The sequence below is a fragment of the Pseudomonas flexibilis genome, assembly GCF_000802425.1.
Lineage (GTDB): Bacteria > Pseudomonadota > Gammaproteobacteria > Pseudomonadales > Pseudomonadaceae > Serpens > Serpens flexibilis.
In genome coordinates this window covers 1-42,849 of record NZ_JRUD01000026.1, presented here as the reverse complement: position 1 = coordinate 42,849, position 42,849 = coordinate 1, and the positions used below count along the sequence as shown (strand labels likewise).

At 66.9% G+C, this 42,849-nt stretch carries 35 protein-coding genes, 2 tRNA genes and 2 pseudogenes; 29 read left to right on the top strand and 10 right to left on the bottom strand.

The genetic code is table 11. The annotated features are described in order from the left end of the window. The first annotated feature begins 83 nt into the window (after nt 1-83). The gene (locus SF06_RS18385) at nt 84-251 is read left to right on the top strand and encodes a hypothetical protein (protein ID WP_437123625.1); all 168 of its coding nucleotides are present in this window, start codon (nt 84-86) and stop codon (nt 249-251) included. A 55-nt stretch (nt 252-306) separates the two neighbouring features. Here the strand turns inward: SF06_RS18385 and sugE are convergent, their stop codons facing one another. The 3 genes from sugE to rdgC all read right to left on the bottom strand — a co-directional run bounded on the left by sugE (nt 307) and on the right by rdgC (nt 2,780). Continuing rightward, nucleotides 307-621: a quaternary ammonium compound efflux SMR transporter SugE gene (gene sugE / locus SF06_RS15430; protein ID WP_027591690.1), complete on the bottom strand. Its 315-nt coding sequence runs from the start codon at nt 619-621 to the stop codon at nt 307-309. A gap of 108 nt (nt 622-729) precedes the next feature. Next, complete coding sequence (locus tag SF06_RS15425; protein WP_039562481.1) at nt 730-1,692, bottom strand: bile acid:sodium symporter family protein; 963 nt, start codon at nt 1,690-1,692, stop codon at nt 730-732. 167 nt (nt 1,693-1,859) lie between these two features. Further along, on the bottom strand, nt 1,860-2,780 hold the full coding sequence (gene rdgC, locus SF06_RS15420; RefSeq protein ID WP_039562480.1) for a recombination-associated protein RdgC: 921 nt from the start codon (nt 2,778-2,780) through the stop codon (nt 1,860-1,862). 207 nt (nt 2,781-2,987) lie between these two features. Here rdgC and SF06_RS15415 point away from each other — a divergent pair. The 6 genes and pseudogenes from SF06_RS15415 (at nt 2,988) to SF06_RS15385 (ending at nt 8,349) form a co-directional block, all read left to right on the top strand. Then, nucleotides 2,988-3,063 (top strand) — tRNA-Val (locus SF06_RS15415). Nucleotides 3,064-3,076: 13 nt separating this feature from the next. Further along, nucleotides 3,077-3,153: transfer RNA gene (locus tag SF06_RS15410), tRNA-Asp, on the top strand. A gap of 163 nt (nt 3,154-3,316) precedes the next feature. Further along, nucleotides 3,317-3,871 (top strand): molybdenum cofactor biosynthesis protein B, encoded by a 555-nt coding sequence (moaB, locus tag SF06_RS15405; protein WP_027591935.1) that lies wholly within the window; start codon nt 3,317-3,319, stop codon nt 3,869-3,871. Further along, nucleotides 3,868-5,100 carry a molybdopterin molybdotransferase MoeA gene (locus SF06_RS15400; protein WP_039562478.1) on the top strand — a complete coding sequence of 411 codons (1,233 nt, stop codon included), beginning with the start codon at nt 3,868-3,870 and terminating at the stop codon, nt 5,098-5,100. Before moaB ends, SF06_RS15400 begins: the two co-directional genes overlap by 4 nt. Before the next feature lie 382 nt (nt 5,101-5,482). Next, a pseudogene (locus SF06_RS15395) lies at nt 5,483-7,657 on the top strand (ribonucleoside triphosphate reductase). Further along, nucleotides 7,654-8,349 carry an anaerobic ribonucleoside-triphosphate reductase activating protein gene (locus tag SF06_RS15385; RefSeq protein ID WP_027591107.1) on the top strand — a complete coding sequence of 232 codons (696 nt, stop codon included), beginning with the start codon at nt 7,654-7,656 and terminating at the stop codon, nt 8,347-8,349. Before SF06_RS15395 ends, SF06_RS15385 begins: the two are co-directional and overlap by 4 nt. 1 nt (nt 8,350) lies before the next feature. Here SF06_RS15385 and SF06_RS15380 read toward each other — a convergent pair whose 3' ends face one another. Together SF06_RS15380 and SF06_RS15375 are read right to left on the bottom strand one after the other, a co-directional pair. Then, nucleotides 8,351-8,770, bottom strand: a complete 420-nt coding sequence (locus SF06_RS15380; RefSeq protein WP_027591108.1) for a putative zinc-binding protein — start codon at nt 8,768-8,770, stop codon at nt 8,351-8,353. Between the two features lie 21 nt (nt 8,771-8,791). Continuing rightward, on the bottom strand, nt 8,792-9,469 hold the full coding sequence (locus tag SF06_RS15375) for a Crp/Fnr family transcriptional regulator (protein ID WP_039562474.1): 678 nt from the start codon (nt 9,467-9,469) through the stop codon (nt 8,792-8,794). 318 nt (nt 9,470-9,787) lie between these two features. Here SF06_RS15375 and can point away from each other — a divergent pair, with 318 nt between their 5' ends. Then, entirely contained in the window at nt 9,788-10,417 is a 630-nt protein-coding gene (can, locus tag SF06_RS15370; protein ID WP_027591110.1) for a carbonate dehydratase, read from the top strand. Between the two features lie 195 nt (nt 10,418-10,612). On the opposite strand, the gene narL is transcribed toward can, so the two are convergent. Both narL and SF06_RS15360 read right to left on the bottom strand, forming a co-directional pair. Next, nucleotides 10,613-11,239, bottom strand: coding sequence for a two-component system response regulator NarL (gene narL, locus SF06_RS15365; protein WP_027591111.1), 627 nt, complete (start codon nt 11,237-11,239; stop codon nt 10,613-10,615). After that, nucleotides 11,236-13,032, bottom strand: a complete 1,797-nt coding sequence (locus SF06_RS15360; RefSeq protein WP_027591112.1) for a type IV pili methyl-accepting chemotaxis transducer N-terminal domain-containing protein — start codon at nt 13,030-13,032, stop codon at nt 11,236-11,238. The genes narL and SF06_RS15360 overlap by 4 nt, the downstream gene beginning before the upstream one ends. A 232-nt stretch (nt 13,033-13,264) precedes the next feature. Here SF06_RS15360 and SF06_RS15355 point away from each other — a divergent pair, with 232 nt between their 5' ends. The 21 genes and pseudogenes from SF06_RS15355 to SF06_RS19070 all read left to right on the top strand — a co-directional run bounded on the left by SF06_RS15355 (nt 13,265) and on the right by SF06_RS19070 (nt 39,222). Next, nucleotides 13,265-14,521 (top strand): MFS transporter, encoded by a 1,257-nt coding sequence (locus tag SF06_RS15355; protein WP_039562473.1) that lies wholly within the window; start codon nt 13,265-13,267, stop codon nt 14,519-14,521. A 2-nt stretch (nt 14,522-14,523) separates the two neighbouring features. Next, nucleotides 14,524-15,936 carry a NarK family nitrate/nitrite MFS transporter gene (locus SF06_RS15350; RefSeq protein ID WP_039562472.1) on the top strand — a complete coding sequence of 471 codons (1,413 nt, stop codon included), beginning with the start codon at nt 14,524-14,526 and terminating at the stop codon, nt 15,934-15,936. 60 nt (nt 15,937-15,996) lie between these two features. Next, entirely contained in the window at nt 15,997-19,752 is a 3,756-nt protein-coding gene (locus SF06_RS15345; RefSeq protein WP_039562471.1) for a nitrate reductase subunit alpha, read from the top strand. A gap of 10 nt (nt 19,753-19,762) precedes the next feature. Then, nucleotides 19,763-21,301, top strand: a complete 1,539-nt coding sequence (gene narH / locus SF06_RS15340) for a nitrate reductase subunit beta (RefSeq protein WP_039562470.1) — start codon at nt 19,763-19,765, stop codon at nt 21,299-21,301. 2 nt (nt 21,302-21,303) lie between these two features. Further along, nucleotides 21,304-22,050, top strand: coding sequence for a nitrate reductase molybdenum cofactor assembly chaperone (narJ, locus tag SF06_RS15335; protein ID WP_027591815.1), 747 nt, complete (start codon nt 21,304-21,306; stop codon nt 22,048-22,050). Then, nucleotides 22,043-22,825, top strand: coding sequence for a respiratory nitrate reductase subunit gamma (narI, locus tag SF06_RS15330; RefSeq protein ID WP_039562468.1), 783 nt, complete (start codon nt 22,043-22,045; stop codon nt 22,823-22,825). The genes narJ and narI overlap by 8 nt, the downstream gene beginning before the upstream one ends. Before the next feature lie 83 nt (nt 22,826-22,908). Continuing rightward, nucleotides 22,909-23,814: a peptidylprolyl isomerase gene (locus SF06_RS15325; RefSeq protein WP_039562465.1), complete on the top strand. Its 906-nt coding sequence runs from the start codon at nt 22,909-22,911 to the stop codon at nt 23,812-23,814. A 51-nt stretch (nt 23,815-23,865) separates the two neighbouring features. Further along, the gene (gene moaA, locus SF06_RS15320; protein ID WP_027591318.1) at nt 23,866-24,852 is read left to right on the top strand and encodes a GTP 3',8-cyclase MoaA; all 987 of its coding nucleotides are present in this window, start codon (nt 23,866-23,868) and stop codon (nt 24,850-24,852) included. A 243-nt stretch (nt 24,853-25,095) separates the two neighbouring features. Further along, on the top strand, nt 25,096-26,469 hold the full coding sequence (gene hemN / locus SF06_RS15315) for an oxygen-independent coproporphyrinogen III oxidase (RefSeq protein ID WP_437123616.1): 1,374 nt from the start codon (nt 25,096-25,098) through the stop codon (nt 26,467-26,469). Between the two features lie 201 nt (nt 26,470-26,670). Next, nucleotides 26,671-27,111: a CopD family copper resistance protein gene (locus SF06_RS15310; protein ID WP_027591320.1), complete on the top strand. Its 441-nt coding sequence runs from the start codon at nt 26,671-26,673 to the stop codon at nt 27,109-27,111. Between the two features lie 162 nt (nt 27,112-27,273). Continuing rightward, nucleotides 27,274-29,406, top strand: coding sequence for a transcriptional regulator NosR (gene nosR / locus SF06_RS15305; protein WP_234703336.1), 2,133 nt, complete (start codon nt 27,274-27,276; stop codon nt 29,404-29,406). Nucleotides 29,407-29,465: 59 nt separating this feature from the next. After that, complete coding sequence (gene nosZ / locus SF06_RS15300; RefSeq protein WP_027591322.1) at nt 29,466-31,352, top strand: TAT-dependent nitrous-oxide reductase; 1,887 nt, start codon at nt 29,466-29,468, stop codon at nt 31,350-31,352. Between the two features lie 108 nt (nt 31,353-31,460). Continuing rightward, nucleotides 31,461-32,765 (top strand): nitrous oxide reductase family maturation protein NosD, encoded by a 1,305-nt coding sequence (locus tag SF06_RS15295; protein ID WP_027591323.1) that lies wholly within the window; start codon nt 31,461-31,463, stop codon nt 32,763-32,765. Then, on the top strand, nt 32,762-33,682 hold the full coding sequence (locus SF06_RS15290; RefSeq protein WP_027591324.1) for an ABC transporter ATP-binding protein: 921 nt from the start codon (nt 32,762-32,764) through the stop codon (nt 33,680-33,682). The genes SF06_RS15295 and SF06_RS15290 overlap by 4 nt, the downstream gene beginning before the upstream one ends. Beyond that, nucleotides 33,679-34,509 carry an ABC transporter permease gene (locus SF06_RS15285; RefSeq protein ID WP_027591325.1) on the top strand — a complete coding sequence of 277 codons (831 nt, stop codon included), beginning with the start codon at nt 33,679-33,681 and terminating at the stop codon, nt 34,507-34,509. Before SF06_RS15290 ends, SF06_RS15285 begins: the two co-directional genes overlap by 4 nt. A gap of 32 nt (nt 34,510-34,541) precedes the next feature. Next, entirely contained in the window at nt 34,542-35,099 is a 558-nt protein-coding gene (locus tag SF06_RS15280) for a nitrous oxide reductase accessory protein NosL (RefSeq protein ID WP_039562462.1), read from the top strand. A gap of 10 nt (nt 35,100-35,109) precedes the next feature. Continuing rightward, a complete protein-coding gene (gene tatA / locus SF06_RS15275) occupies nt 35,110-35,268 on the top strand; it encodes a twin-arginine translocase TatA/TatE family subunit (protein ID WP_027591327.1) in 159 nt (52 codons plus the stop codon). An 835-nt stretch (nt 35,269-36,103) separates the two neighbouring features. Then, nucleotides 36,104-37,294 carry an NnrS family protein gene (locus tag SF06_RS15270; RefSeq protein ID WP_027591924.1) on the top strand — a complete coding sequence of 397 codons (1,191 nt, stop codon included), beginning with the start codon at nt 36,104-36,106 and terminating at the stop codon, nt 37,292-37,294. 89 nt (nt 37,295-37,383) lie between these two features. Further along, on the top strand, nt 37,384-38,127 hold the full coding sequence (locus SF06_RS15265) for an SDR family NAD(P)-dependent oxidoreductase (protein WP_039562461.1): 744 nt from the start codon (nt 37,384-37,386) through the stop codon (nt 38,125-38,127). 6 nt (nt 38,128-38,133) lie between these two features. Beyond that, nucleotides 38,134-38,772: pseudogene (locus SF06_RS19075) on the top strand (methyl-accepting chemotaxis protein); the annotation flags it as partial. A 42-nt stretch (nt 38,773-38,814) separates the two neighbouring features. Further along, nucleotides 38,815-39,222, top strand: coding sequence for a CZB domain-containing protein (locus SF06_RS19070; protein ID WP_413786126.1), 408 nt, complete (start codon nt 38,815-38,817; stop codon nt 39,220-39,222). 12 nt (nt 39,223-39,234) lie between these two features. Here the strand turns inward: SF06_RS19070 and mapR are convergent, their stop codons facing one another. The 3 genes from mapR to sodC form a co-directional block, all read right to left on the bottom strand. Beyond that, nucleotides 39,235-40,638, bottom strand: coding sequence for a GntR family transcriptional regulator MpaR (gene mapR / locus SF06_RS15255; protein ID WP_039562459.1), 1,404 nt, complete (start codon nt 40,636-40,638; stop codon nt 39,235-39,237). 53 nt (nt 40,639-40,691) lie between these two features. Next, nucleotides 40,692-42,092: a cytochrome c oxidase accessory protein CcoG gene (gene ccoG, locus SF06_RS15250; protein ID WP_027589880.1), complete on the bottom strand. Its 1,401-nt coding sequence runs from the start codon at nt 42,090-42,092 to the stop codon at nt 40,692-40,694. Between the two features lie 139 nt (nt 42,093-42,231). Next, nucleotides 42,232-42,750, bottom strand: coding sequence for a superoxide dismutase family protein (sodC, locus tag SF06_RS15245; protein WP_027589879.1), 519 nt, complete (start codon nt 42,748-42,750; stop codon nt 42,232-42,234). Between the last annotated feature and the right edge of the window lie 99 nt (nt 42,751-42,849).

Genomic DNA, 42,849 nt, shown 5'->3' with positions numbered 1-42,849 from the left:
CGGAATAGGACGTTGTTGGTTGTTTCTGTCGCTGAGCGTGTCCAGAGAGGTACTAGACGTATTGATGTGTGCGGCGTGGTCAGATGTGTATAAGAGCCAGGCGCAAGGGCCACTGGAAGCAGTTGTACGAGCAGTATCAGGCGCGTGGCCTGAGGAAGACCCAGGCGCTGGTGATCCTGGCCCGCAAGCTGGCCAGGATCGCCTTTGCCCTGATGAAGAAGCGGGAGGATTACATCCCTCGAACTGCCTAAAAGCGCTTGCAGGGCAACATAGAATCTCCCACCCAGTTGCGTGGGGCGCGGGTGTCTAATTGCTCAGCTTCAGCCCGATCAGTCCCGCCACCACCAGCGCCACGCTGATCAGCCGCAGCGGCGCCACGGATTCGCCGAACAGGAAGATGCCAGCGATCACCGTGCCCACCGCGCCGATGCCGGTCCATACCGCGTAGGCGGTACCCAGCGGCAGGCCCTTCATGGCCCAGCCGAGCAGCACGACACTGATGACCATGGCCGCCAGGGTCAGGGCCGAGGGGATCAGGCGGGTAAAGCCGTCGCTGTACTTCAGGCCGATGGCCCAGGCGATTTCGAACAGGCCGGCAAAGAAAAGAATGAGCCAGGACATGGGGCGTACTCCAGGGTTAATGGGGTCGTCCCCGCAGGCAGGGCGTTGCGTCCTTGGGGAGGAGGCAGCGCTGGCGGGGTCGTCCCCGCCAGGCGCCTATTCTGCACATCAGGGCCGGGTGGGCAAGTCGTCCGCGCTGCGATCCTGCATACGCCGGTAGACGGTGGCCAGCAGCGGGCCGGACAGGTTGTGCCAGACGCTGAACAGCGCGCTGGGCACCGCCGCAAGCGGGGTGAAGTGCGCGCTGGCCAGCGCAGCGCCGAGGCCGGAGTTCTGCATGCCCACCTCGATGGACAGCGTCTTGCGCTGCGCCAGCGGCAGGCCGAACAGCCGGCCGGCGAGGTAGCCGAGCGCCAGGCCCAGGCCGTTGTGCAGCACCACCACCGCCATGATCAGCAGGCCGGACTCGGCGATCTTCGCCTGGCTGGCCGCCACCACGCCGGCGACGATGGCGACGATGGCCACCACCGACACCAGCGGCAGCACCTCCACCGCCGCCTGCACCCGCGCGCCGAGCAGGCGCTGGGCGAGCAGGCCGAGCACGATGGGCAGGATCACCACCTGCACGATGGACCAGAACATGGCGGCGAAATCCACCGGCAGCCAGGCCGAGGCGAGCAGCCAGATCAGTGCCGGGGTGACCAGCGGGGCGAGCAGGGTGCTCACCGAGGTGATTGCCACCGACAGCGCCACGTCGCCCCGGGCGAACCAGGTGATGACGTTGGAGGCGGTGCCGCCTGGGCAGCAGCCCACCAGGATCACGCCCACGGCGATCTCCGCCGGCAGGCCGAGTGCCTGGCAGAGCAGCCAGGCCAGCGCCGGCATGATGATGAACTGGGCCAGCACGCCGATCAGCACCCGCAGCGGACGGCGCGCCACCTCGGCGAAGTCGGCGGTTTTCAGGGTCAGGCCCATGCCGAACATCACCAGGCCGAGCAGCGGCACGATCCAGCCGCCCTTGGCGATCGGCAGGAACACGGAGGGCAGGTAGAAGGCCAGAACGGCGAACAGCAGAACCCAGAGGGCGAAGGTATTGCCGGCGAAGCGGCTGAGAGCGGCCAATGCACGCATGGGGTGTTTCCTTGGTTCGTACTAAGGGAAGGCCCGCGCGCTTCCCGGCATGGCGGAAAGTGGCCGGCCGGGACTGGGCGGCGCGGGTGGCGCCGGCAGGGCCCGGGCTGGCCGCCACGCGCCCGGGGTAAGGGCAGCGTGGCGGTTGCGGGTGGTAAAGAAAGCGATCAGACCGCCTGCGCGATGTCCTCGCCGCCGAGCGCCTCGAACAGCTGCGGCAGGAAGTCGTTGAGGGTCAGCATCATCAGGGTGAAGCTGGCGTCGAACTGGCCCTGGTCGTCCTCGCCGCCGTCCTGCTCGGCCTGCTCCTGCAGCAGGTCCTCGAAGCGCAGACGCTTGATGACCAGCTTGTCGTCCAGCACGAAGGACAGCTTGTCCTCCCAGGCCAGGCTCAGCTTGGTGGCCAGCTTGCCGGCGGCGAGGTGGTTCTGTACTTCTTCGCTGGCCAGGTCCTGGCGCTTGCACTGGATGATGCCGCCGTCCTCGTGCGGATCACGCAGCTCGCATTCGTCGCGCAGCTGCAGGCCGTGGCTGGCGGCGTTGTTCTTCACCCAGCCGGTAAAGGTGGCGATAGGCGCCTGCTTGACGTTGACCGGGCGCACCGGCAGCGAGCCCAGCACTTCGCGCAGGGTGGACAGCAGGTCCTCGGCGCGCTTGGCGCTGGAGCTGTCCACGAGGATCAGGCCCTGGGCCGGGGCAATGGCCGCGAAGGTCTTAGACTTGCGGATGAAGGCGCGCGGCAGGAAGGCCTGCACGATCTCGTCCTTCAACTGCTCGCGTTCCTTCTTGTACACCTTGCGCATCTGCTCGGCCTCGATCTCCTCGATCTTCTCCTTCAGCGCATCGCGCACCACGCTGCCCGGCAGGATGCGTTCTTCCTTGCGTGCCGCCACCAGGTAGAAGCCCTGGCTGACATGCGCCAGCGGCGCGTCCGGGCCATTGCCGCAGGGCGGAATGAAGCCGTAGGTGGCCAGTTCCTGGCTGGCGCAGGGACGGGCGGGCTTTCCGGCCAGTGCGGTTTCCAGGGCCTCGGCATCGAAGCGGTAATCCGGGGACAGGCGATAGACGAGCAGGTTGCGGAACCACATGGCGGGGGCAGTCTCCTGAAGGCGCAAAGGGGCGCATTATTCCCCCTGCGCCGGAAACAGGCCAACCCCGGGGCTGGCGAATGTCGCGCAATCGGATGAAACAGCCGGATTTTCCTAAGTCGTTGGAACCTCTGAAAAAATTTTTCAAAGGGGGGGTTGCCAAGCGGTTCGGGCCTCTCTAGAATGCGCCCCACTTCGAGAGCAAATGGGTGGTTAGCTCAGCCGGGAGAGCATCTGCCTTACAAGCAGAGGGTCGGCGGTTCGATCCCGTCACCACCCACCACTCGAGGTAACGCGCAGCGGTAGTTCAGTCGGTTAGAATACCGGCCTGTCACGCCGGGGGTCGCGGGTTCGAGTCCCGTCCGCTGCGCCATATTCGAGCAAGGGTCAGACTGAAGCCCTTGCCACACAGAAAAAGCGACCTCAGGGTCGCTTTTTTTGTTTTCGCCTTCTGCGCTCGCGGCGTACCTCCATCGGGGAATGGGCGCCGTGTCGCCTTGCGTGCAGTCTGCTCATTGAATCTTCAGGAGACTGCCATGGCCCATCTTTCCAGTGCCGACTTTCAGCCTCTGCGCATCGCCGTGCTGACGGTCAGCGACACCCGTAATCTGGACACCGATACCTCCGGACACACCCTGATCGACGGCCTGCAAGGCGCCGGGCACCAGTTGGCCGACCGCGCGCTGGTACGCGACGACATCTGGCAGATCCGCGCCCGACTCTGCGCCTGGATCGCCGACCCCGCCGTGCAGGTGGTGTTGATCACCGGGGGCACCGGCTTCACCGCCCGTGACAACACCCCGCAAGCGGTCGCACCCTTGCTGGACAAGAGCGTCGACGGCTTCGGTGAGCTGTTTCGCCAGGTCTCGCTGGCCGACATCGGCACCTCCACCATCCAGTCCCGCGCCCTGGCAGGGATCAGCAACGGCACCCTGGTGTGCTGTCTGCCGGGCTCGCCGAACGCCTGTCGCACGGCGTGGGAGAAGATCCTGCTCGGCCAGCTGGATGCGCGCACCCGGCCCTGCAATTTCGTGCCGCACCTCAAGCGCCTCGATGAGCAGCCCGCCAGTTGCTGCGGGAGCCGCTCATGAGTGCCTGCGGCTGTGACAGTCACGGCCTGCGCCCGGTCGATGAAGCCATCGCCGCGCTGCTCGAACGCGTCCCGGCGCCGCCGGCGGTGGAGGAAATCGCGCTACGCGATGCGCTCGGCCGCGTGCTGGCCGAAACCCTGAGCGCGCCCTTCGATGTGCCGGCCTGGGATAACAGCGCCATGGACGGCTACGCGCTGCGCGTCGCCGACCTGCCGGCCGAGGGCGGCGCGCTGCCGCTGGCCGGACGCATCGCCGCCGGCGATACCGCGCGGCAACCGCTGCCGGCGGGGCACGCGGTGCGCATCTTCACCGGCGCGCCCCTGCCGCCCGGCGCCGATACCGTGGTGGCCCAGGAAGCCTGTCGCATCGAGGGCGAACGGGTCTGCTTCCCGCCGTTGCAGGGCGGCGAAAACGTGCGCCGGCGGGGCGAGGAGCTGCTCGCCGGCGCTCCGGTATTGGAACAGGGCAAGAAGCTGCGCGCCCAGGAGCTGGGCCTGCTGGCCAGCTTCGGGCTGGCGCGGGTGAAGGTGTACCGGCGCCTGCGCGTCGCCGTGCTGAGTAGCGGCGACGAGCTGCGCGAGCCGGGCGAGGCGCTGCAGCCGGGCCAGCTGTACAACGCCAACCGCTACAGCCTGCTGGGCGTACTGCGCAGCCTCGGGTGCGAGGTCAACGACCTGCCGGTGATGCCCGACGACCTGGCGCTGACCCGCGACGCCCTGGCCCGCGCGGCGGCCGAGCACGATGTGCTGGTCAGCTCCGGCGGCGTCTCGGTGGGCGAGGAGGATCATCTCAAGCAGGCGGTGACCGAGCTGGGCGAGCTGCACCTGTGGCGGCTGGCCATCCAGCCCGGCAAGCCGCTGGCCTTCGGCAGCGTGCAAGGCACACCCTGGCTCGGCTTGCCGGGCAACCCGGCGGCGGCGCTGATCACCGCGCTGGTGGTGGCGCGGCCGTTCCTGCTGCGCGCCCAGGGTTGCGTCGAGGTGCTGCCGCAACCGCTGCGCCTGCCCGCCGGTTTTGCCTGGCGCAAGGCCAACGGCCGTCGCCAGTACCTGCGCGCGCGGCTGGAATCACGCGACGGAGCCTTGCAGGTGGTGCAGCACCCGCGCCAGGGCTCGGCGATGCTGACCTCCGCCAGCTGGGCCGACGGCCTGGCAGTGGTCGACTGCGGCCGCACCCTGGACATCGGCGAGGCGGTGGAATACCTGCCGTTCAGCTCCCTGCTCGGGTGAGCGAAAAGTTCGCGGACAAGTCCGCTCCCACGGAACAACGGCCTCGCACAAACCCGTGGGAGCGAATTCATTCGCGAGCTTATGGGCGCGGCCGCACCTAGCCGGCCGCACCTAGCCGGCCGCCAAAAAGCTCGCGGACAAGTCCGCTTCTACAGAAGAACGGCCCCGCGCAAACCCTGTGGGAGCGAATTCATCGCGAGCTTCTGGGTGCGGTCGGCCGCTTGGCCGCCCGATGCAGAGCTTGCTTCTTGTGCACCAGGTCCGCCTCCGCCGGTCTGAAGTTGATCGAGGTCAATGGCATTCTTGTGCTTCGCCACTAGATTCAGCACAACATGTTGTGTTTTGAGTTTTCGTTGAATCTATATGTAGGAGTGAGGAGCAGATGCCGGACAGGGTGATCAGGCGCAGCGGCGAGCGCGTGCCGTTCGACGGCGAGCGTATCCGCCTGGCCATTGCCGCCGCGGGGCGGGCCAGTGGCGAGTTCGACGATCGGCAGGCGGCGCAGTTGGCGCAGGGCGTGGTGGCGCGCCTGCCGGCGACGGGTGCGGTGGAGCTGGAGGCGGTGCAGGACCTCGCCGAGCAGGCGCTGATGGAGGCCGGCCACTACGCCAGCGCCAAGGCCTTCATCCTGCATCGGGCCCGCCACGGCCGCTTGCGCCGTGACCGCAAGGCGCTGGTCGACGTGGCCGCCTCGATGAACGAATACCTGTCGCGCGAGGACTGGCGGGTGCGCGCCAACGCCAACCAGGGCTACTCGCTGGGCGGGCTGATCCTCAACGTGTCCGGCAAGGTCACCGCCAACTACTGGCTGGACGAGGTGTACAGCCCGGCCATCGGCGCGGCGCACCGCGAGGGCGACCTGCACATCCACGACCTCGACATGCTGGCCGGCTACTGCGCCGGCTGGTCGCTGCGCACGCTGCTCAACGAGGGCTTCAACGGCGTGCCTGGCCGGGTCGAGGCGGGGCCGCCGAAACACCTGTCCAGCGCCCTGGGGCAGATGGTCAACTTCCTCGGCACCCTGCAAAACGAATGGGCCGGCGCCCAGGCGTTCAGCAGCTTCGATACCTACCTGGCGCCCTTCGTGCGCAAGGACCGCCTGGGCTACGAACAGGTGCGCCAGGCCATCCAGGAGTTCATCCACAATCTGAACGTGCCGTCGCGCTGGGGCACCCAGACGCCGTTCACCAACCTGACCTTCGACTGGGTGTGTCCCGAGGACCTGCGCGAGCAGATCCCCTGCATCGGCGGCGAGGAAATGCCCTTTGCCTACGGCGAGCTGCAGGCCGAGATGGCGCTGATCAACCGCGCCTACATCGAGGTGATGATGGCCGGCGACGGCCTGGGCCGGGTGTTCACCTTCCCGATCCCGACCTACAACATCACCCACGACTTCCCCTGGGACAGCGACAACGCCACGCGCCTGTTCGACATGACCGCGCGCTACGGCCTGCCGTACTTCCAGAACTTCCTCAACTCGGACATGCAGCCCAACCAGGTGCGCTCCATGTGCTGCCGCCTGCAGCTGGACGTGCGCGAGCTGCTCAAGCGCGGCGGCGGGCTGTTCGGCTCGGCCGAGCAGACCGGCTCGCTGGGCGTGGTGACGATCAACTGCGCGCGCCTGGGCTATCTGTTCCGGGGCGACGAGCCGGGCCTGTATCGCCAGCTCGACCTGCTGCTTGACCTTGCCTACGAGAGCCTGGAGGTCAAGCGCAAGGTCATCCAGCAGCACATGGACAACGGCCTGTACCCCTACACGAAGCGCTACCTGGGCACCCTGCGCAATCACTTCTCCACCATCGGCGTGAACGGCCTGCACGAGATGCTGCGCAATTTCACCGGCGACCGCGAAGGCCTGCATACCGAGGCTGGCCGGCAACTGGCGCTGCGCCTGCTCGACCACGTGCGCGGGCGTCTGGTGCAGTTCCAGGCAGACAGCGGCCACCTCTACAACCTGGAGGCCACGCCCGCCGAGGGCACCACCTACCGGTTCGCCCGGGAAGACCGCAAGCGCTACCCGGACATCCTCCAGGCCGGCAGCGTCGAGGCGCCGTACTACACCAACTCCTCGCAGCTACCGGTGGGCTTCACCGATGACCCCTTCGAGGCGCTGGAGCTGCAGGACGCGCTGCAGTGCAAGTACACCGGCGGCACCGTGCTGCACCTGTACATGGCCGAGCGGATTTCCTCCGCCGAGGCCTGCAAGCAGCTGGTGCGCACCGCGCTGAGCCGCTTTCGCCTGCCGTACCTGACCGTCACGCCGACCTTCTCGATCTGCCCGGTGCACGGCTACCTGGCCGGCGAGCACGAGTTCTGCCCGCGCTGTGACGAGGCACTGCTGCGCAAGCAGGCGTGCTGCGCCTGAATCGACTTCCCCCAACCCAAGGAGATCTCCATGAGTACGCAACTTCCCCAGGAACAACGCCAGCGCTGCGAAGTCTGGACCCGGGTGATGGGCTACCACCGTCCGGTGGCGGCCTTCAATCCCGGCAAGCAGTCCGAACACCGTGAGCGCCGCCACTTCACCGAGTCGGCGGCCAACGGTCGCTCCGCGTGAGCACCACGCTCAGGGTCGGGGGGCTGGTCCCCCTGACCACCCTCGATTTCCCCGACCACCTGGCCTGCGTGCTGTTCTGCCAGGGCTGCGGTTGGCGCTGCCGCTACTGCCACAACCCGCAGCTGATCCCGGCGCGCGGCGACACGTCACTGGCCTGGGCGGACCTGCTGGCCTTCCTGGAGCGGCGCGTTGGCCTGCTGCAGGCGGTGGTGTTCAGCGGCGGCGAGCCGACCCAGCAGGCGGCGCTGGCCGCCGCCATGGCCCAGGTGCGCGAGCTGGGCTTCAAGGTCGGCCTGCACAGCGCCGGCATCAAGCCGCAACGCTTCGCCCGGGTGCTATCGCAGGTGGACTGGGTGGGCTTCGACGTCAAGGCGCCGCCCGGGCATGGGCAGACGATCACCGGGGTGGCGGACAGCGACCGCGCCAACTGGCAGAGCCTGGAACGGCTGCTGGACAGCGGCGTCGCCTACGAATGCCGCACCACCTTGCACTGGCAACTGCTGGACGCCGAGCGCCTCTGGGCTCTGGCCTGCCGGTTGGCCGAATGCGGTGTCCAGCGCTTCGTGCTGCAGCCGGTGCGCAGCGCGCGGATGCTGGACGCCAGGCTGGGCCCGAGCCTCGCGCCGGCCGATTGGCCAGCGCTGCGTCAGCGGCTGGAAAACCTATTCCCGGCCTTCGAGGTGCGCGGCTGACTCACTTCACCACGCGCAGTTTCGGTTTCGGCTCCGGTGGCGGCGGGGTGGGGCGCATGCGGTCGCTGGCGATGATCTGGCGCATCTCCTCCAGCAGCTCGTCGGCCTGTTCGCTGGAAAAGTCCTCGTGGTGGCGCTTCTTCAGGCCGTAGGAGCTGAGCACCACGTGCACGTTGGCGGTCACGCCGTGCTGCTCCAGGCAGGCGCGCACACACTGCAGCTGGCAGCCATCGATGGCCAGGATCGGTCGCTGCGAGTTGGCCTTGCTGACCAGCGAGGCGACCCGGCCGCCCACCCCGGCGATGCAGGACATTTCCGCCAGGCCGCCACGGTCCAGGCGCACTGCCAGGGTGTTGGCCAGCTGCGCAACGTTGGAACAGCCGGAGCAGGAGTAGACCAGGGGGAGCTTGGGATCGGGCATGACGCGCCTCCTGCTGGCGAGCTACTGAATGAAACCGGTCAGGGCGGGCGTGTCCAGCACGCGGATGCTGCGGCGTTCCATGGCGATGATGCCGGCGTCCATCAGGCGGTGCAGGATGCGCGAGAAGGTCTCCGGCTGGATGCCCAGCTGCGAGGCGATCAGGCGCTTGGGCACGTGCAGCTGCACCAGGTTGGCGCCGTCCTGCAGTTCCTGGTTGAGGTAGCGCGCCACCCGCTGGCTGGCGTTGGCCATCGCCAGGGTGTCGATCTCGTCGAGGAACTGCTGCATGCGCTGGCTGAAACGCCCCAGCAGGTTCAGGCACAACTGCGGCTGTGCTTCCAGCAGGCGTCGGTAGTGCAGGCTGTCCAGGCTCACCAGCGAGCTGGTCTTCAGGGCGCTGGCGCTGAACGGGTTGCACTCCTGGCCGCTGAACATCAGCGTCTCGCCGAAGCTCTGTCCGGGCTGGATGATCTCCACCAGCTTTTCCTGGCCTTCCATCAACACGCGGGTCAGCTTCATCTGGCCCTGCACCAGCACGTAGAAGCGCTCGGCCGGCTCGCCCTGATGCAGCAGGCATTCGCCAGCGTCCAGCCGGCGCTGGATGGCCAGCCGGCAGACTTCCTGGAACGGTCCCTCCGCCAGCCCTTCGAACAGCGGATGATGGCGGAGCGTGGTGAGTATTTCCGTGTCGGTCAGCATGCGCACCTCTAGGATCGGTTCCCGTTTCGGCGTCGGTCGTGAAGCCGTGCCAAATGGCGCCATGCCATACGACCGGATGGGCCGAGCCCATGCTAGGGAGGCGTTGGCGAGGCGACCATTCCCCCGTGGCACTACCTCCAAAGGGGCATGGCCAGTGGGTGCGACCTAGTGTCGCCGCTCCGGTGCGCGAATCCGCTTGATCTTGATCAGTTTGCTCGGATTTAGCCGAGGGGCATCGACCGGGCGACCTTGACCAACGACAACGGCGGCCCGCCGGACGCGTGCTAATCAGGCCGCGATTCTTTCGGGAGTAGGCCCATGGACATTCACCAACTGCTGGACAACAACCGCCACTGGTCGGCCACGCTGCGCGCCCGCGACCCCGAGTTCTTCGCCCGGCTGGCCCGCCAGCAGCGGCCGGAGTTTCTCTGGATCGGCTGTTCGGACAGCCGCGTGCCGGCCAACGAGGTGGTCGGGCTGCTGCCCGGTGAACTGTTCGTGCACCGCAACGTCGCCAACATGGTGGTGGCCACCGACATGAACCTGCTGTCGGTGCTGCAGTACGCCGTCGATGTGCTGCGGGTGCGCGAGATCATCGTCTGCGGCCACTACGGCTGCGGCGGCGTGCGCGCCGCCCTCGGACACGCCGCCCTGGGACAACTGATCGACAACTGGCTGCGCGCGATCAAGGCGCTCTACCACCAGAACCTGGAACGTTTCGCCGGGCTGGACGAGGAGCAGGCGGTGAACCTGCTCTGCGAGCTGAACGTGCAGCGTCAGGTGCGCAACGTCTGCCACACGCCGATCGTGCAGGGCGCCTGGCTGCGCGGCCAGCCGCTGGCCGTGCACGGCTGGATCTACGGGCTGGACGACGGACGGGTGAAGGACCTGGAGGTCACCGTGGACAGCCCGGCGCAGCTGGACGAGACCTTTCGCTACGAACCGTAGGGTGGCTTGCGCGTTATCGATCCACCGTGCGTGCCATAGGCGCGCCATGCCGGCGCGTTGGTGGACAAGGAAAACGTTGTCCACCCTACCGGTCCCGACAGCCCGGCGCAGATCGTAGGGTGGATCGCGCTCCACCGATCCACCGTGCGTGCCGCAGGCACGCCATGCCGACGCGATGGTGCGGGGTGGGGGGCGCTAGCGCAGATGCTCCAGCGCCCACACTGCCGCTTCCACCCGGCCGCGCAGGCCGAGTTTGTGCAGCAGGTTCTTCACGTGCACCTTCACCGTGCCCTCGGTGATGCCCAGCTTGTTGCCGATCATCTTGTTGCTCAGGCCGGCGGCGATCATCTTCAGTACCTGGCGCTCGCGGTCGGTGAGGTCGGCCTGGCTCGGTCCCTGGGGGCTGCGCAGCGCCTGGGCCAGCACGCTGGTCAGGGCCGGGCTGATCGCCATCTGCCCCTGTAGCACGCGGTGCAACTGGTCGATCAGCTGTTCGGGCTCCATGTCCTTGAGCAGGTAGCCATCGGCGCCGAAGCGCATGGCGTCGCGCACGTCCTCCTCGGCGTCGGAGACGGTGAACAGCAGCACCTTGCCGGTGAAACCGCGCTCGCGGATCTTCTTCAGCGTCTCCACGCCGTTCATCTGCGGCATGTTGTTGTCCAGCAGGATCAGGTCCGGCTGGAGCTCGGCCAGCGAGTCCAGGGCCTCCTGACCGTTGCCCGCTTCGCCGACCACCTGCAGGTCGTCCTCCAGTTCCAGCAACTGGCGAATGCCGCGGCGCATCATCGGGTGGTCGTCGACCAGCAGCAGGCGGTAGGTCATGTCAGTCTCTCGTGGGGAATCAGGCTCAGGAACACCGGGCGGAAGCGCAGTTGCACCCGGGTACCGCGCGGTTCGCCGGGGCCGATGGCCAGGCTGCCGCCCAGGCTGCGGGCACGTTCCTGCATGATGGTCAGGCCATGGTGCTGGCGCTGGTCGTACTCGCCGGACAGGCCGCGGCCGTTGTCTTCGATCAGCAGCTCCACCTGCTCGCCATCCTGGCGCAGGGCGACCGTCACCTGGTCTGCGCCGGCATGCCGCGCACAGTTGGACAGCGCCTCGCGGGCCACCTGCAGCACGTGGATCTGCTCGCTGGCCGACAGGGTGAAGGCCAGCGGCTGAACCTGCAAGCGCACCTGGAAGTCACCCCGCTCGGCGAATTCCCGGGTGGTGTCCTGCAGCGCCTGTTCCAGGCCGCCCTCCTGGATGGACAGGCGGAAGGTGGTAAGCAGCTCACGCAGCTGGCGGTACGCCGAGTTCAGGCCCTCGCGGATCTCCTCGCTGACCGCCTCCAGACGCTCCATGGGTTCGCCCCGGCGCATCAGTGTCTGCAGGCGGCTGACCTGCAGCTTCATGTAGGACAGCGCCTGGGCCAGCGAATCATGCAGCTCGCGGGCGATCACCGCGCGTTCCTCGAACAGCAGCAGGCGATGTTCCTGCTCGCGCTGGCGTTCCAGCGACAGCGCGGTGCCGATCAGGTTGGCCAGCGCCTGGATCAGTTCCGCTTCCCAGTCCCGCGCCGGCCGGCCGGCGAAGCTGGCGCGCAGCTCGCCCAGCTCGCTGCCTTGGTTGACCACCGGGCAGGACAGCAGGTTGGGGCTGCCGCGCAGGGTGCACAGGGCGCAGTCCTCCGGTGCGCAGATCTCCCGCACGCGGTCGCTGTGCAGCGCCACCAGCTGCTCGGCCGGCTGGCCGGGCTCGCCGTGCAGGCACAGCGACAGCTGCAGACCGGGCAAGCGGCTGCGGAAGTCCTCCAGCAGGCTGCCCAGGGCATTGGCGTCGGCGGCACCGCTGGCCAGCCGGCGGCTGCTCTGGTAGAGCAGCTGCAGGGCGGCGTTGGCCTGCGCCAGGTTGGCGGTTTCCTCGGCCACCCGGCGCTCCAGGGTCTGGTGCGAGCGCTCGATGGCCTCGGCCATGGCGTTGAAGCTGGCGGCTACCTGGCCGAGCTCGTCCTCGGCGTCGTACTTCACCCGTACCCCGAGATCGCCGGAGCGGAAGCGCTCGTTGGCGGCGACCAGTTCCTGCAGCGGCGCCAGCACCGTGCCCTGCAGCTGGTAGATGCCGACCATCAGCACCACCACGGTGACGAACAGCGCCAGGCCCTGGATGGTCTGCACCCAGCCCTGCTTGGCCTCGCTGCGCTTCTGCAGCAGCAGCACGAAGGCATTCAACTGCTCGACGAAGTTTTCCGCGCGTGGCGGGAAGTCGTCGAAGTCTCCGCTCAGCAGCGCCGGCTTGAGTTCCTCCCGCCAGCGTTGCTGCAGCGCCAGGTAGGCGTCATGCAGATCGGCATTGCTCTTCAGCTCCAGGGTCAGCGCCGGGCTGGCCAGGCGTTCCTCGAACTGCGTGGCCAGCTGGCGCACCTGCTCCGGGCTGTGCTCGGCCTCCAGCTTCCAGGTCATGCGGTAGATGGCCATGCGCAGCGAGCCGGCGGTATTGATGGCCGCGGCATCGCCTTCGCTGAGCTTGGCGATCAGCCCCGAGCTGAGGGCGCTGGCCAGCGCGAAGATCACGATCAGCGACACCGCGACCCCGGCCCGGGCCGGCAGCGAGCCGTTCCACCAGCGTTTTGCCACAGCTACCTCCAAAGAGTTCACGGTGCCGGCGTGGCACCCGGAATGAACCGAAGCGTAAAAGCAAGTCATTGAAAAACAAGGCATTTTCCGAAGAAAACGGGGTTACCTCTTTCGGGGTAAGCCGGCCGATCCTAGGAGTGCCACCCCCACGGCCACCATGATTTTCGTCAAGGTTGGCCAGGCCGCCGCGCCCAAGATGGCACCCACACAAGGAGCCTCGGCGAGGTGGATTATGAGTCGTGCGAAGGTACAGCAAGCCCTGGTGCTGAGTATGAGCACCCTGGCGTTTACCGTCTGCTTCATGGTCTGGATGATGTTCGCGGTGCTCGGCGTGCCGATCAAGGAACTGCTCCAGCTCAACGAAACCCAGTTCGGCCTGCTGGCCGCCACGCCGGTGCTCACCGGCTCGCTGGTGCGTCTGCCGCTGGGCATGCTCACCGACCGCTTCGGCGGGCGCGTGGTGTTCTTCCTGCTGATGCTGGCCTGCGTGCTACCCATCTACTTGATCGCCGAGGCCACCGCCTACTGGCAGTTCCTGGTGCTGGGCCTGTTCGTCGGCCTGGCCGGCGGCTCCTTCTCGGTGGGCATCGCCTATGTCGCCAAGTGGTTCGACAAGGACAACCAGGGTCTGGCCATGGGCATCTTCGGCGCCGGCAATGCCGGCTCGGCGCTGACCAAGTTCCTCGCCCCGGCGCTGATCGCCTGGGGCAGCTGGCAGCTGGTGCCGCAGGTGTTCTCGGCGATCCTGTTCATCACCGCGCTGCTGTTCTGGTTCCTCACCAGCGACAACAAGGCCCACCGGGTGGCCAGCAGCGTGTCGCTGCGCGAGCAACTGGCGGCGCTCAAGGACCCGGCCGTGTGGCGCTACTGCCAGTACTACTCGATCGTGTTCGGCGGTTACGTGGCGCTGGCGCTGTGGATGACCAAGTACTACGTGCAGGAATACGGCTTCAGCCTGCAGACCGCCGCGCTGCTGGCCGCCTGCTTCTCGCTGCCCGGCGGCGTGCTGCGCGCCGTCGGCGGCTGGATGTCGGACAAGTGGGGCGCGCAGAGCGTGACCTGGTGGGTGCTGTGGGTGAGCTGGGTGTGCCTGTTCCTGCTTTCCTACCCGCAGACCGATTTCACCATCCAGACGGTGAACGGCCCGAAGACCTTCCACATCGGTCTCAACGCCTGGGTGTTCACCGCACTGATGTTCGTCATCGGCATCGCCTGGGCATTCGGCAAGGCCTCGGTGTTCAAGTACATCGCCGATGACTACCCGCAGAACATGGGTGCCATCTCCGGCATCGTCGGCCTGGCCGGCGGCCTCGGCGGCTTCATCCTGCCCATTCTGTTCGGCGCCCTGGTGGACCTCACCGGCGTGCGCTCCTCCGCCTTCATGCTGCTGTACGGCGTGGTCTGGGTCTCCCTGATCTGGATGTACTTCAGCGAAATCCGCAAAACCCCCCTCATGGGCCGGGTCAGCGCCCTTGCCCAAGGAGAATGACGATGAGCGTCCTTGAAAAATCCGTCGCCGGCCTGGGTATTCCCCAGGGCCCGGTGCTGCGTGACTGGCGACCCGAAGACCCGGTGTTCTGGAACGCGGTGGGCCAGAAGATCGCCACCCGCAACCTGTGGATCTCGATTCCCGCGCTGCTGCTGGCCTTCGCCGTGTGGATGGTGTGGAGCACCGTCACCGTGCGCCTGAACAGCGTTGGCTTCAGCTTCAGCACCGACCAGCTGTTCCTGCTCGCCGCGCTGCCCTCGGTGTCCGGCGCCACGCTGCGCATCTTCTACTCGTTCATGGTGCCGATCTTCGGCGGTCGGCGCTGGACGGCGCTGAGCACCGCCTCGCTGCTGATTCCCTGCCTGTGGATGAGCGTCGCGGTGCAGAACCCGGACACGCCCTACAGCGTGTTCGTGATCATCGCCCTGCTGTGCGGCTTCGGCGGCGGCAACTTCTCGTCGAGCATGTCCAACATCAGCTTCTTCTTCCCCAAGGCGCGCCAGGGCACCGCCCTGGGCCTGAACGCCGGCCTGGGCAACCTGGGCGTGTCGGTGATGCAGTTTGCCGTGCCGCTGGCGGTGCTCGGCGGGCTGTTCGGCAGCTTCGGCGGCGAGCCGCAGCAACTGAGCGACGGCGGTCAGCTGTGGCTGCAGAACGCCGGCCTGATCTGGGTGCCGTTCATTGCCGCGGTGTCCCTGGCCGCCTGGTTCGGCATGCACGACATCGCCGACGCCAAGGCCTCCGTGAAGACCCAGGCGGTGATCTTCCGGCGCAAGCACAACTGGCTGATGTGCTGGCTGTACGTGGGCACCTTCGGCAGCTTCATCGGCTTCTCCGCCGGCTTCGCCATGCTCAGCAAGACCCAGTTCCCGGACATCAACCCGCTGCAGTTCGCCTTCCTCGGCCCGCTGGTCGGCGCCCTGAGCCGCACCCTGGGCGGCATGCTGGCCGACAAGTTCGGCGGCGCGCGCATCACCCTGTGGAACTACGCGCTAATGGCCGGCTTCGTGTTTGTGGTCATGGCCTTCCTGCCGGGTGAAGGCAGCGAAGGCAACTTCTGGGGCTTCCTGGCCGCCTTCATCCTGCTGTTCTTCTTCGCCGGCATCGGCAACGGCTCCACCTTCTGCATGATCCCGGCGATCTTCCGTGGCGAGTGGGAGGCACGCCGCCAGCGTGGCCAGGCCACCGAGGAGCAGGTCAACAAGAACGCCAGCATCGAATCGGCCGCAGTGATCGGCTTCAGCGCCGCCATCGGCGCCTTCGGCGGCTTCTTCATCCCCAAGGCGTTCGGAACCTCGCTGGCCATGACCGGCAGCGCCGAGGCCGCCCTGTACCTATTCATCGCCTACTACCTGAGCTGCATCGCCGTGACCTGGTGGTGGTACGCGCGCCGTGGCGCGGAACGCCCCTGCTAGAGCAACCCGTTTAGTTCATGACAGGGCGCTCCGGCGCCCAGCCTGAGAGGAAACAACGACATGAGTCATCTTCTTGACCAGATGCGCTTCTTCAAGCGCAAGCAGGGCGAGTTCGCCAACGGACACGGCGAAACCCGCCAGGAGTCCCGCGACTGGGAAAACGTCTATCGCAACCGCTGGCAGTACGACAAGATCGTGCGCTCTACCCACGGGGTGAACTGCACCGGCTCGTGCAGCTGGAAGGTCTACGTGAAGAACGGCCTGGTCACCTGGGAAACCCAGCAGACCGACTACCCGCGCACTCGCAACGACCTGCCCAACCACGAACCGCGCGGCTGCCCGCGTGGCGCCAGCTACAGCTGGTACATCTACAGCGCCAACCGCCTGAAATACCCGAAGGTGCGCAAGCCGCTGCTCAAGCTGTGGCGCGAGGCGCGTCGCCACATGGAACCGGTGGAGGCCTGGGCGAGCATCGTCGAGGACCAGGCCAAGGCCGAGTCCTACAAGAGCAAGCGCGGCCTGGGCGGCTTCGTGCGCTCCAGCTGGAACGAAGTCAACGAGATCATCGCCGCCGCCAACGTCTACACCGTCAAACAGTACGGCCCGGACCGCGTGGTCGGCTTCTCGCCGATCCCGGCCATGTCGATGGTTTCCTACGCGGCCGGTAGCCGTTACCTGTCGCTGATCGGCGGCGTGTGCCTGTCCTTCTACGACTGGTACTGCGACCTGCCGCCGGCCTCGCCGCAGGTGTGGGGCGAGCAGACCGACGTGCCGGAGTCGGCCGACTGGTACAACTCCAACTACATCATCGCCTGGGGTTCCAACGTCCCGCAGACGCGGACCCCGGACGCGCACTTCTTCACCGAGGTGCGCTACAAGGGCACCAAGACCGTGGCCGTCACCCCGGATTACGCCGAGGTCGCCAAGCTCACCGACCTATGGCTGAACCCCAAGCAGGGCACCGACGCGGCGCTGGCCCAGGCCTTCGCCCACGTGATCTTCAAGGAATTCCACCTCGACCAGCCGAGCGCCTACTTCCGCGACTACGCCAAGCGCTACACCGACCTGCCGATGCTGGTGCTGCTCGATGACATCGAAGGCGGCTACCGCGCCGAGCGCTTCCTGCGCGCCTCCGATCTGGACAACGCGCTGGGCCAGGACAACAACCCCGAGTGGAAGACCGTCGCAGTCGACGCGTCCGGCGAGCTGGTCTCGCCGCAGGGTTCCATCGGCTACCGCTGGGGCGAGAAGGGCAAGTGGAACATCGAGGCCCGCGAGGGCAAGGACGGCCGCGAAACCGACCTGACCCTCAGCCAGATCGACGGCGGCGAGGCGGCCGAGGTGGGCTTCCCGTACTTCGGCGCGCAGCAGCACGACTTCTTCCCGAACGTCGCCGGCGACGCCGTGCAGTTCCGCCGCGTGCCGGTGCGCAGCCTGAAACTGGCCGACGGCCGCAGCGTCAAGGTCGCCACCGTGTTCGACCTGATGGCCGCCAACTTAGGGATAGACCGTGGCCTGGGCGGCGCCAACGTGGCCGTGGACTACAACGACGTCAACGTGCCCGGCACCCCGGCCTGGCAGGAGCAGATCACCGGTGTGTCCCGCGAGAAGGCCATCCAGGTGGCCCGCGAATTCGCCGACAACGCCGACAAGACCCACGGGCGTTCCATGATCATCGTCGGCGCGGCGATGAACCACTGGTACCACATGGACATGAACTACCGCGGGCTGATCAACATGCTCATGCTCTGCGGGTGCGTCGGCCAGACCGGTGGCGGCTGGGCCCACTACGTCGGCCAGGAGAAGCTGCGTCCGCAGTGCGGCTGGCTGCCGCTGGCCTTCGGCCTCGACTGGCATCGCCCGTCGCGGCAGATGAACGGCACCAGCTTCTTCTACAACCACAGCTCCCAGTGGCGCCACGAGAAGATGAGCATCCACGAGGTGCTCTCGCCGCTGGCCGACAAGAGCCAGTACCCCGAGCACATGCTCGACTACAACATCCGCGCCGAGCGCGCCGGCTGGCTGCCCAGCGCGCCGCAGCTCAACCGCAACCCGCTGCAGATCGCCCGTGACGCGCACGCCGCCGGCATGGAACCGAGGGACTACGTGGTCAAGGGCCTGCAGGACGGCAGCCTGCGCTTCGCCTGCGAACAGCCGGACAGCCCGGAAAACTTCCCGCGCAACATGTTCATCTGGCGCTCCAACCTGCTGGGCTCCTCCGGCAAGGGCCACGAGTACATGCTCAAGTACCTGCTGGGCACCACCAACGGCGTGATGAACGAGGACCTGGGCAAGCGCGCCGACGGCTTCAAGCCGACCGAGGCCGAGTGGGTGGACGAGGGCGCCATCGGCAAGCTCGACCTGGTCACCACGCTGGACTTCCGCATGTCCTCCACCTGCGTGTACTCCGACATCGTCCTGCCGACCGCCACCTGGTACGAGAAGGACGACATGAACACCTCGGACATGCACCCCTTCATCCACCCGCTGTCCGCGGCCATCGACCCGGCCTGGGAGGCGAAGTCCGACTGGGAAATCTACAAGGGCATCGCCAAGGCGTTCTCGGCCATGGCCGAAGGGCACCTGGGCGTCGAGCGCGACGTGGTGACCGTGCCGCTGCTGCACGATACCCCCGGCGAGCTGGCCCAGCCGTTCGGCGGCACCGACTGGAAGACCGCCGGCGAGGCGCCGGTGCCCGGCAAGAACGCGCCGAACATCGCCGTGGTCGAGCGCGACTACCCGTCCACCTACAAGAAGTTCACCGCCCTCGGCCCGCTGCTCGAGAGTCTGGGCAACGGCGGCAAGGGCATCAGCTGGAACACCGAGGACGAAGTGAAATTCCTCGGCGAGCTGAACTACCGGGTGCGCGAGGAGGGCGTCAGCCAGGGCCGGCCGAAGATCGAAACCGCCATCGACGCCGCCGAGGTGATCCTCTCCCTGGCGCCGGAAACCAACGGCCACGTCGCCGTGAAGGCCTGGGAAGCGCTGTCGGAATTCACCGGCCGCGACCACAGCCACCTGGCGCTGCCCAAGGAGCACGAGGCGATCCGCTTCCGCGACATCCAGGCCCAGCCGCGCAAGATCATCTCCAGCCCCACCTGGTCGGGCCTGGAAGACGAGCACGTCAGCTACAACGCCGGCTACACCAACGTCCACGAGTACATCCCGTGGCGCACCCTCACCGGCCGCCAGCAGTTCTACCAGGACCACCCGTGGATGCAGGCCTTCGGCGAGCAGTTGATGAGCTACAAGCCGCCGATCAACACTCGCTCGCTCGGCTATGTGCAGGGCAAGAAGCCCAACGGCAATCCGGAGATCGCGCTGAACTGGATCACCCCGCACCAGAAGTGGGGCATCCACAGCACCTATACCGACAACCTGATCATGCTGACCCTCAGCCGCGGCGGCCCGATCGTGTGGATGAGCGAAATCGACGCGAAGAAGGTGGGCATCGAGGACAACGACTGGATCGAGTGCTTCAACGCCAACGGCGCGCTCACCGCCCGCGCGGTGGTCAGCCAGCGCGTCAAGGAAGGCATGGTGATGATGTACCACGCCCAGGAACGCATCGTGAACGTGCCCGGCGCCGAGAGCACCGGCACCCGCGGCGGCCACCACAACTCGGTGACCCGCGTGATGCTCAAGCCCACCCACATGATCGGCGGCTACGCCCAGCAGGCCTACGGCTTCAACTACTACGGCACCGTGGGCTGCAACCGCGACGAGTTCGTCGTGGTGCGCAAGATGAACAAGGTCGACTGGCTGGACGCGCCCTATGGCGATGACCTGCCGCAACCGCTGCCGCAGGACATTTGAGGAGTACGCCATGAAGATTCGTTCACAAGTCGGAATGGTCCTGAACCTGGACAAGTGCATCGGCTGCCACACCTGCTCGATCACCTGCAAGAACGTCTGGACCAGCCGTGAAGGCATGGAATACGCCTGGTTCAACAACGTCGAGACCAAGCCGGGCATCGGCTACCCGAAGGAATGGGAAAACCAGGAGAAGTGGAAGGGCGGCTGGGTGCGTAACCCCGACGGTTCGATCAACCCGAGGATCGGCGGCAAGTTCCGCGTGCTGGCGAACATCTTCGCCAACCCGGACCTGCCGAGCATCGACGACTACTACGAGCCGTTCGATTTCGACTACCAGAACCTGCACACCGCGCCGCTGGGCAAGCACCAGCCGGTGGCGCGGCCGCGCTCGCTGATCTCCGGCAAGCGCATGGAAAAGATCGAGTGGGGTCCCAACTGGGAGGAAATCCTCGGTACCGAATTCGCCAAGCGCCGCAAGGACAAGAACTTCGACAAGGTCCAGGCGGACATCTACGGCGAGTACGAGAACACCTTCATGATGTACCTGCCGCGTCTGTGCGAGCACTGCCTCAACCCGGCGTGCGCGGCCTCCTGCCCGAGCGGCGCGATCTACAAGCGCGAGGAGGACGGCATCGTCCTCATCGACCAGGAGAAGTGCCGCGGCTGGCGCATGTGCATCAGCGGCTGCCCGTACAAGAAGATCTATTACAACTGGAAGAGCGGCAAATCCGAGAAGTGCATCTTCTGCTTCCCGCGCATCGAGGCCGGCATGCCGACCATCTGCTCGGAAACCTGCGTGGGCCGCATCCGCTACCTGGGCGTGCTGCTGTATGACGCCGACCGCATCCACGAAGTGGCCAGCACGCCGAACGAGCAGGACCTGTATCCCAGGCAGCTGGAAATGTTCCTCGATCCCAACGATCCGGCGGTCATCGAGCAGGCGCTGAAGGACGGCGTACCGCTGTCGGTGATCGAGGCGGCGCAGAAGTCGCCGGTCTACAAGCTGGCGGTGGACTGGCAGCTGGCCCTGCCGCTGCACCCGGAATACCGCACGCTGCCGATGGTCTGGTACGTGCCGCCGCTGTCGCCGATCCAGAACGCCGCCCAGGCCGGCCACGTGAGCATGGACGGCGTGCTGCCGGACGTGGACAGCCTGCGCATCCCGGTGCGCTACCTGGCCAACCTGCTCACCGCCGGCGACGAGAAGCCGGTCAAGCTGGCCCTCAAGCGCCTGCTGGCCATGCGTGCCTACAAGCGCGCCGAGCAGGTGGACGGCGTGCTCGACCTCAAGGTGCTGGAGCAGGTCGGCCTGAGCCGCGACCAGGCCGACGACATGTACCGCTACCTGGCCATCGCCAACTACGAGGACCGCTTCGTGATTCCCTCCGCGCACCGCGAGGAGGCCATGAGCGACGTGTTCGGCGAGCGCTCCGGCTGCGGCTTCAGCTTCGGCAGCGGCTGCGGCGGCGCCTCGGACACCAACATGTTCGGCGCCAGGAAGGCCAACCAGCGCGACATCATCAAGACCGTGCAGCTGTGGGAGGACTGACCATGCAGATTCTCAAGGTGATTTCCCTGCTGCTCGACTATCCCGCCGAGCCGTTGCGCGAGGGCTACCTGGAGCTGGCGAAAGCCATCTCCGGCGCCCGCGAGATCAGCCCCGAGCAGCGCGGCGAACTGCGCCTGCTGCTCGAGGAACTGACCGGCGGCGAGCTGATGGACGCGCAGGAGCGCTACAGCGAGCTGTTCGACAAGGGCCGCGCGCTGTCGCTGCTGCTGTTCGAACACGTGCACGGCGAGTCCCGCGACCGCGGCCAGGCGATGGTCGACCTGATGGCCCAGTACGAGGCTGCCGGGTTCGCCATCGGCGTGCGCGAGCTGCCGGACTACATCCCGCTGTACCTGGAATTCCTCGCCACCCGCGAGGACCTGGAGGCCCGCGAGGGCCTGGCGGATGTGGCGCACCTGCTGGCCCTGCTGGCGGCGCGCCTGGTCGAGCGCAAGAGCCCCTACGCGGCCTGCTTCCGCGCCCTGCTGCAGATCGCCGGCCAGCCGCTGGAAAGCGTGGCCGAGTTGCGCGAGCAGGTGGCCGGCGAGGAACGCGACGACTCGCTGGAAGCCCTTGACAAGGTCTGGGAGGAGGAACAGGTGAACTTCCTGCAGGCCGAGCAGCAGGAGCGCTGCCCGTCGCAGGCGAGCCTGCCGGGCAAGGCCCGCGAGGAAGGCGCGGTGCCGCTGCACTGGGTGGATTTCAACACGGGGCCCGCTGCGCCGGGCCGGGAGACGGCAAATGTCTAACTTCAATTTCCTGCTGTTCGGGGTCTACCCCTACATCGCCCTGGCCATCTGCCTGATCGGCAGCTGGGCGCGCTTCGACCTGGCCCAGTACACCTGGAAAACCGGCTCCAGCCAGATGCTGCAACCCAAGGGCATGCGCCTGGCCAGCAACCTGTTCCACATCGGGATCATCTTCATCCTGTGTGGCCACTTCGTCGGCCTGCTGATGCCGGAAGCCCTGTACCACTCGTTCATCAGCAGCGCCGACAAGCAGTTGGTGGCCATGGTCTCCGGCGGCTTCTTCGGCATCCTCTGCCTGATCGGCCTGGTGATGCTGATCCAGCGTCGCCTGGGCGATGCCCGGGTGCGCGCCACCTCCAGCCGTTCGGATATCGCCATCCTGTTCGTGCTGCTGGCGCAACTGCTGCTCGGCTTGGGCACCATTGTCGCCTCCACCGGCCACCTGGACGGTTCGGTGATGGTGCTGCTCGGCACCTGGGCGCAGAGCATCGTCACCCTGCAGCCGGTGGCCGCCGCCGAAGCCATCGCCCCGGTGTCGCTGGTCTACAAGCTGCACGTGTTCCTCGGCGTCACGCTGTTCGTGCTGTTCCCCTTCACCCGCCTGGTGCACATCGTCAGCGCCCCGGTGTGGTACCTGGGCCGGCGCTACCAGATCGTGCGCGTCAAGCACAGCGGCCGCGCCGTGCCGCCGGTGCAGGCCCCGGCCGGCTACCGCGCCCCCGCCAAGGCCGCCCCGGCCAAGGCACCGAAGAAGGCCGGCCAGCCGGTGGCCTGATTGCCTGAATGTAGGGTGGACAGCGCTTCACCTGTCCACCATGGCCGGGCCCAGCCCAGCCCCAACCAGCGAGGAACACGAACATGGCATGCGGATGTGGTGGAAGTGAAAGCGGCGGCGGCTGCGGCGGACAGGCCCACGCCGAGCCGGTGGTGCAGCAGATGCCCGAGGCGGTCGCCCCGGTCGAACTGATCGCCAGCAGCGACCAGGAATGGCCGCGCATCAGGGTCAACGGTGTGGTCATCACCCCCGAAGCGATGGCCCGGGAAATCCAGTACCATCCCGCGCCCAGTCGCGACGATGCGCTCTATCTCGCCTGCCAGGCGCTGGTGATCCGCGAGCTGCTGCGTCAGCGCAGCGCCGAGCTGGGCATCCCGGTGGCGCCGGTCGCCGGGGAGAGCGAGGAAGAGGCGGCGACTCGCGAGCTGGTGCAGCGCGAGGTGCCGGTGCCGCAGGCCGACGAGTCGACCTGCCGGCAGTACTACGAACGCAACCGCGCGCGTTTCGCCAGCGCGCCGCTGGTCATGGCCCGGCATATCCTGCTGGCTTGCCCGCCGGACGACGCCGAGGCGCGCAGCGCCGGCCGCGAACAGGCCGACGCGCTGCTGGCCGAGCTGCGCGGCGCACCGCACCGTTTCGCCGACCTGGCGCGGGCCCATTCGGCCTGCCCGTCGAAGGGGCAGGGCGGGGCGCTGGGACAGATCAGCCAGGGCCAGACCGTGCCCGAATTCGAGCGCCAGTTGCTGCGCCTGCCGGTCGGCCTGGCGGCCCAGCCCCTGGAAAGCCGCTACGGTTTTCATCTGGTGGAGGTCGAACAGCGCATCGAAGGGCGCCAGTTGCCCTACGAGGCAGTGGCCGAAGCCATCCGCGCTGAGCTGGATCAACGGGTCTGGCAGGTGGCGGTGGCACAGTACCTGCGGTACCTGGTGGGCGCGGCGGATATCCAGGGCATACACTTGGAAGGCGCCGAAACGCCGCTGATGCAATAGCGGCTTTAATGCAGCAATGCCTGTCGGCCACCCGAAGCCAGAGGAACGATCATGAGCACTTTGCAAGACGGCTACGGACGCGGCATCGAGTACCTGCGGTTGTCGGTGACGGATCGCTGCGACTTCCGCTGCGTGTACTGCATGGCCGAGGACATGACGTTCCTGCCGCGCCAGCAGGTGCTCACCCTGGAGGAGATCCAGCGGATCGCCGCGCTGTTCGTGGCCAACGGCACCCGCAAGATTCGCCTCACCGGCGGCGAGCCGCTGGTGCGCAAGGGCATCGTCGAGCTCTGCGCGAAGATCGCCGCGCTGCCCGGCCTGCGCGAACTGGTGATGACCACCAACGGCTCGCAACTGGTGAAGATGGCCCGACCGCTGGCCGACGCCGGCGTGAAGCGCCTGAACATCAGCCTCGACAGCCTGGACGCGGAGCGCTTTCGCGCCATCACCCGCGTGGGCGACCTGCGCCAGGTGCAGGCCGGCATCGACGCCGCCCGCGCGGCCGGCTTCCAGCGCATCAAGCTCAACACCGTGGCCATGAAGGGCCGCAACGCGGACGAGATCCCGGACCTGGTCGCCTATGCCGTGGAGCGCGGTCTGGACATCACCTTCATCGAGGAGATGCCGCTGGGCGACGTGGGCCGCTCGCGGGGCGAGAGCTACTGCTCCAGCGATGAAGTGCGCGAGATCATCGCCGGTCGCTACACGTTGATCGACAGCGCCGAGCAGAGCGGCGGACCGGCACGCTACGCACGCCTGAAGGAATTTCCGGAGAGTCGCATCGGCTTCATCTCGCCGCATTCCCACAATTTCTGCGCGACCTGCAACCGCGTGCGCCTGACCGTGGAAGGCCGCCTGCTGCTGTGTCTGGGCCACGAGAATTCCATCGACCTGCGCGCGCTGCTACGTCGCTACCCCACCGACGATCAGCCGCTGCTCGACGCCGTGCGCGCCGCGCTGCAACGCAAGCCGCTGCGCCACGAGTTCAACCTCGACGAGGTGCAGGTGGTGCGCTTCATGAACGCCACGGGCGGGTAGGGCGGACAACAGCTCGCGGACAAGTCCGCTCCCACAGGCCCTGCGCCTTACCCGCCGTTGACCATGGTCAAGTCCCGCTGCCATCAGGCCCGTTACCCTGCGCATATCTTCCGGCCGGTCGCCTGTTTTGCGGATCGGCCCTCTGACCGGCCATAATCCGGCCCATCCAGCAGTGAGGCGGTCGCGCGAGCGGCGGTCTTCGATGTACCACTTTCCTTTCAAGGCGGGTCGAACGTGGACCACATGACTTTCAACCGAGCCCTGGTCGAGAAATACGATCGCCCGGGCCCGCGCTACACCTCCTATCCCACCGCGCCGCAGTTCCACGAGGCTTTCGCCGAGGACGACTACTTCCAGGCCGCCGCAGCCAGCAACAAGGCGTCGGCGCCCAAGCCGCTGTCGGTGTACATCCATATCCCGTTCTGCCAGAGCCTCTGCTACTACTGCGCCTGCAACAAGATCATCACCCAGAAGACCCACCGCGCCGTCGAATACCTCGACTACCTCAAGAAGGAAATCGCCCTGCAGGGCGCGCTGTTCGACAAGTCCCGCAAGCTCACCCAGCTGCACTTCGGCGGCGGCACACCCACCTACCTGACCAGCGAACAGCTGGGCGAGGTGATGGACGCCCTGCACGAGGCGTTCAACATGGACGACAGCGACAACCACGAGTTTTCCATCGAGGTCGATCCGCGCACCATCAGCCCCGAGCGCATCCACACGCTGCGCCAGCAGGGCTTCAACCGCCTGAGCTTCGGCGTGCAGGACTTCGACGAGCAGGTGCAGGCCGCCGTCAACCGCATCCAGAGCGAACAGCAGGTGCGTGACCTGATCGAGGCCGCCCGCGCCGCGCGCTTCAAGTCGATCAGCGTGGACCTGATCTATGGCCTGCCGCTGCAGACCGTGGAAAGCTTCGACGCCACCCTGAGCAAGATCATCGCCCTGCGCCCGGACCGCATCGCCGCCTACAGCTATGCGCACCTGCCCGAGCGCGTGCGCGCCCAGCGGCTGATCCGCCCGGAGGACATGCCGCCGCCCGAGCGCAAGATGGAGTTGCTGGAGCTGACCATCCGCCGCCTGACCGACGCCGGCTACGTGTACATCGGCATGGACCACTTCGCGCTGCCCGACGACGAGCTGACCCTGGCCCGCGCCAACGGCACGCTGCAGCGCAACTTCCAGGGCTACTCGACCCACGGCGACACCGACCTGATCGGCCTGGGCGTGTCCTCCATCGGCAAGGTGGGCGACAGCTACAGCCAGAGCGTCAAGCTGCTTTCCGAGTACTACGCGCGCCTGGACCAGAACCGCTTGCCGGTGCAGCGTGGCTACACATTGAGCGCCGACGACGTGCTGCGCCGCGAAGTGATCCTGGCGCTGATGTGCCACAACCGCGTCGACTTCGCGCCGTTCGAGCGCGCGCACGGCATCGTCTTCCGCGAGTACTTCGCCGACGCGCTGGCGCAACTGAAGGAGATGGTCGAGGACGGGCTGGTGGAAATCCACGACGACGCCATCGTGCTGCTGCCGCAAGGGCAGCTGATGATGCGCAACGTGGCCATGACCTTCGACGCCTACCTCGGCAAGCAGACCGTGCGCTTCTCGCGCACGGTCTAAGCAGCGGAACGAACGTAGGGCGGTCAAGGCCTAGCCTTGGCCGCCGGACACGGCGTCGGTGCCATCCGCAGCGCAAACACACGTATCGGCTTGTGTGACGCTATTCGCGTTTCTCGGCTATCGCTTGACCACGGTCATTCACCCGTCGCACTCCTGCGGTCAAGGTAGGTCCACTAGGCGTCACCGCCGGAAGGACTGCCCATGACCTACGCCCTGCTGCACACCCTGCACCTGCTCAGCGCCATCTTCTTCATCGGCACGCTGTTCGTCGAAGTGGCCACGCTGGCGCAGGCCAAGCGTTCGCTCGACCCCGCCGCTCGGGAAACCTTCGAGCGCGCGCTGGGGGCCCGTTCGCGGGTGGTGCTGCACTGGGTGGTGCTGTTCGTCTACGGCGCCGGCATCGGCCTGGCCTGGTTCCACCGGGGCGCCCTGGCGGATCCCTTCGCCAGCAGCTTTGGCCTCATGCTGAGCCTGAAGATCCTGCTGGCCATCGGTGTTTTCCTCTCCTTCGGCCTGGTCGCCATCCTGCTGCGCCGTGGTCGGATGAGCCCGGCACGCTATCACAGTCTTCACGTTGTGATCCTTGCGCAGATGGTCGCCATTGTTCTGCTCGCCAAAGGCATGTTCTATCTGGCCTGGTAAGGCGTGTCTGCGACCCTGCGTCACACCCCGGCGCACGTGCTTCTTGATTGATATCAAGCGTGCCTCATGTCAGTGGGGCCTACCATGACCACACAGAAACCAGCATTTGGTAAGACCATGATTTATATGGGTTTTTGGCTTGAAAGGGTGCGTCGCGCAGGAATGCCGGCGTTATTTTTCCTGCTGCTGATGGCGCTGGGAGCGCCGCAGGTGGTTCAGGCCAAGGACTACGGCGCGCTGGAGCGCGAGCGCATCGACCTGGTCTTCCCGGAGGCCACGGCGGTGTCCGAGCCGGAAGGCGACTACGGCGTGCGCACCATCCGCCAGGGTGACGAGGTGCTCGGCTACGCCTTCCAGAGCATCCGCGTCACCGACATGCCGGCCTACTCCGGCAAGCCGATCAACCTGCAGATCATCCTCGACGCCACGGCGACCATCCGTGATGCCTACATGCTCGAACACCACGAACCCATCGTGCTGATCGGCATTCCCGAGCAGAAGGTCCACGACTTCAACGCCCACTACACCGGCATCAAGGTCGACCAGCGCGTGGTGGTCGGCCGCTCCGGCGACAAGAGCGCGGTGACCATCGACGCCGTGACCGGCGCCACCGTGACGGTGATGGTGATCAACGAGATCGTCATGCGTTCCGCGCACACCGTGGCGGTGGACCTGGGGCTGATCGAGGCGGGCGCCAGCGCGCGGCCGAAGATCGCCCTGGTGCGTGACGTCTACCAGCCGAGCAACTGGGCCGAGCTGACCGGCAACGGCGCCATCCGCCGCATGCACCTGACCCGCGGCCAGGTGGACGATGCTTTCATCGGCACCGAGGCCGAGGGCGTCGAGGTGGCCGCGCCTGAGCAGCGTGACGAGACCTTCATCGACCTGTACGCCACCCACCTGAATGTGCCCACCATCGGCCGCAACTTGCTGGGCGAGCGCCAGTACGCCGAGCTGATGGCCGAACTCAAGCCGGGTGAGCACGCCTTCGCGGTGCTGGCCAATGGCGAATACTCCTTCAAGGGCTCGGGCTACGTGCGCGGCGGCATCTTCGATCGGGTGCAGCTGCGCCAGTTCGGCGACATCATCAGCTTCCGCGACCTGGACTTCATCCGCCTGTCCGACGTGTACGCCGAAGGCATGCCGGACTTCTACGAGATGGCGATCTTCATCGCCCGCGAGCAGTACCGCTTCGATCCGGGCTCGGCCTGGAACCTGGAACTGCTGGTGCGCCGCCAGGTCGGTCCGGTGGAGAGCATCTTCACCAGCTTCGAGATGCCCTACCTGATGCCCGAGGACTACATCGAGCGGCCGCCGCTGACCGCCGAGGAGCTGGCCGCCATCGAGGAAGCCAACCGTCCGCTGTGGGTCAACATCTGGTACCAGAAGAGCTTCCAGATCGGCGTGCTGTGCGCCGCCCTGGGCCTGCTGACGGTGATCCTGTTCCTGCAGGACAAGTTCACCCAGAAGCCGCAGTTCCTGCACTGGCTGCGTCGCGGCTACCTGATCTTCACCGTGGTGTTCATCGGCTGGTACGCCCTGGGTCAGCTGTCGGTGGTCAACGTGCTGACCTTCGTCCACGCGGTGTTCCAGGATTTCCGCTGGGAGCTGTTCCTCACCGACCCGATCATCTTCATCCTCTGGGTGTTCACCGCCGCCAGCATCCTGCTGTGGGGCCGGGGCGTGTTCTGCGGCTGGCTGTGCCCCTTCGGCGCCCTGCAGGAACTGCTCAACGAGCTGGCACGCAAGATCAGGATCCCCCAGTACGAGCTGCCCTTCGCGGTGCATGAGCGCCTGTGGGCCATCAAGTACATCATCCTGCTGGCGCTGTTCGGCATCTCCCTGGAATCCATGATGCTGGCCGAGAAGGCCGCCGAGGTGGAGCCGTTCAAGACCGCCATCACCCTGAAGTTCGACCGCCAGTGGTGGTTCGTGCTCTACGTGGTGATCCTGCTGGTCGTGAACCTGTTCACCCGCAAGGTCTACTGCCGCTACATCTGCCCGCTCGGCGCGGCCCTGGCGGTGCCCAGCAAGTTCCGCCTGTTCGACTGGCTCAAGCGTCGCAAGGAATGTGGCAACCCCTGCCAGCTGTGCGCCGTGGAATGCGAGATCCAGGCGATCCACCCGGATGGGCACATCAACCACAACGAGTGCCACTACTGCCTCGATTGCCAGATGACCTACCACAACGACAACAAGTGTCCGCCGCTGATCAACAAGCGCAAGAAGCGCGGCAAGAAGGCCGCTCCGGACGCTCCCGAACTGATTCCCGCTGTACAGGTGACTGAACCCTGAGTCTTGCTCGCGCGAGGTTCGGGAAAGGCGAAGTGTTGTACCCATAGGAGCAAAACCCCATGAGCGACAAGCAAAACGAAAAGGAAGTGAAGGGCGGTCTCAGCCGTCGTGGCTTCCTCGGCGCCAGCGCCGTGACCGGTGCCGCGGTGGCGGCCACTGCCTTCGGCGGCGCGGTGATGTCCCGCGAAACCTGGGCAGCCGCGGTCAAGGAAGCCAAGAACAAGGTGCATGTGGCACCGGGCGAGCTGGATGAGTACTACGGCTTCTGGTCGGGCGGCCACCAGGGCGAAGTGCGCGTGCTGGGCATTCCCTCGATGCGCGAACTGATGCGTATCCCGGTGTTCAACACCGATCCGGCCACCGGCTGGGGCATCACCAACGAAAGCCGCAGCATCATGGGTGAGTACTACCCGAACGGCGACTGCCACCACCCGCACATCTCGATGACCGACGGCCGCTACGACGGCAAGTACCTGTTCATCAACGATAAGGCCAACACCCGCGTCGCGCGTATCCGTCTGGACATCATGAAGACGGACAAGATCACCAGCATCCCGAACGTCCAGGCCATCCACGGCCTGCGTCTGCAGAAGGTGCCGCACACCAAGTACGTGTTCTGCAACGGCGAGTTCTTCATTCCGCACCCGAACGACGGGTCCAGCTTCGACCTGCAGGCCGACAACAGCTTCACCTGCTTCAGCGCGGTGGACGCCGAGACCATGAAGGTGGCCTGGCAGGTCATCGTCGACGGCAACCTGGACAACACCGACGCCGACTACACCGGCCGCTTCGCCGCCTCCACCTGTTACAACTCCGAGCGCGCCCTGGACCTGGGCGGCACCATGCGCAACGAGCGTGACTGGGTGGTGGTGTTCGACGTGCACGCCATCGACAAGGCCATCAAGGACAAGAAGTACGTGATGATGGACGGCGTGCCGGTGGTCGACGGCCGCAAGGCCAAGAACAGCCCGTTCACCCGTTACATCCCGGTGCCGAAGAACCCGCACGGCTGCAACACCTCGCCGGACGGTAAGTACTTCATCGCCAACGGCAAGCTGTCGCCGACCTGTACCGTGATCGCCATCGACAAGCTGCCCGACCTGTTCGCCGGCAAGCTGAAGGACGAGCGCGACACCGTGGTCGCCGAGCCGGAACTGGGCCTCGGCCCGCTGCACACCACCTTCGACGGTCGCGGCAACGCCTACACCACCCTGTTCATCGACAGCCAGCTGTGCAAGTGGAACATCGATGAAGCCATCCGCGCCTACAAGGGCGAGAAGGTCAACTACATCAAGCAGAAGCTGGACGTGCACTACCAGCCGGGCCACAACCACGCCTCGCTGACCGAGTCCCGCGACGCCGACGGCAAGTGGGTGGTCGTGCTCTCCAAGTTCTCCAAGGACCGCTTCCTGCCGGTCGGCCCGCTGCACCCGGAGAACGACCAGCTGATCGACATCTCCGGCGACGTGATGAAGATCGTCCACGACGGCCCGACCTTCGCCGAGCCGCACGACTGCATCATGTGCCGTCGCGACCAGATCAAGACCAAGAAGATCTGGGACCGCAAGGATCCCTTCTTCGCGGACACCGTGGCCCGTGCCAAGAAGGACGGCGTCAATCTGGAGACCGACAACAAGATCATCCGCGACGGCAAGAAGGTCCGCGTGTACATGACCTCCATGGCACCGTCCTTCGGCATCACCGACTTCACCGTCAAGCAGGGCGATGAAGTCACCGTGACCATCACCAACATCGACCAGATCGAGGACGTGTCCCACGGCTTCGTGATGGTCAACCACGGTGTGAGCATGGAAATCAGCCCGCAGCAGACCTCTTCGGTCACCTTCACTGCCGACAAGCCCGGGGTGTTCTGGTACTACTGCAGCTGGTTCTGCCACGCGCTGCACATGGAGATGATGGGCCGCATGATGGTGGAAAAGGCCTGACGGCCGGGCGAGGGCCGGACGGCTGAATGTCCGGCCCTCTTGCCGTGTACGCGGCCGGCGCTGATGATCGCCGGCCGCCTCCCCGCCTGACCCTGAAGAGGTATCGAGTTGCTCAGATCTCAGGCTGTACACGGGGCGCTGTGTGCCCTCCTGTTTTTCGCGGGGTCCGCGCTGGCGAACCCGCGCCCGATTACCGACCTGCCGCTGCGCGCGGAAGGCGACAACCGCTGGACGCTACCGGCCGGCGAATATGTCGGCAACTTCCGCATCGACCGGCCCCTGCACCTGCGTTGCGAGCCTGGCGCCGTGTTCAGCGCGGCGGGGCAAGGCAACGCGCTGTCCATCGGTGCCAGCGACGTGCTGGTCGAGGACTGCGACCTGCGCGACTGGGGCCACAACCTCACCGACATGGACTCGGGCATCTTCATCGAAGGCGGCGCCAAGGGCGTGACCCTGCGCAACAATCGCCTGCGCGGCGTGGGCTTCGGCATCTGGGCCGACCGCTCGGAAAACGTGCACATCCTGGACAACCAGGTCCATGGCGAGCCTTCGGTGCGCTCCCAGGACCGTGGCAACGGCATCCACCTGTTCATCGTGAAAGGCGCCGTGGTGGCCGGCAACCAGGTGCGCGAAACCCGCGACGGCATCTACATCGAGACCTCCAACGGCAACCGCATCGAGAACAACCTGCTGGAAGACCTGCGCTACGGCATCCACTACATGTTCTCCAACGACAACCATGTGACCGGCAACATCACCCGCCGCACCCGCACCGGCTACGCGCTGATGCAGAGCCGCAAGCTGACGGTGATCGGCAACCGCTCCGAGCATGACCGGAACTACGGCATGCTGATGAACTACATCACCTACTCGACCATCAAGGACAACTTCGTCACCGACGTGCAGGCCGGCGACACCGGCGGCGACAGCATGATCCAGGGCGGCGAGGGCAAGGCGCTGTTCATCTACAACTCGCTGTTCAACGTCATCGAGCACAACCACTTCGAGCACAGCAACCTGGGCATCCATCTCACTGCCGGCTCGGAAGACAACCGCATCGTCGACAACGCCTTCGTCGGCAACGAACAGCAGGTCAAGTACGTGGCGGTGCGTACCCAGGAATGGTCCGCCGACGGGCGCGGCAACTACTGGAGCGACTACCTGGGCTGGGACCGCAACGACGACGGTCTGGGCGACGTACCCTACGAGCCGAACGACAACGTCGACCGGCTGCTGTGGATGTACCCGCAGGTGCGCCTGCTGATGAACAGCCCCGGCATCGAACTGCTGCGCTGGGTGCAGCGCGCCTTCCCGGTGCTGAAGTCCCCCGGCGTGCAGGACAGCTTCCCGCTGATGCAGCTGCCCACCGAATCCTTGTTGAAGAAAGAACCCGCACAGGAGCCGCTGTCATGAAGGCCGTCGATATCCAGGGCGTCAGCCAGCGCTACGGCAGCATGACCGTGCTGCACGATCTGTCCCTGCAGCTCGCCGAAGGCGAGGTGCTCGGGCTGTTTGGCCACAACGGCGCCGGCAAGACCACCACCATGAAACTGATCCTCGGCCTGCTCGCCCCCAGCGAGGGCCAGGTGCGCGTGCTGGGCCAGGCGCCGAACGATCCGCAGGTGCGCCGCAGCCTGGGCTACCTGCCGGAGAACGTGACGTTCTACCCGCAGCTCACCGGCCGCGAGACGCTGACCCACTTCGCCCGCCTGAAGGGCGCCGACCTGTCCCAGGTGAACGCGCTGTTCGAGCAGGTGGGCCTGGCCCACGCCGCCGACCGCCGGGTGAAGACCTATTCCAAGGGCATGCGCCAGCGCCTCGGCCTGGCCCAGGCGATCCTTGGCACGCCGCGCCTGCTGCTGCTCGACGAGCCCACCGTGGGTCTCGACCCCATCGCCACCCAGGACCTCTACCGGCTGATCGACCGCCTGCGCCAGCAGGGCACGGCGGTGATCCTCTGTTCCCACGTGCTGCCAGGCGTGGAGGCGCACATCAACCGCGCGGTGATCCTCGCCAAGGGCCGCCTGCAGGCCAGCGGCAGCCTGGCGGCGCTGCGCGCCGAGGCCGGTCTGCCCGTGCGCATTCGCGCCAGCGGCCTGGCCCAGAGCGACGGCTGGGTGCGCCGCTGGAGTGAGGCGGGCCATGCGGTGCAGGCCATGGGCGAGGCGGGCCTGGAGGTGCAGGCGCACAACGGCCACAAGGTCGAGCTGCTGCGCGAGCTGCTCGGCGAAGCGCAACCCCATGACCTGGAAATCCTCCAGCCCTCGCTGGAAGACCTGTACCGCTACTACACGACCCGCGCCGACGTTCGCGAAGAGGGCAGACCATGAACCCGATCTGGAATATCGCCAGCAAGGAACTCAGCGACGGCCTGCGCAACCGCTGGCTGCTGGCCATCAGCCTGCTGTTCGCCGTGCTTGCTGTGGGTATCGCCTGGCTGGGCGCCGCGGCGGCCGGCACCGTGGGCTTCACCTCGATTCCCTCGACCATCGCCAGCCTGGCCAGCCTGGCCACCTTCCTGATGCCGCTGATCGCGCTGCTGCTGGCTTATGACGCCATCGTCGGCGAGGACGAGGGCGGCACCCTGATGCTGCTGCTCACCTATCCGCTCGGCCGTGGCCACATCCTGCTCGGCAAGTTCGTCGGCCACGGGCTGATCCTGGGCCTGGCGGTGCTGATCGGCTTCGGCTGCGCTGCGGTGGCCATCGGCCTGCTGGTGGAGGATGTCGACCTCGGCATGCTGTTCTGGGCTTTCGGCCGCTTCATGCTGTCCTCGACCCTGCTTGGTTGGGTGTTCCTGGCCATCGCCTACGTGCTGAGCGGCAAGGCCAGCGAGAAGTCCACCGCCGCCGGCCTGGCGCTGGGCGTGTGGTTCCTGTTCGTGCTGGTCTTCGACCTGGCGCTGCTCGGCGTGCTGGTGCTCAGCAAGGGCGCGTTCAGTCCGGACCTATTGCCCTGGCTGCTGCTGCTCAACCCCACCGACCTGTACCGGCTGATCAACCTGGGCGGCTTCGAGGGGGGCGCCAATGCCATGGGCGTGATGGCCCTGGGCAACGACCTGCCCATGCCCACCGCCGCGCTCTGGCTGTGCCTGCTGTTGTGGGTCGGCCTGCCGCTGGCGCTGGCCTGGCGGGTGTTCAAGCGCCGCCAGGTGTGATCCGTTTCTTTGAGTGCCCCTAGGAGTCCCGAATGAAGTCCCTGTACCTGAGCGGCGCCCGCGCCCTGTCCATCGCTGTGCTGAGCTTCGGCCTGGTCGCCTGTGGCGGCGAGGAAGAAATTGCCAAGACCTTCGACCCGGTGGCTTTCCACCCGGATGACGAATGCCACGTGTGCGGCATGATCATCGAGGAATACCCCGGCCCCAAGGGGCAGGCGGTCACCGACAAGCAGGCCCGCAAGTTCTGCTCGGTGGCGGAAATGTTCGGCTGGTACTTGCAGCCGGAAAACCAGCACCAGAACTTCACCCTGTACGTGCACGACATGCAGCACGGCAGCTGGGATGAGCCTTCCGACGAGCACCTGATCGATGCCAGGCAGGCCTACTTCGTGGTCGCCAGCACCCTGCAGGGCGCAATGGGCGCCGCGCTGGCCAGCTTCGCCGACGAGCATGCCGCCCAGCAGTTCGCGGCCGAGCAGGGCGGCCAGGTGCTGCGCTTCGCCGACATCGACCAGGCCCTGCTGCAAAACGCGGCCGGTACCATGCACGGCATGCCCCATGGCATGTCCCACGGCATGCAACATCACTGAGGAATTCCCCATGTTTGGCATCAGCATCTGGCAGCTCCTGATCATCCTGTTGATCGTGGTCATGCTGTTCGGCACCAAGCGCCTGAAAAGCCTGGGCTCCGACGTGGGCGAGGCCATCGGCGGCTTTCGCAAGTCGCTGAAGGACGACAAGGAAGGCAGCGCCTCGTAGGGCGGACAACGCTTCACCTGTCCGCCGCCTGGCACCCCGTCGATACCGCTGTCTGGCGGACAAGAACGACGTTGTCCGCCCTACGTCTTGCGGCACCGTAGGGCGGACAACGCTTCACCTGTCCGCCGCCCGGGCGCCCGCCGATACCATGTCTGGCGGACAAGAAGGGCGTTGTCCGCCCTACGCCCTGCGGCCCCCCGTAGGGCGGACAACGCTTCACCTGTCCGCCGCTTGGCACCCCGCCGATACCGCTGTCTGGCGGACAAGAATGACGTTGTCCGCTACGTCTTGCGGCCCCCGTAGGGCGGACAACGCTTCACCTGTCCGCCGCCTGGCACCCCGCCAATACCGCTGTCTGGCGGACAAGAACGACGTTGTCCGCCCTACGTCTTGCGTCCCCGTAGGGCGGACAACGCTTCACCTGTCCGCCGCTTGGCACCCCGCCGATGGCGGACAAGAACGACGTTGTCCGCCCTATGTCTTGCGGCCCCGTAGGGCGGACAACGCTTCACCTGTCCGCCGCCTGGCACCCCGCCGATACCGTTTTTGACGGACAAGAACAACGTTGTCCGCCCTACGCCCTGCGGCGCCTCTCAAGTTGCCTTCTTTTTTCCGAAGCTGATTGCAATCAAGTCGCAACGATACGCTCGCCCGGTAAAAATACGTCACCGCGACCGGTTTCCGGCGCGGCATGTGAGTCCCGTCTTTAGTGAACCGTTGGGTCTGCTCGATTATGCGCACGGACGCTCGCCAGGTTGTCGCCTGGCGCCGTGCCCTCGTGCCGACCCGCGGTCGCTAGCGGTAGCGGGCGCAACAGCTTGTCAGGAGGCCTGCCATGCAAGTCATCGATCGGCGCAAGGCGCTGAGTATTCCGCCCATCTGGCGCTTGGCCTTCCGGCCGTTCTTCCTCGCCGGCAGCGTCTACGCGCTGTTTGCGGTTCCCCTGTGGATCCTGGCCTGGGGCGGCCTGATCCCCGACTGGCAACCGGCGGGCGGCTGGCTGGCCTGGCACCGTCACGAGATGGTCTTCGGCTTCGCCACCGCCATCATCGCCGGCTTTCTGCTCACCGCCGTGCAGACCTGGACCGGCCAGCCGAGCCTGTCCGGCAAGCCGCTGGCGGTCATCGCGCTGATTTGGCTGGCCGGGCGCCTCGGCTGGCTGCTCAACCTGCCGCTGGTGGTACTGATTCCCCTGGACCTGCTGTTCCTCGTCGCCCTGGCCGTGCAGATGGCCCGCTTGCTGCTGGCCGTGCGGCAGACGCGCAACTACCCCATCGTGGTGGTGCTCAGCCTGCTGGCCGCCGCCGATGCGCTCACGCTGGCCGGGCTGGCCAACGCCCAGGACGCCTGGCAGCGCCAGGGCAGCATGGCCGGCCTGTGGCTGGTGGGCGCGTTGATGACGCTGATCGGCGGCCGGGTGATTCCCTTCTTCACCCAGCGCGGACTCGGGCACGTCCAGCAGGTCAAGGCCTGGCCCTGGCTGGACTGGTCGCTGCTGGTCGGCACCGCGCTGATCGGCGTGCTGCATGCCTTCGGCTGGGCGCTGCAGCCGCAGGCGCTGATCGGCGTGCTGTTCCTGGCGCTGGCCGCCGGGCACCTGCTGCGCCAGGCGCGCTGGTACGACACCGGTATCTGGGGCGTGCCGCTGCTCTGGTCGCTGCACCTGGCGATGTTCTGGCTGGTGGTGGCTTGTGCGGGGCTGGGGCTCTGGCACCTGGGCGTGCTGCAGCTGTCCAGCCCCTGGCTGCACGCCTTCACCGTCGGCTCCCTGGCCGGCCTGATCCTGGCGATGATCGCCCGGGTCACCCTCGGCCACACCGGGCGGCCGCTGCAGCCGCCGGCCGGCATGGCCGCCGGTTTCATGCTGCTCAACCTGGGCACGGTTGCACGGGTATTCCTCACCCAGACCTGGCCGCTGCACGGCATGTGGCTGGCGGCGGCCTGCTGGGCCCTGGCCTTCGGCATCTATGCCTGGCAGTACGCGCCGATGCTGTGTCAGACGCGGGTCGACGGCCATCCCGGCTGAGTCGACCGGTTCTTTCCTGATTGTTCGCCGCCCGCGCTGCGGGCGGCCTGACCGAGCCCCGGTGCCAGCACCGGAAGCGGGAGGTGGTGATGAAGATCGAATTGGAGAATCGCCTGGCGGTGATCACCGGAGCCAGCTCCGGGATCGGCCTGGCCCTCTGTCGGTTGCTGCTGCAGGGCGGTGCCCGGGTGCTGGCGTTTTCCCGCACCCCGGGCGGCCTTGGCGAGCTGCTGTCGGTCTACCCGGACCAGCTCGTCTGGCAGCCGGGCGACGTGACCAGCCAGGAAGATCTGCAAGGCCTGGCGCAACGGGCGGCCAGCCTGGGGCCGGTGGATTTCCTGGTGCCCTGCGCGGGCCATGTGGAACTGGCCAGCGCGCTGGACCTGGCCGCCCAGGAGCGCCAATGGGCCGTGAACGGCGCCGGCGCGCTGAACACCCTGGCGGTGCTGGCCAATCAACTGGCGACCCAAGCGTCGGTGGTATTCCTCGGCAGCTTCCTGTCGCGCTGCACCTTCGCCGGGCTGGCCGGACACATCGCCGGCAAGGCCGCGCTGATGGCCCAGGCGCGCAACCTGGCGAAGGAGTTCGCGCCCCTGCAGGTACGCATCAACATGGTGTCGCCGGGGCCGACCGCCACCGGCTTCTGGGAGCAACTGGGCCTCAACGACGACGAGCTGGATGCCCTGGCCGAACAGGTCGGCCGCCGGCTGTTGCCCGGCCATTTCCTCGAGGCCGCCAGTGTGGCGCGGGTGATCGTGTTCCAGCTCAGCGAAGGCGCCCGTGGCGTCTATGGCCAGGACTGGGTGGTGGACAACGGCTATACGCTGGGTTGATGACGCATGTTCAAGTGGAAGCGGGAAGCCGCCCAGTGGCGGGATGAATGCACCCGCCTGCGCGGTGAGCGGGATGCGCTGGCGCAGCGTGTGCGGGCGCTGGAAGAGGCTCAGGCGGCGGCACGCGAGGCCGCCCGGCAGCAGCAGCGCCGGCAGGCGTTCCAGCAGGGCCTGGCCGGCCATCTGTCCAGCTTCGGTGACTCGCTGGGGGCGCTCGGCGACTCCTTCGACTACCTGGCCGGCCAACTGGCGCGTGACCGCGGCGATGCCGACCGGGTCGCCGAGGCGGCGCTGGACAACCAGCGCCAGTTCGACGTGCTGCAGGACCGGGCCTCGGACATGGAGAGCGGCCTGCACGAGGCGGCTCGCCAGGTGGAGGCACTGACCGGACGTTCCCGGGAGATCAACCGCATCGTCGAGCTGATCGCCGGCATCGCCGCGCAGACCAACCTGCTGGCCCTCAACGCGGCCATCGAGGCGGCGCGCGCCGGCGAAGCCGGGCGGGGGTTCGCCGTGGTGGCCGGCGAGGTGCGCCAACTCGCGGAAAAAAGCGCCCAGGCCACCCAGGAAATCGTCGCGCGCATCGGCGAGGTGCAGAGCAATATCGACGAGGTCAACCAGTGCATCGAGGCGCAGGGCCGCCAGGCCCGGGGCTTCAGCGACACCACCGGTGCGGCGGTGACGGCGATGCACGGGCTGCACGCGCTGGCGCTGCGCATGCGCCAGGGCATCGAGGCGTCCGCCCGCCGCGCGGCCATCGAACGCGCCAACCTGGATGAGCTGGGACTGAAGTTCGTCGTCTACAACCACCTGCTGGGCAACGGCGCCGACACGCCGCAGCTGCCGGATGAGCACGCCTGCCGCTTCGGCCAGTGGTACTACGCCGAGGATCGTCGCGACCGCGAGGGCGCGCTCCGGCAGATCGAGGCACCGCACACCGCCGTGCACGACGAGGCCCGGGCCGCGCTGGCCGCCTACGATCGCCAGGCCCTGGAGGACGCCCTGCGGCACCTGGGCGGCATGGAGCAGGCCAACCGCGAGGTGATGCGCATCGTCAACCAGCTGGTGGCGGAGCGCGAAGCGCACGGTGCCTAGGGGGCATCGCCGTCAGAAGGAGTGCAGGATGCGCCCCAGCACGTCCATGGCCCGCTCATGGACCGGGCTCCACGGATGGCCGTGGTTGAGCCGGGCACAGTGGCCGAAGCCCTGGCTGGCGGAGAAGATCGGCCCCGGCGCCAGGCTGATGCCCTGGGCCAGCGCCAGTTTGAACAGCACGAGCGCGTCGACCTGTTCGGGGAATTCGAACCACAGGAAGTAGCCGCCGGTGGGCTGGGTGACCCGCGTGCCCGCCGGGAAGTGCCGCGCCGCCGAGGCCAGCATCGCGCCCTGCTGCGTTTCCAGCGCGTGGCGCAGGCGCCGCAGATGCCGGTCGTAGCCGCCATGCTGCAGGTAATCGGCGATCGCCGCCTGGGCGGGAACCGACGGCGACAGGGTGGTCATCAGCTTGAGCTTGGCGATGCGCTCGGCATAGCGCCCGGCCGCCACCCAGCCGACCCGGTAACCCGGTGCCAGGCACTTGGAGAACGAGCTGCAATGCAGCACCAGCCCCTCGTCGTCGAAACTCTTCACCGGTCGGGGCGGCTGGTTGCCGTAGTACAGCTCGGCATACACATCGTCCTCGATCAGCGGCACCTGGTGGCGCTTGAGCAACTGGCAGAGTGCGCGCTTCTTGTCGTCGTCCAGGCTCGCGCCGAGCGGGTTCTGCAGGCTGCTCATGAACCAGCAGGCGCGGATCGGCATCCGCTCCAGGCGCTCGGCCAACTGGTCGAGATCGATGCCGGTGCGCGGATGCACGGGAATCTCCACGGCCTTGAGCTGGAGGCGTTCCAGTACCTGCAGGCAGGCATAGAAAGTCGGCGACTCGATGGCCACCAGATCGCCCGGCTGGGTGACGCATTGCAGGGCCAGGTTGAGGGCTTCCAGCGCGCCATTGGTGATGACCAGCTCCTCCAGCGTCAACATCACACCATGCACCATGTAGCGCAGGGCGATCTGCCGGCGCAGGTCGGCATTGCCGGCGGTCATGTCGGCAATCACCTCGTGGGGCGACAGGTGGCGCAGGGCGTGGGCCATGGAGCGCGCCAGGCGTGGCAGGGGGAACAGGTCGGGGCTGGGAAAGGCCGAGCCGAACGGCACCGTGTGCGGGTCCTTGAGCGAGCCCAGCACCGAGAACACCAGTTCGCTGACGCCGACCTCGGTGGCCTGCGCCGACGGCGGCCCCGGCTCGGGCATCGGCAGCGGGCCCTGCTCGCGCACGTAATAGCCCGAGCGCGCCCGGGCCTGGATCAGGCCCCGGTCCTCCAGCAGGTAATAGGCCTGGAACACCGTGGACGGGCTGACGCCGTAGGTGCGGCTGGCATGCCGCACCGAGGGCAGCTTTGCGCCAGCGGCCAGCACGCCGGTGTGGATGAGTTCGGCGATCTCGTCGGCGAACTTTTCGTAGCGCTTCATGCGGTCCTGATCCGTTGCTGGGTCGGCGGCACTCTAACAGGCCGCCGGCGGTGTCAGCGCTGCGGTGCGATGAAGGTGGAGGGCGTGTCGACCCGGCGCTCGGGATGATCGAGGTCGCGCAGCGCGAAGCGGATCTCCGTGGTCATGCCCTGTCCCCGGTCCGAGACGCGGGTGATGCTGACCGGAATATCCAGGATCTCGCCGGCCGCCAGCCGGAACTCGGCCGGCGCGTTGAGGCGCAGCGCGTCGCCGGCGTCCAGCGCCAACTGGTAACGGGCCGGGCTCTGGGTCTTGTTGATCAGCTTGAGACGGTAGATGTTCTCGATCTGCCCCTCGGTGTTTTCCCGGAACAGGCCACGGTCGCGGGTCACGTCCAGCGACAGCAGCGGCCGCGCGGCCAGCGCCCAGATGAACAGGGCGATCATCACCGACAGGGCAATGGCGTAGCCGACCAGGCGCGGACGCAGCCAACGGGTGCGCCCGCCGTCCAGTTCGCGTTCCGAGGTGTAGCGCACCAGGCCGCGCGCATAGCCCAGCTTGTCCATGACGGTGTCGCAGGCGTCGATGCAGGCGCCGCAGCCGATGCATTCCAGCTGCAGGCCGTCACGGATATCAATGCCGGTGGGGCAGACCTGCACGCACAGCGTGCAGTCGATGCAGTCGCCCAGCCCGGCGGCGCGCGGTTCGCTGTCCTTGCGGCGCGCTCCGCGGGGCTCGCCACGGGCGCTGTCGTAGGCGATCAGCAGGGTATCGCGGTCGAACATCACGCTCTGGAAGCGCGAGTAGGGGCACATGTCGCGGCAGACCTTCTCGCGCAGCCAGCCGGCATTCAGGTAGGTGGCGGCGGCGAAGCCGACGACCCACAGCACGCCGGCATCGAGCAGCCGCAGCTCAAGCAGGTCCTGGAGCAGGCCGCGAATCGGCGTGAAGTAGCCGACGAAGGTCAGCCCGGTGACCAGGCTGATGCCCAGCCACAGACCGTGCTTGGCGCCGCGCTTGCGCAGCTTATTCCATGACCAGGGCGCCGCGTCCAGCTTGATGCGCTGGTTGCGGTCGCCCTCGGTGACCTTTTCCACCCACATGAACACCCAGGTCCACACGCTTTGCGGGCAGGTGTAGCCGCACCACACCCGGCCGGCGGCCACGGTGATGAAGAACAGGCCGAACGCGCAAATGATCAGCAGCGCCGACAGCAGGATGAAGTCCTGCGGCAGGAAGGTGGCGGCGAAGATGTGGAACTGGCGGTTGGCCAGATCCCAGAGCACGGCCTGGCGGTCGTTCCAGGTCAGCCAGACGGTGCCGAAGAACAGCAGGAACAGAAACCCCGAGCCGAGCATGCGCAGCGTGCGGTAGCGGCCGGTGAAGCTGCGGGTGTGGATGGCGCCTTCAAGCGGGCGAGCCGGCTTGCCGGGGTCGATGGTCTCGATGACCCGGGCAGGGATGCGTTCGTTCATGGGAGGTTCCCGACAGTCGTAATGGGCTGCGGGAATGATCGGGGGCGGGTTGGTTTAAAAACAGGCTCAGGTTTTTGATAAAAAACCGTATCAGATGGAGCCGGCGGGACCTTGCGTCCCGCCGGCGGCAGCGCCGCTGCTACTGAATCACCCCACAGGCCACCCGGGCTCCGCCGCCGCCCAGCGGCTGCGGATGATCGGCGTGGTTGTCGCCGCCGGCGTGCACCATCAGCGAGCGGCCCTTGATCGCCTCTTCTTTCTTCAGGCGCGGGGCCAGCACCGGCTGGCGGGCGTTGCCTTCCTCGTCCACATACAGGGCCGGCAGGTCCCCCAGGTGGCCGTCGCCCCACGGCGTGCCGTGCTTGCCGGTGTTCTGCGGGTCGTAATGCCCGCCGGCGGCTGCCGCCGCGGTGGCGGTGCCGTTGACCTCGGCCGGTTCGCAGCTGGGATTCTGATGCACATGAAACCCGTGCAGCCCGCTGGGCAGCCCGTGCAGGTTGGGGGTGAACACCAGGCCGTATTCGGTGGTGGTGATGGTGACCTCGCCCAGCGCCTGACCGACGCCATGGCTATCGACCGCGTTCAGGGTGACGGTGGTATCGGCAACGGCGGCGCCGCTGCCAAGCAGCAGGGCCAGCAGGGTGATGTTCGGCTTCATGGGCTCTCCTCAGAGGGGTTGTGAACCCAGAGAGCATAGCGACGGGATCGGGAATCGCCGGCGCTCGACGATGAACCCGGTGGGAGATTCTATGTTGCC

Bases quoted from the DNA above. Each gene is read 5' to 3' on its own strand.
- sodC (WP_027589879.1), bottom strand. From the start codon at position 42,750: ATGAAGCCGAACATCACCCTGCTGGCCCTGCTGCTTGGCAGCGGCGCC.
- hemN (WP_437123616.1), top strand. From the start codon at position 25,096: ATGACTTTCAACCGAGCCCTGGTCGAGAAATACGATCGCCCGGGCCCG.
- nosR (WP_234703336.1), top strand. From the start codon at position 27,274: ATGCCGGCGTTATTTTTCCTGCTGCTGATGGCGCTGGGAGCGCCGCAG.
- SF06_RS15425 (WP_039562481.1), bottom strand. From the start codon at position 1,692: ATGCGTGCATTGGCCGCTCTCAGCCGCTTCGCCGGCAATACCTTCGCC.
- SF06_RS18385 (WP_437123625.1), top strand. From the start codon at position 84: ATGTGTATAAGAGCCAGGCGCAAGGGCCACTGGAAGCAGTTGTACGAG.
- ccoG (WP_027589880.1), bottom strand. From the start codon at position 42,092: ATGAACGAACGCATCCCTGCCCGGGTCATCGAGACCATCGACCCCGGC.
- SF06_RS15355 (WP_039562473.1), top strand. From the start codon at position 13,265: ATGAGTCGTGCGAAGGTACAGCAAGCCCTGGTGCTGAGTATGAGCACC.
- can (WP_027591110.1), top strand. From the start codon at position 9,788: ATGGACATTCACCAACTGCTGGACAACAACCGCCACTGGTCGGCCACG.
- tatA (WP_027591327.1), top strand. From the start codon at position 35,110: ATGTTTGGCATCAGCATCTGGCAGCTCCTGATCATCCTGTTGATCGTG.
- rdgC (WP_039562480.1), bottom strand. From the start codon at position 2,780: ATGTGGTTCCGCAACCTGCTCGTCTATCGCCTGTCCCCGGATTACCGC.
- SF06_RS15280 (WP_039562462.1), top strand. From the start codon at position 34,542: ATGAAGTCCCTGTACCTGAGCGGCGCCCGCGCCCTGTCCATCGCTGTG.
- mapR (WP_039562459.1), bottom strand. From the start codon at position 40,638: ATGAAGCGCTACGAAAAGTTCGCCGACGAGATCGCCGAACTCATCCAC.
- moaB (WP_027591935.1), top strand. From the start codon at position 3,317: ATGGCCCATCTTTCCAGTGCCGACTTTCAGCCTCTGCGCATCGCCGTG.
- SF06_RS19070 (WP_413786126.1), top strand. From the start codon at position 38,815: ATGCACGGGCTGCACGCGCTGGCGCTGCGCATGCGCCAGGGCATCGAG.
- SF06_RS15265 (WP_039562461.1), top strand. From the start codon at position 37,384: ATGAAGATCGAATTGGAGAATCGCCTGGCGGTGATCACCGGAGCCAGC.
- SF06_RS15270 (WP_027591924.1), top strand. From the start codon at position 36,104: ATGCAAGTCATCGATCGGCGCAAGGCGCTGAGTATTCCGCCCATCTGG.
- narI (WP_039562468.1), top strand. From the start codon at position 22,043: ATGTCTAACTTCAATTTCCTGCTGTTCGGGGTCTACCCCTACATCGCC.
- SF06_RS15325 (WP_039562465.1), top strand. From the start codon at position 22,909: ATGGCATGCGGATGTGGTGGAAGTGAAAGCGGCGGCGGCTGCGGCGGA.
- narH (WP_039562470.1), top strand. From the start codon at position 19,763: ATGAAGATTCGTTCACAAGTCGGAATGGTCCTGAACCTGGACAAGTGC.
- SF06_RS15350 (WP_039562472.1), top strand. From the start codon at position 14,524: ATGAGCGTCCTTGAAAAATCCGTCGCCGGCCTGGGTATTCCCCAGGGC.
- SF06_RS15290 (WP_027591324.1), top strand. From the start codon at position 32,762: ATGAAGGCCGTCGATATCCAGGGCGTCAGCCAGCGCTACGGCAGCATG.
- SF06_RS15375 (WP_039562474.1), bottom strand. From the start codon at position 9,469: ATGCTGACCGACACGGAAATACTCACCACGCTCCGCCATCATCCGCTG.
- narL (WP_027591111.1), bottom strand. From the start codon at position 11,239: ATGACCTACCGCCTGCTGCTGGTCGACGACCACCCGATGATGCGCCGC.
- narJ (WP_027591815.1), top strand. From the start codon at position 21,304: ATGCAGATTCTCAAGGTGATTTCCCTGCTGCTCGACTATCCCGCCGAG.
- SF06_RS15400 (WP_039562478.1), top strand. From the start codon at position 3,868: ATGAGTGCCTGCGGCTGTGACAGTCACGGCCTGCGCCCGGTCGATGAA.
- sugE (WP_027591690.1), bottom strand. From the start codon at position 621: ATGTCCTGGCTCATTCTTTTCTTTGCCGGCCTGTTCGAAATCGCCTGG.
- SF06_RS15285 (WP_027591325.1), top strand. From the start codon at position 33,679: ATGAACCCGATCTGGAATATCGCCAGCAAGGAACTCAGCGACGGCCTG.
- SF06_RS15380 (WP_027591108.1), bottom strand. From the start codon at position 8,770: ATGCCCGATCCCAAGCTCCCCCTGGTCTACTCCTGCTCCGGCTGTTCC.
- SF06_RS15345 (WP_039562471.1), top strand. From the start codon at position 15,997: ATGAGTCATCTTCTTGACCAGATGCGCTTCTTCAAGCGCAAGCAGGGC.
- SF06_RS15310 (WP_027591320.1), top strand. From the start codon at position 26,671: ATGACCTACGCCCTGCTGCACACCCTGCACCTGCTCAGCGCCATCTTC.
- moaA (WP_027591318.1), top strand. From the start codon at position 23,866: ATGAGCACTTTGCAAGACGGCTACGGACGCGGCATCGAGTACCTGCGG.
- nosZ (WP_027591322.1), top strand. From the start codon at position 29,466: ATGAGCGACAAGCAAAACGAAAAGGAAGTGAAGGGCGGTCTCAGCCGT.